The sequence below is a fragment of the Blautia massiliensis (ex Durand et al. 2017) genome, from assembly GCF_051861785.1.
Lineage (GTDB): Bacteria > Bacillota > Clostridia > Lachnospirales > Lachnospiraceae > Blautia_A > Blautia_A luti_A.
In genome coordinates, this window is record NZ_CP146725.1 from 1,307,501 (window position 1) to 1,365,171 (window position 57,671).

54 protein-coding genes, 1 tRNA gene and 1 other RNA gene (2 of these 56 running past the window's edge) are annotated in these 57,671 nt (G+C 45.4%); 11 read left to right on the top strand and 45 right to left on the bottom strand.

Annotated features, from left to right (window positions below; all coding sequences use genetic code 11):
• Both V9W66_RS06275 and V9W66_RS06280 read right to left on the bottom strand, forming a co-directional pair.
• Positions 1-966 carry the 5' portion of a DUF5711 family protein gene (locus V9W66_RS06275; protein ID WP_227574176.1) on the bottom strand. The gene continues 267 nt to the left of window position 1, outside the view, so only the first 966 of its 1,233 coding nucleotides appear in the window; its start codon is at positions 964-966; the stop codon falls past the left edge of the window.
• 66 nt (positions 967-1,032) lie between these two features.
• Positions 1,033-2,295 (bottom strand): LysM peptidoglycan-binding domain-containing protein, encoded by a 1,263-nt coding sequence (locus tag V9W66_RS06280; protein ID WP_144093126.1) that lies wholly within the window; start codon positions 2,293-2,295, stop codon positions 1,033-1,035.
• 157 nt (positions 2,296-2,452) lie between these two features.
• Here V9W66_RS06280 and yyaC point away from each other — a divergent pair, with 157 nt between their 5' ends.
• The gene (gene yyaC, locus V9W66_RS06285) at positions 2,453-3,040 is read left to right on the top strand and encodes a spore protease YyaC (RefSeq protein ID WP_022426512.1); all 588 of its coding nucleotides are present in this window, start codon (positions 2,453-2,455) and stop codon (positions 3,038-3,040) included.
• Here yyaC and V9W66_RS06290 read toward each other — a convergent pair.
• The 8 genes from V9W66_RS06290 to V9W66_RS06325 all read right to left on the bottom strand — a co-directional run bounded on the left by V9W66_RS06290 (position 3,013) and on the right by V9W66_RS06325 (position 10,738).
• Positions 3,013-3,951, bottom strand: coding sequence for a transketolase family protein (locus V9W66_RS06290; protein WP_144093128.1), 939 nt, complete (start codon positions 3,949-3,951; stop codon positions 3,013-3,015). The two genes, yyaC and V9W66_RS06290, sit on opposite strands and share 28 nt — an antisense overlap.
• Complete coding sequence (locus V9W66_RS06295) at positions 3,939-4,778, bottom strand: transketolase (protein ID WP_144093130.1); 840 nt, start codon at positions 4,776-4,778, stop codon at positions 3,939-3,941. Before V9W66_RS06295 ends, V9W66_RS06290 begins: the two co-directional genes overlap by 13 nt.
• 66 nt (positions 4,779-4,844) lie before the next feature.
• Positions 4,845-5,498, bottom strand: a complete 654-nt coding sequence (gene fsa / locus V9W66_RS06300) for a fructose-6-phosphate aldolase (protein ID WP_015525668.1) — start codon at positions 5,496-5,498, stop codon at positions 4,845-4,847.
• A 274-nt stretch (positions 5,499-5,772) separates the two neighbouring features.
• The gene (locus V9W66_RS06305) at positions 5,773-6,891 is read right to left on the bottom strand and encodes a LacI family DNA-binding transcriptional regulator (protein ID WP_144093131.1); all 1,119 of its coding nucleotides are present in this window, start codon (positions 6,889-6,891) and stop codon (positions 5,773-5,775) included.
• Between the two features lie 87 nt (positions 6,892-6,978).
• The gene (gene recR, locus V9W66_RS06310) at positions 6,979-7,575 is read right to left on the bottom strand and encodes a recombination mediator RecR (protein WP_015525667.1); all 597 of its coding nucleotides are present in this window, start codon (positions 7,573-7,575) and stop codon (positions 6,979-6,981) included.
• Positions 7,575-7,931 (bottom strand): YbaB/EbfC family nucleoid-associated protein, encoded by a 357-nt coding sequence (locus tag V9W66_RS06315; protein WP_015525666.1) that lies wholly within the window; start codon positions 7,929-7,931, stop codon positions 7,575-7,577. Before V9W66_RS06315 ends, recR begins: the two co-directional genes overlap by 1 nt.
• 31 nt (positions 7,932-7,962) lie before the next feature.
• A complete protein-coding gene (gene dnaX / locus V9W66_RS06320) occupies positions 7,963-9,585 on the bottom strand; it encodes a DNA polymerase III subunit gamma/tau (protein ID WP_092072216.1) in 1,623 nt (540 codons plus the stop codon).
• A gap of 70 nt (positions 9,586-9,655) precedes the next feature.
• The gene (locus V9W66_RS06325) at positions 9,656-10,738 is read right to left on the bottom strand and encodes a 6-phosphofructokinase (protein WP_144093133.1); all 1,083 of its coding nucleotides are present in this window, start codon (positions 10,736-10,738) and stop codon (positions 9,656-9,658) included.
• Positions 10,739-11,077: 339 nt separating this feature from the next.
• Here V9W66_RS06325 and V9W66_RS06330 point away from each other — a divergent pair, with 339 nt between their 5' ends.
• Positions 11,078-11,452: a hypothetical protein gene (locus tag V9W66_RS06330; RefSeq protein WP_144093135.1), complete on the top strand. Its 375-nt coding sequence runs from the start codon at positions 11,078-11,080 to the stop codon at positions 11,450-11,452.
• A gap of 63 nt (positions 11,453-11,515) precedes the next feature.
• An RNA gene (gene ffs, locus V9W66_RS06335) (signal recognition particle sRNA large type) lies at positions 11,516-11,777 on the top strand.
• A gap of 94 nt (positions 11,778-11,871) precedes the next feature.
• Here the strand turns inward: ffs and V9W66_RS06340 are convergent.
• The 15 genes from V9W66_RS06340 to V9W66_RS06410 all read right to left on the bottom strand — a co-directional run bounded on the left by V9W66_RS06340 (position 11,872) and on the right by V9W66_RS06410 (position 25,312).
• Positions 11,872-12,309: a GatB/YqeY domain-containing protein gene (locus V9W66_RS06340; protein WP_022426683.1), complete on the bottom strand. Its 438-nt coding sequence runs from the start codon at positions 12,307-12,309 to the stop codon at positions 11,872-11,874.
• Between the two features lie 122 nt (positions 12,310-12,431).
• A complete protein-coding gene (gene tadA, locus V9W66_RS06345; protein WP_279231243.1) occupies positions 12,432-12,992 on the bottom strand; it encodes a tRNA adenosine(34) deaminase TadA in 561 nt (186 codons plus the stop codon).
• A gap of 196 nt (positions 12,993-13,188) precedes the next feature.
• Positions 13,189-13,995, bottom strand: coding sequence for an urease accessory protein UreD (locus tag V9W66_RS06350; protein WP_243121607.1), 807 nt, complete (start codon positions 13,993-13,995; stop codon positions 13,189-13,191).
• 17 nt (positions 13,996-14,012) lie between these two features.
• The gene (gene ureG / locus V9W66_RS06355) at positions 14,013-14,621 is read right to left on the bottom strand and encodes an urease accessory protein UreG (RefSeq protein ID WP_144093139.1); all 609 of its coding nucleotides are present in this window, start codon (positions 14,619-14,621) and stop codon (positions 14,013-14,015) included.
• A gap of 20 nt (positions 14,622-14,641) precedes the next feature.
• The gene (locus V9W66_RS06360; protein WP_330575244.1) at positions 14,642-15,355 is read right to left on the bottom strand and encodes an urease accessory protein UreF; all 714 of its coding nucleotides are present in this window, start codon (positions 15,353-15,355) and stop codon (positions 14,642-14,644) included.
• Between the two features lie 9 nt (positions 15,356-15,364).
• Positions 15,365-15,844 (bottom strand): urease accessory protein UreE, encoded by a 480-nt coding sequence (locus tag V9W66_RS06365; protein ID WP_144093141.1) that lies wholly within the window; start codon positions 15,842-15,844, stop codon positions 15,365-15,367.
• Positions 15,845-15,862: 18 nt separating this feature from the next.
• Positions 15,863-16,369, bottom strand: coding sequence for an AmiS/UreI family transporter (locus V9W66_RS06370; RefSeq protein WP_144093143.1), 507 nt, complete (start codon positions 16,367-16,369; stop codon positions 15,863-15,865).
• A gap of 110 nt (positions 16,370-16,479) precedes the next feature.
• Entirely contained in the window at positions 16,480-18,201 is a 1,722-nt protein-coding gene (ureC, locus tag V9W66_RS06375; protein WP_144093145.1) for an urease subunit alpha, read from the bottom strand.
• 12 nt (positions 18,202-18,213) lie between these two features.
• A complete protein-coding gene (gene ureB / locus V9W66_RS06380; protein ID WP_144093147.1) occupies positions 18,214-18,573 on the bottom strand; it encodes an urease subunit beta in 360 nt (119 codons plus the stop codon).
• A 12-nt stretch (positions 18,574-18,585) separates the two neighbouring features.
• Positions 18,586-18,888, bottom strand: a complete 303-nt coding sequence (ureA, locus tag V9W66_RS06385; protein WP_021977982.1) for an urease subunit gamma — start codon at positions 18,886-18,888, stop codon at positions 18,586-18,588.
• 144 nt (positions 18,889-19,032) lie between these two features.
• A complete protein-coding gene (locus V9W66_RS06390) occupies positions 19,033-20,436 on the bottom strand; it encodes a glycoside hydrolase family 1 protein (RefSeq protein ID WP_144093149.1) in 1,404 nt (467 codons plus the stop codon).
• Between the two features lie 88 nt (positions 20,437-20,524).
• On the bottom strand, positions 20,525-21,439 hold the full coding sequence (locus V9W66_RS06395) for an ROK family protein (protein WP_144093151.1): 915 nt from the start codon (positions 21,437-21,439) through the stop codon (positions 20,525-20,527).
• A gap of 19 nt (positions 21,440-21,458) precedes the next feature.
• Positions 21,459-22,385: a nucleoside hydrolase gene (locus tag V9W66_RS06400; RefSeq protein ID WP_144093153.1), complete on the bottom strand. Its 927-nt coding sequence runs from the start codon at positions 22,383-22,385 to the stop codon at positions 21,459-21,461.
• A gap of 93 nt (positions 22,386-22,478) precedes the next feature.
• Positions 22,479-23,912 carry an MFS transporter gene (locus tag V9W66_RS06405; protein WP_144100274.1) on the bottom strand — a complete coding sequence of 478 codons (1,434 nt, stop codon included), beginning with the start codon at positions 23,910-23,912 and terminating at the stop codon, positions 22,479-22,481.
• Between the two features lie 203 nt (positions 23,913-24,115).
• On the bottom strand, positions 24,116-25,312 hold the full coding sequence (locus V9W66_RS06410) for a helix-turn-helix transcriptional regulator (RefSeq protein WP_144093531.1): 1,197 nt from the start codon (positions 25,310-25,312) through the stop codon (positions 24,116-24,118).
• A 206-nt stretch (positions 25,313-25,518) separates the two neighbouring features.
• Between V9W66_RS06410 and V9W66_RS06415 the strand changes: the two genes are divergently transcribed.
• Positions 25,519-26,214: an anaerobic ribonucleoside-triphosphate reductase activating protein gene (locus V9W66_RS06415; protein WP_021650953.1), complete on the top strand. Its 696-nt coding sequence runs from the start codon at positions 25,519-25,521 to the stop codon at positions 26,212-26,214.
• A 51-nt stretch (positions 26,215-26,265) separates the two neighbouring features.
• On the opposite strand, the gene V9W66_RS06420 is transcribed toward V9W66_RS06415, so the two are convergent.
• The 4 genes from V9W66_RS06420 to V9W66_RS06435 form a co-directional block, all read right to left on the bottom strand.
• Positions 26,266-27,378: a DUF6128 domain-containing protein gene (locus V9W66_RS06420; protein WP_144093533.1), complete on the bottom strand. Its 1,113-nt coding sequence runs from the start codon at positions 27,376-27,378 to the stop codon at positions 26,266-26,268.
• Positions 27,379-28,133: 755 nt separating this feature from the next.
• Positions 28,134-28,207 (bottom strand) — tRNA-Pro (locus V9W66_RS06425).
• Between the two features lie 183 nt (positions 28,208-28,390).
• Complete coding sequence (locus V9W66_RS06430) at positions 28,391-28,831, bottom strand: DUF1284 domain-containing protein (RefSeq protein WP_015525657.1); 441 nt, start codon at positions 28,829-28,831, stop codon at positions 28,391-28,393.
• Positions 28,821-29,372, bottom strand: coding sequence for a biotin transporter BioY (locus V9W66_RS06435; protein ID WP_144093537.1), 552 nt, complete (start codon positions 29,370-29,372; stop codon positions 28,821-28,823). Before V9W66_RS06435 ends, V9W66_RS06430 begins: the two co-directional genes overlap by 11 nt.
• Before the next feature lie 278 nt (positions 29,373-29,650).
• On the opposite strand from V9W66_RS06435, the gene pduB reads away from it, so the two are divergent.
• On the top strand, positions 29,651-30,373 hold the full coding sequence (pduB, locus tag V9W66_RS06440; RefSeq protein WP_186290019.1) for a microcompartment protein PduB: 723 nt from the start codon (positions 29,651-29,653) through the stop codon (positions 30,371-30,373).
• 155 nt (positions 30,374-30,528) lie between these two features.
• Here pduB and V9W66_RS06445 read toward each other — a convergent pair whose 3' ends face one another.
• The 4 genes from V9W66_RS06445 to V9W66_RS06460 all read right to left on the bottom strand — a co-directional run bounded on the left by V9W66_RS06445 (position 30,529) and on the right by V9W66_RS06460 (position 34,932).
• Positions 30,529-31,917, bottom strand: a complete 1,389-nt coding sequence (locus V9W66_RS06445) for a PcsB-like coiled-coil domain-containing protein (protein WP_144093539.1) — start codon at positions 31,915-31,917, stop codon at positions 30,529-30,531.
• A gap of 265 nt (positions 31,918-32,182) precedes the next feature.
• Complete coding sequence (spoVG, locus tag V9W66_RS06450) at positions 32,183-32,479, bottom strand: septation regulator SpoVG (RefSeq protein WP_015525652.1); 297 nt, start codon at positions 32,477-32,479, stop codon at positions 32,183-32,185.
• A 57-nt stretch (positions 32,480-32,536) separates the two neighbouring features.
• Complete coding sequence (glgD, locus tag V9W66_RS06455) at positions 32,537-33,658, bottom strand: glucose-1-phosphate adenylyltransferase subunit GlgD (RefSeq protein ID WP_144093541.1); 1,122 nt, start codon at positions 33,656-33,658, stop codon at positions 32,537-32,539.
• On the bottom strand, positions 33,655-34,932 hold the full coding sequence (locus V9W66_RS06460; protein ID WP_144093543.1) for a glucose-1-phosphate adenylyltransferase: 1,278 nt from the start codon (positions 34,930-34,932) through the stop codon (positions 33,655-33,657). The genes glgD and V9W66_RS06460 overlap by 4 nt, the downstream gene beginning before the upstream one ends.
• A gap of 313 nt (positions 34,933-35,245) precedes the next feature.
• Here V9W66_RS06460 and murC point away from each other — a divergent pair, with 313 nt between their 5' ends.
• The 4 genes from murC (at position 35,246) to V9W66_RS06480 (ending at position 40,248) form a co-directional block, all read left to right on the top strand.
• Entirely contained in the window at positions 35,246-36,625 is a 1,380-nt protein-coding gene (gene murC, locus V9W66_RS06465) for a UDP-N-acetylmuramate--L-alanine ligase (protein ID WP_144093356.1), read from the top strand.
• 330 nt (positions 36,626-36,955) lie between these two features.
• The gene (locus V9W66_RS06470; protein WP_144093358.1) at positions 36,956-38,053 is read left to right on the top strand and encodes a DnaD domain protein; all 1,098 of its coding nucleotides are present in this window, start codon (positions 36,956-36,958) and stop codon (positions 38,051-38,053) included.
• Between the two features lie 22 nt (positions 38,054-38,075).
• Entirely contained in the window at positions 38,076-39,062 is a 987-nt protein-coding gene (locus tag V9W66_RS06475; protein WP_015525647.1) for an ATP-binding protein, read from the top strand.
• Between the two features lies 1 nt (position 39,063).
• Positions 39,064-40,248 (top strand): ribose-phosphate pyrophosphokinase, encoded by a 1,185-nt coding sequence (locus tag V9W66_RS06480; protein ID WP_144093360.1) that lies wholly within the window; start codon positions 39,064-39,066, stop codon positions 40,246-40,248.
• Positions 40,249-40,411: 163 nt separating this feature from the next.
• Here the strand turns inward: V9W66_RS06480 and V9W66_RS06485 are convergent, their stop codons facing one another.
• The 9 genes from V9W66_RS06485 to V9W66_RS06525 form a co-directional block, all read right to left on the bottom strand.
• On the bottom strand, positions 40,412-41,959 hold the full coding sequence (locus V9W66_RS06485; RefSeq protein ID WP_144093362.1) for an ATP-binding protein: 1,548 nt from the start codon (positions 41,957-41,959) through the stop codon (positions 40,412-40,414).
• 27 nt (positions 41,960-41,986) lie between these two features.
• The gene (locus V9W66_RS06490; RefSeq protein ID WP_015525644.1) at positions 41,987-43,048 is read right to left on the bottom strand and encodes a metallophosphoesterase family protein; all 1,062 of its coding nucleotides are present in this window, start codon (positions 43,046-43,048) and stop codon (positions 41,987-41,989) included.
• Positions 43,049-43,159: 111 nt separating this feature from the next.
• Positions 43,160-44,551 (bottom strand): asparagine--tRNA ligase, encoded by a 1,392-nt coding sequence (gene asnS / locus V9W66_RS06495; RefSeq protein WP_144093364.1) that lies wholly within the window; start codon positions 44,549-44,551, stop codon positions 43,160-43,162.
• 203 nt (positions 44,552-44,754) lie between these two features.
• On the bottom strand, positions 44,755-46,233 hold the full coding sequence (locus V9W66_RS06500; RefSeq protein ID WP_144093366.1) for an InlB B-repeat-containing protein: 1,479 nt from the start codon (positions 46,231-46,233) through the stop codon (positions 44,755-44,757).
• 55 nt (positions 46,234-46,288) lie between these two features.
• Complete coding sequence (gene galT, locus V9W66_RS06505; RefSeq protein ID WP_144093368.1) at positions 46,289-47,779, bottom strand: UDP-glucose--hexose-1-phosphate uridylyltransferase; 1,491 nt, start codon at positions 47,777-47,779, stop codon at positions 46,289-46,291.
• 139 nt (positions 47,780-47,918) lie between these two features.
• On the bottom strand, positions 47,919-50,372 hold the full coding sequence (locus V9W66_RS06510; RefSeq protein ID WP_144093370.1) for a hypothetical protein: 2,454 nt from the start codon (positions 50,370-50,372) through the stop codon (positions 47,919-47,921).
• 1 nt (position 50,373) lies between these two features.
• Positions 50,374-51,543, bottom strand: a complete 1,170-nt coding sequence (locus V9W66_RS06515; RefSeq protein WP_015525637.1) for a class I SAM-dependent methyltransferase — start codon at positions 51,541-51,543, stop codon at positions 50,374-50,376.
• A 113-nt stretch (positions 51,544-51,656) separates the two neighbouring features.
• The gene (locus V9W66_RS06520; RefSeq protein WP_021652849.1) at positions 51,657-52,037 is read right to left on the bottom strand and encodes a hypothetical protein; all 381 of its coding nucleotides are present in this window, start codon (positions 52,035-52,037) and stop codon (positions 51,657-51,659) included.
• A 78-nt stretch (positions 52,038-52,115) separates the two neighbouring features.
• Positions 52,116-52,817 (bottom strand): 5'-methylthioadenosine/adenosylhomocysteine nucleosidase, encoded by a 702-nt coding sequence (locus tag V9W66_RS06525; protein ID WP_015525635.1) that lies wholly within the window; start codon positions 52,815-52,817, stop codon positions 52,116-52,118.
• A gap of 174 nt (positions 52,818-52,991) precedes the next feature.
• Here V9W66_RS06525 and V9W66_RS06530 point away from each other — a divergent pair, with 174 nt between their 5' ends.
• Positions 52,992-53,240 (top strand): TIGR03905 family TSCPD domain-containing protein, encoded by a 249-nt coding sequence (locus V9W66_RS06530; RefSeq protein ID WP_015525634.1) that lies wholly within the window; start codon positions 52,992-52,994, stop codon positions 53,238-53,240.
• A gap of 117 nt (positions 53,241-53,357) precedes the next feature.
• Here V9W66_RS06530 and V9W66_RS06535 read toward each other — a convergent pair whose 3' ends face one another.
• From V9W66_RS06535 to V9W66_RS06545, 3 genes are all read right to left on the bottom strand, one after another.
• Complete coding sequence (locus tag V9W66_RS06535) at positions 53,358-54,974, bottom strand: MBL fold metallo-hydrolase RNA specificity domain-containing protein (RefSeq protein ID WP_144093372.1); 1,617 nt, start codon at positions 54,972-54,974, stop codon at positions 53,358-53,360.
• A 355-nt stretch (positions 54,975-55,329) separates the two neighbouring features.
• Entirely contained in the window at positions 55,330-55,809 is a 480-nt protein-coding gene (locus V9W66_RS06540; RefSeq protein WP_243121618.1) for a DUF6147 family protein, read from the bottom strand.
• Between the two features lie 66 nt (positions 55,810-55,875).
• A complete protein-coding gene (locus V9W66_RS06545) occupies positions 55,876-56,715 on the bottom strand; it encodes a DUF4367 domain-containing protein (RefSeq protein ID WP_144093374.1) in 840 nt (279 codons plus the stop codon).
• A gap of 92 nt (positions 56,716-56,807) precedes the next feature.
• Between V9W66_RS06545 and V9W66_RS06550 the strand changes: the two genes are divergently transcribed.
• On the top strand, positions 56,808-57,671 hold the 5' portion of the coding sequence (locus tag V9W66_RS06550; protein WP_044962288.1) for an undecaprenyldiphospho-muramoylpentapeptide beta-N-acetylglucosaminyltransferase. 204 nt of this gene lie beyond the right edge of the window; 864 of the gene's 1,068 nt are visible here — the first part of the coding sequence; its start codon is at positions 56,808-56,810; its stop codon lies beyond the right edge, outside the window.

Consider the following 57,671-nt stretch of genomic DNA (forward strand, 5'->3'; position numbering starts at 1 on the left):
ATTATTGTTTTTAAATACTAGGCCAATCCTGTCATCACTGAAAAATGTACTTACGATCTCCTGTTTTACATTGACTGTTTTGCTTTCTTTGGGAATCTGGCTTCCCTGGTAAGTAGAAAATCCATCATCTCGCAAAGCAATATACTTACTGTCACTGATACATTCCACCTGCGGGATCACTACATTCTCATAGGTATAACCACTTACGATCCGATCATCCTCATTCTGCCCTACATCCCCATAATTATAAAATGCCACATAGCTGGTAGTCTTGCTTCCATCAACATACTGGAATGTTACCATCATCACTCCGTTATCAGACACTGCTACATCCATGGGATATCCCGGATCATCGATCTTAGTCAGATTTTCCGCGACCAGACTGCCATCCGGATTATAAAAATTGATCCAGGTATTATCATCATTGTCCAGGATCACTGCAACCATTCCATTCGATGCGATCCGCACTTTTACAATAGCATAAGATGTTGTTACAGTTCCGGTCACACCTTTTTTGTCGCAGATATAAAGCGATGTTCCCTCGCTGTCTGCAACAACCGCCCTGCTTCCATTCACATCTGCAATAGGATTCTGCATTGTATAGGTTTCATTCCAGATCGTATTCATGCTGTTGTCCACAACAGATACTCCATCCGGACTGTATCTCAGGATATCTCCATCCATGTCCACATACTGTGTGGACACAACATCTTCCTGTTCGCTTGTATTTAATACTTTATAGCTGTGATAGCTTCTTTTTTCTGCATAGAGAAAAACCAGGCAGACTGCAGCAGCGATCACTGCCGCTGTGATCACCTTTTTTCCCTTTCTTGAAATCCTTCGGCGATGAGAAGTTCTCCCGTAGTGAGCGCCTTCCTGTGCAGCCTGTTCCTGTGCAAGCCTGGCTTTTTGCCTCATCAACTTTTTACGCTTTTGTTTTTTCTGTATTTTTTTTATGATATTCACAACCGTATCCCTTACCTTAAGTATTTTATTTTGTAATTGGTTTTCCAGTTATTATAGCACACTCCATCAGGGTAGTACAATTACCTGCCCGGGATAAATGATCTCATTGGCAGAAATTCCGTTTAATGCACAGATCTGTTCCATCGCCGCTACAGTGCCATAACGGTTCAGACTGATCTGATACAAGGTGTCTCCCGGGCGGATCACATAAGTTTCTCCAGGATTTTCTGCAGTCACTGAAGTCTCTTCTGTTTTTTTCTCTTCTGTTTTTTTATCCTTTTTTTGCGTTGCTTCTGAAACAGACTGTTTTTTTGAACTTCGAGGTTCCGGTGTTATTGAGATTTTTTCTCTTTTCTGCGTGGTTTCCGTCGGGACCGGAGTTCCCCGCACAGCTTCCTGCGTCTGTACCGGTTTTTGTGTTTGCACCGGTTTCTGCGTCTGCACCGCCTTTGGCGAAACCGATACCCTCCGCACCGGTTCTGTTACTGCAGGTGTTATCTGCACCACCGAAGCAGAAGCGGCGCGATAATCTTCCGGAACCTCTGTTTTTTTCTGCTGATTCCGATAAAAGCCCACTCCAGCCACAAGAACTGCCAGTGCCAGACACACCGTAGCCGCATAAGAAAAAACAGAAGTTTTCTCTTCTCCCCGTTCCTCCGGATTTTTACTGTCTATGATCTTTCTGAAATTTCTGACAGCCCTGTCCTCCACTTCCTCGGATGCTTCTCCGCCCTCTTTCTGGCTGCGTTCGATCATATACGTCTGCATCTGAGAATTTTTCTCATAATAAATATAATACCCGCTCAGTTTTGCCATCATGCCGCCATCATAACGGAAAAAGGCATCCTCCCGTTCTCCAGGATCCATCAGCATCAGGATCTTTTCCCCTCCGAAATGTCTGAGATGTACTTTCACAAAAAGCTCCGGGATCTCCATTGCTATCTGAGGCTGTGCAAAAAACCATCCCACGATCTCCTGCTCCGGAAAATACTGATCCTTATCCTCCTGCAGTTTCTGCCAGAGTTTTTCCGAAAAGTCAATATGTTCTGCCGCAGCCTCCATGCCGTCTGCTGAAATGGCACCTTTTATAAAAATACAGGTCATATCTGCAGTCCATTGAATTTCACCTGTAAGTACCGCCACACTTCCCTGGCCTTCCGGCTTTTCATCTTCTGCCAGGCTGCAGAGAAATGTGTATACATAATCTTCTATATAAATCCTGTAATCTCCGTTCGCCAGCCCGATCTGCCTTACATTTCTAGGCATGGAAAACGATTCCTGTGCGGCTTCCTGTTCTGTTGTGTCCTCCTTATAAATGACTTCTATCATCTCATATCACTCCTTCTGTCCAAGCATAGCACAGTAAAAATGCGGATTTTAGCAGAATGTAAGAGTCTGTCCACAGAATTTAGCGACAGATTCCGCACCATGCATATTTTTCCTTTTTTCAGGATATGATAGAGTGAAAAAAGAATCGAGGTTTCTCATGGCTTTTTACATTGATGCCGGAAAAAACGGTTCATCCGGCGAGATTGCTTATCTTCTGAAAAAATGCATTCTTCACTGTCCTAAAAAATGGACTGAGATCGTGTTTTTATGCATTGGCAGTGATCGTGTTACCGGAGATTGTTTAGGCCCATATATCGGACATCTTCTTCATCCTCATGAAACCGGACATATTTTTGTCTACGGCACTCTTTCCTGCCCGGTCCATGCCCTGAACCTGGAAAAAACTTCATCACTTATCACAAGGCTTCATCCACACGCCCTTGTAATCGCCATAGACGCTTCTCTTGGACAAAAAAAACACCTGGGCTATGTGACCATTGGAAATGGTGCACTTTACCCAGGTGCTGGTGTTCAGAAAGATCTTCCACCTGTAGGGGACATCCATATCACCGGCATTGTAAATACTGCCGGAATCATGGAGCAGCTTACCCTGCAGACTACCCGGCTCTCCACCGTGGTAGCACTTGCAGATGTGATCGCCTGCGGGATCCTTAAGATACTTCCTGCAGAAACAGACTTATCCCCTGTTGATCTTGATTATGCGAACTCCCTGATCTGCTTATAGATACCCTCTGCATCGAGACCGTATTTATGAAGAAGCTCTAATGCCGGACCGGACTCACCGAATACATCATGGATTCCGATACGTTTAACCGGTACCGGTGCCTTCTCAGCCAGGCACTCGCATACAGCTCCGCCAAGACCGCCGATGATGGAATGCTCCTCAACAGTTACAACCTTGCCGGTTTCTTTGGCAGCTGCAACAACAAGATCCTCATCCAGAGGCTTGATGGTATGGATATTGATCACTTTTGCATCGATTCCGTCTGCTACAAGCTTCTCAGCTGCTTCAAGAGCCGGTGCAACGCAAAGTCCGTTTGCGATGATGGTAAGATCTCTTCCCTCGCGGAGAACGATGCCCTTACCAAGCTCAAATTTATAATCCGGTCTGTCATTGATAACCGGAACAGCAAGACGTCCGAATCTCATGTATACCGGTCCCTGATGCTCGTAAGCAGCAGCAACCATAGCTTTTGCTTCGATATCATCAGAAGGACTTGCAACGACCATGCCCGGAATCACTCTCATCAGGGCAAAATCCTCCAGGCACTGATGTGTAGCGCCATCTTCACCTACAGAAATACCGCCGTGAGTTGCTCCGATCTTTACATTCAGCTTCGGATATCCGATGGAGTTACGAACCTGCTCATAAGCACGTCCTGCTGCAAACATTGCAAAAGTACTTGCAAAGGGAACCTTACCTGTGGAAGCGATTCCTGCTGCAATGCCCATCATGTTGCACTCTGCGATACCACAGTCAATGTGACGCTCCGGGAATTCTTTTTTAAACATACCTGTCTGTGTAGCTGCAGCAAGGTCAGCGTCAAGAACGATAAGATCCTCGTGTTTTTTTCCTAATTCTATGAGGGCACTGCCGTAGCTTGCTCTCGTTGCGATTTTCTTTACTTCTGACATAATGCTTCACCTACCTTCTCCAGATCTTCCATTGCCTGTGCATACTGCTCATCATTCGGAGCTTTTCCGTGCCAGCCTACTGCGTTCTCCATGTAGGAAACGCCTTTACCTTTTACTGTTTTCATAATGATAGCTGTCGGCATACCCTTTATAGCTCTTGCCTCATCAAAAGCAGCCTTCAGCTGATCCATATCGTTGCCGTCCGCAACATTGATCACATGGAAATTGAAAGCTTCAAATTTCTTGTCGATCGGATACGGGGAGCATACATCTGCAATGTCACCATCGATCTGAAGTCCATTGTTATCTACGATCACAACCAGGTTGTCCAGTTTACGGAAGCCTGCGAACATAGCTGCCTCCCACACCTGGCCTTCCTCGATCTCACCATCACCCAGCAGTGTATATACTCGATAGTCATCATTACTGAGTTTGGCAGAAAGAGCCATACCTGCTGCCGCAGAGATTCCCTGGCCAAGCGAACCACTGGACATATCAACGCCCGGAATATGCTTCATATCCGGATGTCCCTGAAGATAGGAGCCCAGATGACGAAGTGTTTTCAGATCCTCTTTTGGAAAATATCCTCTCTCTGCAAGTACAGAATAGAGTCCCGGTGCTGTATGTCCTTTGGAAAGGACAAAACGGTCACGGTCTGCCTTCTTAGGATCCTTCGGATCGATGTTCATCTCTTCAAAATATAAATAGGTGAACACGTCTGCTGCAGAAAGGGATCCGCCCGGATGGCCGGCCTTTGCTGCATGGACTGCTGTTACGATATCCTTGCGGACTTCGTTGGCAACTTTCTGAAGTTCTAACTTATCCATGTTATTAATGTCTCCTTTTTAGTGCCCTGCTGTTCACAGGGAATTTGTATATAAAAGAGGTTTCGATCACTCACCGAATACTGCCTTGTAATCAGCCTGGAATTTAGCGATACCTGCATCTGTCAGCGGATGATGTGTCATCTGCTCAATTACCTTGAACGGTACCGTAGCGATATCTGCGCCTGCAAGTGCACATGCAGTTACATGCATTGGATGACGAACGCTTGCTGCGATGATCTCTGTCGGGATATCTGCAACTGCAAACATCTCAGCGATCTGCTGGATCAGCTCAACGCCATCTGTGGAGATGTCATCCAGTCTTCCAAGGAACGGAGATACATATGTAGCACCTGCTCTTGCTGCAAGAAGTGCCTGGTTAGCAGAAAAGATCAGAGTAACGTTTGTCTTGATCCCCTCAGAAGAAAGAACCTTAACTGCCTTCAGTCCCTCTGTTGTCATAGGAATCTTAACAACCATGTTCGGATGGATGGCTGCGATCTCACGTCCCTCACGGATCATTCCCTCAGCATCTGTTGTGGTAGCTTTAACCTCACCGCTGATCGGTCCGTCAACGATCGTTGTGATCTCTTTGATCACCTCGTTGAAGTCTCTTCCTTCTTTGGCGATCAGAGACGGGTTTGTTGTAACTCCACAGATAACTCCCATGTCATTTGCTTCTCTGATATCCTCTACTTTAGCTGTGTCGATAAAAAATTTCATTGTTTTTTCCTCCTGTTTACGTTCGTTCTTTTTCTTGATGATTCCATTATAACAAACTCATTGCGGGGGTCAAGGCACCTGTTTTTTATTAATAAATATTTTATTAATAAAATAACATTTTATTAATAGTGCCTGTCAATTTTTTCACCCAAAACAGCTTCTTTCCATTTTCCTCAATTCGAATATCGCCGTAATTATCGTAGCTAACAAGGTTTCTATTCAAATGTGTCATGGAAACTCTCTCTATATATTATTATTAATAATTTTTGCGCCATTATTTATTTTTCTGTTCATCAGACTGGTTTCTGTCCAGTCTTGCATACCCCGTCGTGCGGCGCTTGATCAGCTTCGGGGTATATTCGATATTATACAGGCTGGCAGGTCTTTCATCCAGGTAAAATTTATCATTCATGTCGATCTTACGGATGATGATGTCACAGGCATCTCTTCCCTTCAGCGCAACAAAATGATCAATGGTTGTCAGGGAGATCCTGCGGATGCCGGAATAAAAAATATTGTCGCACCCTATGACAGAAACATCCTTCGGAACGTGTATCCTCATTTCATGCAGCGCATCAATGGCGCCTATGGCCATCATGTCATTCTGTCCTGCGATAGCCGTAAATTTCTGTCCTTCCTGGAGAAGCTCCATGGTCAGCTCGTAGCCCATGGCATACTCGGAATCCATCCGCGGGATCTTTCTGTCATTGGACTCATCTGCCGCCTTGATGAGCACATGATCCTTTTTTCCCTCTTTTTCAAACTCGCGGACAAAGCCCTCCACACGCTTGGAGCGCTGCCACTGCCGTCTGGTAAGTGGCGGCGTGATAAATGCCACATCCGTGTGCCCCAGATCAAGAAGATGTCTGGCCATCAGCCTTCCTACCACTGTGTTGTCCTGATTGATAGCATCTACCGTGGTTGTTTTTTCCTTGTTGCTGATGATGACCAGCGGTGTTTCTTTTGCGATCTTTTCTACCTGATGCTGGAAATCCGGATGAGGATTGCAGGTATAGATGATCCCTGCCGGCCGCATGGTCTGCATCATACGGAGATATTTTTCTTCCGGCCCCGCATCGCGCTGAGTGTTGCAGATAAATACCCCATATCCCTGCTCATTGGCCACAGCCTCGATCCCCTGAAGCAGCAGTACATAATAGGGACTGGTGAGTGTGGGGCAGAAAACAACGATCAGCTTTTCTTTTCTGTCAGCTTTGTGTTTCCGACGTCCGGGAAGCTCATAGCCAAGCTCTCTGGCCGCCTGCTCCACCCGCTCCACAGTTTCTCTCGAAAAAGAAACATTATATTTCCGGTTCAGCACCATGGATACCGTTGCCTGGGAAACTCCTGCGCGTGCTGCCACATCCGATGAGGTTGCTTTCTTTTTTGCCACCAGTCTCACCTCCTTTATAATCTGGGGAAATTTCCTGGCTGCTTATCACTTTTTGCAATCCCTCAGGGAATTTTTCACCTGATCCGGTTATAGTTCCACTCTTCCTTCCAGTGCCCGGAGAAGTGTCACCTCATCAATATACTCCAGATCACCGCCCACCGGAACTCCGCTGGCGATACGGCTTACCTTGATCCCGGTCGGTTTGATCAGCTTACTGATGTACATAGCTGTCGTTTCGCCTTCAAGACTGGAATTGGTTGCCACAATAACTTCCTTTACATCCCCCTGAAGGCGCTTCATCAGTTCCTTCAGTTTGATATCATCCGGCCCGATCCCAAGCATCGGGGAGATCGCACCATGAAGTACATGATATACACCGTCAAATTTACCTGTTTTCTCATATGCTGCCAGATCCCTGGTATTCTCAACCACCATGATCGTGCTGTGATCCCTTTTGGGATTGGCGCAGATCGGACAAAGCTCCTGGTCTGTCAGCGTGTAACAGCACTTACAGTACTGAACATTCTGCCTTGCATCGGTAATGGAGGCGGTCAGCTGCTCCACCTGGTCCTTCGGCATATTCATGATATGAAATGCAAGACGCTGGGCAGATTTGGCTCCGATCCCCGGAAGATGGGAAAGCTGCTCAATAAGTTTATTGATATGGCTGCTGTAATATTCCATCAGAAAGGAAGACCTCCGCCAAGACCGCCAAGGCCGCCTGTGAGTTTGGACATCACTGCTGCTGACTCGGACTCAACCTGACGGAGCGCCTCATTTGTTGCTGCCGCGATCATGTCCTCAAGCATCTCGATATCATCCGGATCTACCGCTTCCTCGGAAAGTGTGACCTTTGTTATTTCACGTTTACCGGAAACTGTAACGGAAACAGCTCCGCCGCCTACTGTTGCTGTAAACTCTTTTTCCTCAAGAGCTTTCTGGTTTTCTTCCATCTGACGCTGCATTTTCTGCGCCTGTTTCATAAGATTATTCATGTTTCCCGGCATACCCATGCCAGGAAATCCACCTCTTTTTGCCATAATACTTTCCTCCTGTTTTTTGTTTACGGATTTATGACTCCTCATCCGGGTCTTCTTCCACTACGATATCCATGTGGATATTCTCCCGAAGTGCATCGTCTACTGTGATCTGCGCGAGATTGGTGTGCTGATGTTTGTTGGCTACCAGCATATGTATCTCCACGCTTTTGCCTGTCCGGGCAGCAATAATGTCCTGAAGCTCTTTCTTCGCCTCCGGATTGTCTACATAATTCATCCCCAGAAAATCCTGGAATTCCACATAAAGGATGGGATCTCCTGTTTCTCCGTTATACTTGGGGACTGCACGCTGCAGGGACTGCTTGAAAAGTCCGGTAGTCTGACCCACGATGGCACGCCAGCCTGCCACGATCTTCTGAAGATCCTCAGGAGCTGCCTTCTGTGGTTTCTGCTGCTGTACCGTTGCTGTACCGGTCACTGCCGCCCCCGGTTCCCCGGCTCCACCGGCCTCGCTCTCCCGAACGATCACCTGCTGCACAGGCCGTTCCTCCATCTGCTTTTCCAGGACACGAAGCCTGTCAAGAACAGAGTCCAGATTTGTCTCCATAGCCGGTCTGCACAGCTTGATCAGTGCGATTTCCACCAATACACGCTTCTGGCTTGCAAAACGGATCTGATTGGACAGATCGGAAAAAATACGAATGTAACGCATCAGCGTCTCCACATCTGTCATCCCGCTCTCTTCCTTCAGAAGCTTCAGATTCTCAGAAGAAACATCAATGGCTTCCTCCGGATTTTCGGAAGTCTTCACAAGCAGAAGATTTCGCATATACCAGGTAAAATCTGATACAAACTGTCCCAGCTCCCGGCCGCCTGTGATCAGGTCCTCCAGCACATGGATGGAACCTGTCACATCGCCGGAAAGAACCTTTCGGAGAAGTCTGCTGAATACCTCTGTATCCACAGCTCCCAGAACATCCAGGACTTTATCATAAGTAAGCACCTGTCCCAGATAAAAGGAAATACACTGATCCAGAAGACTCAGGGCATCTCGCATGGACCCGTCGCCTTTTTTTGCCACATAGCGTACAGCCTTCTCCTCTGCTTCCACCCCTTCTGCTGTCAGAAGCTCGGAAAGTCTGGCAGCAATGGTATCAATGGATATCCGGTGAAAGTCATAGCGCTGACATCTGGACAGTATTGTGATCGGTATCTTGTGGGCCTCTGTAGTCGCCAGGATAAAAATAACATAAGAAGGCGGCTCCTCCAATGTTTTCAGAAGAGCATTAAATGCACCTGTTGAGAGCATATGCACCTCATCGATGATATAAACCTTGTATTTGCCCTCTGTTGGACGATAAGCCACTTCCTCACGGATCTCACGGATGTTATCAACACCGTTGTTGGAGGCTGCATCGATTTCGATCACATTCATGGCAGTTCCCGCCTGAATGGCCTTGCACATGGCACATTCATTGCAGGGGCTGCCATTTACAGGATGTTCACAGTTTACTGCCTTCGCCAGGATCTTTGCAACCGTAGTTTTTCCGGTACCACGCGTTCCGCAGAACAGGTATGCGTGTCCGATACGGTTCGCCTTGATCTGGTTGGTCAGTGTTGTCACAATATGATCCTGTCCTTTTACATCGTCAAAATTGTCGGGACGAAATTTACGGTAAAGAGCAGTATAACTCATAAAACTCTCCTTCTCTTCGCCACAGTCGCCGCGGAAAGACTCCCGCGGCGGCCAGATGACTCATAATTCATTAATCGCCAAAACTGATTCCGATCTGTTTGGCTGCTTTTACAAGCTGATCCTTTGGAGATACCATCTTCAGCTTGCCTGCGCATTCAGCAAGGGGAACCCTCTTGATCTTGCCGTTGATGACACCGATCATAACACCGTATTCCTCATCCATGATCGCCTGCGCTGCACCGGCACCGATCCTTGTGGAAAGAACGCGGTCATATGCACATGGCTCTCCGCCTCGCTGCATATGTCCCGGAACTGTGATACGTACCTCACTTCCGGTCACCTGCTGGATCTGGTCTGCGATCTCATAGGATACAGACGGATATTTCTTCGCTCTTTCCGCAAGCTTTTCTTTGTATTTTTTCTTCGGAAGCTCTGCATCTTCTTTTGAGATAGCTCCCTCAGCTACTGCAAGAATGGTAAAACGCTTGCCTGCCTTGTTACGCTTCTGGATGGCTTCTGCAACCTTATTGATATCGTATGGGATCTCCGGAATCAGGATCACATCTGCTCCGCCTGCAACACCGGCATTCAGTGTAAGGCTTCCGACCTTATGTCCCATGATCTCAACAATAAATACACGTCCATGAGATGCAGCTGTTGTATGGATGCAGTCAATGGCATTTGTTGCGATCTCCAGAGCGCTCTGGAAGCCAAAGGTCATATCTGTACCCCAGATATCATTATCAATGGTTTTCGGAAGATGGATGATATTCAGGCCTTCCTCGCGGAGAAGATTGGCGGTTTTCTGCGTTCCGTTTCCGCCGAGGATCACAAGACAGTCAAGACAGAGCTTATAGTAAGTCTGTTTCATGGCCTCAACCTTATCCAGTCCCTTCTCATCCGGAACCCGCATCAGTTTGAATGGCTGTCTGGATGTTCCGAGAATAGTTCCGCCCTGAGTCAGAATTCCGGAAAAATCCCTGGCTGTAAGCATACGGTATTTCCCGTAGATCAGTCCCTTATATCCGTCATCAAATCCATAAACCTCAAGGTTCTCAACGCTGTTGCTCAGACCCTTTACAACGCCTCTCATGGTTGCGTTCAGTGCCTGACAGTCACCACCGCTTGTCAGCAGACCGATTCTTTTAATCATAGCGTCCTCCATTCTGTGCCCTCTTATGTGCACATTTTATTTGTTGCTGTCTGCATATAAGACAGATATTCCACCTGACGTATTTCTGCAGAACAACTACTGTATCCTCTCTTTTCACAGAGTTTTACACAATATAATATTATAAAGCATTTTCAGGCAGTGTACAATAGCCAAAAAAGCATGAAAACAGCGAGTGTATTGATTGACTTTACCTGTATCTCATCGTAAGATAAAATTATCAGTAACTTTCGTATGTTTACAGAAAATTTTCGCCAGGAAAGGAGCGTCCTATGAAAAAAAGTCCTCAAAAAACTATCCTGCGCTTTATTAGCCGCAGCCATGGTATGCGCCATGACTCCTCTCGCCGCCAGTGCAGCGATCAATTATTCCAAAACCCGGATCGTTTATATGCCCACATCCGGAAAGGACCTGGGATACGATGAGATCTCGATCAGCAATATTCCTGCTAAACAGAACATTCTCAAATCCAATGTTAAAATAGTCAGCGGAGGATCTGTGATCGCACTGGACTCCTTCGGTTCCAGCAGCTTCAAAAGTACCACGGAGGCCTTCCGCAAGGGTGCAAAAGGCAATCTTGCCGGAAGCTTCTTCTTCCACGCTCCGTATCGGAAACCTTTCCGCGAAGCAGTCCGCCTATATCAGCTTCACCCTTCGCAACACCAAAAACGGGGCGGTACAGTACTGTACACTTAATATAAACTGATTTATTTCGGTCTGTACCTTGACAAATCTGGTTTCAGAGTCTATAATTAAATTCCGCGCAGCCGGGGAGATAGCGGTGCCCTGTACCTGCAATCCGCTACAGCAGGGGTGATGCCAATCTGAGGCTTGTATCTTGCAGAGCAGCCCTTTATAAGTGGCGTTGACGTCTGGGTCTTACGCAACAGGAATCTGTGAACCGTGTCAGGGCAGGAATGCAGCAGCACTAAGCAGAAGCTCTTGTGTGCCGTGAGGGTGCCTGGGCTGAGTTAACTGTAAAGGTAACGTCTGTGAGACCATTCCGAGGTGCGGCGCGCGTAAAAAAGGTTATAATATATGATCTCTATATAAACAGCATTCCCGCCGGGTCCGTCATTTATGACCGATCCGGCGGGATTTTTTGTACTATTATTTTATTTACAATATCCGGCAACTACCTGATTGATCAGCTTGCCGTCTGCCTTTCCCTTCAGATCTCCCATAACTGCCTTCATGATCTGGCCTTTATTTCCTGTTGCCAGAACATCTGCAAATTTCTCCTCGATATAAGCCTTGATCTCTGCTTCATCCATCTGCTTCGGAGCATATTTCGCAATGATATCATATCTTGCCTGATACTCCTCTTTCAGATCTGTACGTTCCGCAGGGCAGGTGTCGATCTGCTCTTTTGCTGTTTTCAGCTCTTTCAGGATAACTTTGTCTACAAGCTCTCCTTTGATGTCATCACGGCATCCCTCATCAATGGCAGCTTTTTTTACTGCTGCGATCAGTGCGGAAACTGCTTCCTTTGTTACCTTATCTTTGGCCTTCATTGCTGCTACCATGTCTTTTCTTAAAGCTTCAAGTTCCATTTTTTGTTCCTCCATTTTCTGTCGTTCCTGTATCGACGACTTTCGTTTGGCCTGAATGGATTTTCTGTCTGTAATAGTGAAATCCATTTATGATTTTATTTTGATATTTTCACAGGATTCTGTCAAGAGTAAATCTCCCGGGACTTTTTGTTCTGTTCCGCTCTCTCTGACTGTGTCTGCCCGGCAAGGCGCTCTGCTTCCTGCTTCTTCAGGATTTTTGCCTGCTTCTTTTTCTCCCGCAGTTCCCTGAAAAATGTGGAAAGCATTTCGGAGCATTCCTCTTCCAATACCCCTTCTGTGATCTTTACCTGATGATTAAAGCCTTCGATCTGAAGAAGATTCATCACAGATCCGGCACAGCCTGCTTTCGGGTTCATACAGCCGAGCACCACCTCATCGATCCTGGACTGTACCAGTGCACCGGAACACATCTGACAAGGCTCCAGCGTTACATACATGGTGCATCCCTCCAGACGCCAGTCTCCCAGCTTTTTACTTGCCTTTCGGATAGCATTAAGCTCTGCATGAGATAAGGTATTTTTATCTGTATTGCGACGATTGTAGCCTCTGGCTATGATCTTTCCCTCATGCACGATCACGCAGCCAATCGGCACTTCCTCCAATGCACGGGCCTTTTTTGCCTGGCGGATTGCCTCTTTCATAAAACGTTCCTGATCTGTCACGTTTTTACTCCTCCTGTAACTTCACATTCCGGAAAAAGCTCCGGGATTCTATCTGTTCAAACTAAGACTGCTATCAACCTTCTGTCCGTTCGATTATAGCTTTTCCGGTATTTCATGTCAATCTGCTGCAAAACAGATATTTGCAACACAAAAAACGCCACAGAAATTTTTCCACACTAATTTCTGCAGCGTTTTCCTATTCATTACCACTATTTGCTTCTTCAAAGATCGCTTTTATTTCCTCGGCTGTTTCCTGCAGCTTCTGTGCCCGATGTCCCAGAATACGGACAGCAAGATCCCCCTGCACCAGCTGAGTCACACCACCCTCGCATTCTTTTTCATTTTCCAGGACTTCCCATATCTGCTCCTGCATATTTATGGCCGGACCACTCAGAAAAATATTTGCCATGTGAGTATAGCCCTCATACATTCCCAGTCCTTCCATGTCCGTTTTATGGGGCTCATAGCGGGTGTTATCACGGTAGATCAGCTGACCGTCCCGTCTGATATTTACTCTGGAAGCAAATTTCCGGTACCGGAACCTTTCATCGGATGCCTTTCTGCCGCAGGAAATGATCTCCAGCAGAAACAGCCCGGAGCTTTTATCCGCCAGATCAAATTCCATAGTGCTTTCAAAGGCTGACTGTGCATAGGGGATCACCGGCTGTGGATAATAATAAAAAACAGCATTCTTTTCCACCTGTGCCTTCACATGGCGAACAGCCTCCCCTTCCTTCATTTTATGGACTTTATCAAAAGACTGTGACAGGAACTCCAGATTGGTTCCCTCTGTCACAAAAAAATCAAATTCCTGCCTGTCTCCCTCCATGATCCCTGCGGATGCGCACAAAGGCATCACGGAGATTCCTCCGTCTTTCCTGGGAAAAGGATTCATGATCTTATAAGGCGCTGTAAAAGACACATCCTCCAGAATCGTTTTTCCTTCTCTTAAACCGGTCCGCAGAAACAGTCTGGACAATTTTCCAAATTTATTTTCTGTCAAAGGTTGTTCCGCCTTTCCTACATATCTTCCAGAAGCACATTTTTTTTGATCCATTCCACAACGGTATCCACATGTTCATCTCCGCGGATGTTTGTAAAAACAAAAGGCCTTTCCCCACGCATTTTTCTGGAATCCCGGTCCATTACCTCCAGGCTTGCACCTACATACGGCGCAAGATCGATCTTATTGATCACCAGAAGATCGGATCTTGTGATACCGGGACCGCCTTTTCTCGGAATCTTGTCTCCCTCAGCCACATCAATAACAAAAACAGTTGCATCTACAAGCTCCGGACTGAAGGTTGCGGAAAGATTATCTCCGCCGCTCTCAATAAAAAGGATCTGGATATCCGGAAATCGTTCCATCATCTCATCCACAGCCTCCAGATTCATGGATGCATCCTCACGGATCGCTGTATGCGGGCATCCGCCTGTCTCTACACCGATGATGCGCTCTACCGGGAGTACACTGTTCTTTGCAAGGAATTGTGCGTCCTCCTTGGTATAAATATCATTTGTGATAACACCGATACTATAATCACCTGCCATCTTTCTTGATAAAGCTTCGATCAATGCTGTTTTTCCGGAGCCGACCGGTCCGGCAACACCGATTTTTACATATGACATAAAAATCGCTCCTCTCTGATTTACGACATATAAAGTCTGGAATAAAGCTTCTCATGCTGGATTCCCCGGATATCAAATCCCGGAGCCGACAGACAGAGGTCATCCTCTGTACAGTCCAAAATACAGGACAGTATTTCTTCAAATTCCTCATAGCATCCACACAGAAGCTCCTGTCCTGTACTCTGGCTCAGCGGAATGGTTTTTACACAGTTTGTCACCATTGCAGAGGTCTGGGCATAGAGATAATGATACAGAGTTTCCTCTTCCTCAATTCCCAGCGCTGCACAAAAAACTCCATATGCACAGCAATGGCTTACAGGCTTCCCCTTCCGGGCTTCCAGATATTCTTCAAAGATCTTCCTTTTTTCCATAGGGATATTTTCCTGGGGCAGCTTACAGATCGTCTTTGTAAAACGAGAGCCCATTTTTCTGGATGCTTCCCTCTGCTCCATGGGGATTCTGGATGCCCCAAGGATCTCCTCCAGAGTATCCAGTGCCGCCACATTTTCCTTCTGTGCATACTCGTAAGCCAGACGTACTCCGAGAAGATCGGTACAGGCCAGGTTCAATTTCAGTTTTCTGCTGATATATTCTGCCGCTGTTTTTTCATCGTGCACGATTCCCTTCTGGATATATGTCTCCAGTCCCTGGGAATGGGAATAGCCTCCTATTGGAAAAAGAGCATCGTTTACCTGCAGCAGAAAAAAGCGGCGGATTTCTTTCATTTTGTCCATATGGCTTCCTCAGTGATGATGATTATGTATAGCAGCTGAGATCCTGCGGTCAAAATCCAGCTTCACAGTTTTTTTCTCTGCCTTTACACCATGAAGCTTTTCCAGCATGACCATCATCGGCTCATTGTAGATCGTAATAAATGTGTTTTCCTGATCTCCCCAGAAAAGCGGTGCATGGCGGTTTCCGATCTCATAGCAGACCTTCGCCACATATTTTTCATGTCCCGGCTCCAGAGATACCTCTATCACCTCGCAGGGTGGTGTATTCACTGCGATCACCCGATTTTCATCTGCGTAGATCACATCATCCTGAAAAAGTCCTCTTGTGAGTACAGAATCATCCAGACGGATCCCTACTTCCCGACCGCTGTCCGTGGTTTTTCTGTGGATCCTTTTAAATGCCTCATGCCACTCAATATCCACATATTCCACCGTTTTTCCGGTCAGATCAAAATCCTTTAATTTTCCCAGAATTTTTTCACAAAGCATAAATTTTCTCCTCTATTCCTACCATACTCCAAGGAGCAGCATCACTCCCGGCACCCAGGCCGTGATCACGCCTTCGATCACCTGGAGCACCGGAACAAATTTTCCGAGCTTTTTGCCCATGATATCTTCCACAAAGGCGGTTCCCCAGAGAATTGCCCAGAGATACCAGATTCCCGCCCAGCGGATATCCGGTGCGATCCCCAGTGCTTTACTTCCCAGAAATCCTTCGATCGTTCCAAATATTACCGCATTAACAGCTACAAATGTGGAAAACCACGCAAATGGGATCGGACTCAGCTTCAGGATCTTGGAAAAAGCTACAAACAGGTAGGTAAAGCAGAACAGAAGACCTGTTCCTGCCGCATAATAATTCCCCTGTACCAGATTCACAAAATTGATAAACAGCGAAAGTCCACCTGTAAAGATATTCATAACTGCAGTGGATTTTCCGTCTACATTATATAAGGTGCACATTCCATTATTGATCAGAACGATTCCCACAAACAAAAGACATACTCCTAACATCTGTTTCTCCTCCTTATGGTAAAGTCAGTCAGTCCGGAGGCAGTCCCGAAGTCTTCCTGCGAACACCAGGGGACTGCTGCCCGGACAAAGAATGATAATTGCTGTGTCGTTTAGAACAGATTGTAGAGCTGTGTAAGCGGAAGCTTTTCCGCAGGCTTGGAAGTTATAGTCTCCCCGTCTACTGTTACCTCATAGGTTTCCGGATCTACCGTGATCTTCGGTGTACGGCTGTTAAATACCATATCCTTCTTGGCGATAGTTCTGCAGCCTTTTACAGGAACTACTGTTTTTTCCAGTCCATAGGCTTCTTTGATCCCTGCCTCATATGCAGCCTGGGAAACAAAGGTAAGGCAGGCTTCGTTCTTTGCTTTTCCATGTGCTGCAAACATCGGCTGATACATTACCGGCTGTGTAGTCGGGATCGATGCGTTGGCATCGCCCATCTTGGAAGCGATGATCATACCGCCCTTGATGATGATATCCGGCTTTGCTCCGAAAAATGCAGGATTCCACAGAACAAGATCTGCGAATTTTCCCTTCTCAACAGAGCCTACATAGCTGGAAATTCCGTGTGTAATGGCAGGATTGATGGTATATTTGGCAATATAACGTTTTACACGGAAATTATCATTTCCTTTTCCCTCGTCCTCCGGAAGGGCTCCTCGCTCATCCTTCATTTTGCTGGCTGTCTGCCAGGTACGTGTGATAACCTCACCTACACGGCCCATAGCCTGGGAGTCAGAGCTCATCATACTGAAAATTCCCATGTCATGGAGGACATCCTCTGCAGCAATGGTCTCAGGACGGATACGGGAATCTGCAAATGCCACATCCTCCGGGATCTTTTTGTCCAGATGATGGCATACCATCAGCATATCCAGATGCTCATCCAGGGTATTTACGGTATATGGCATGGTCGGGTTTGTGGAGGATGGCAGAACATTTCCCGCTGCTGCGGCACGGATGATATCCGGTGCATGTCCGCCGCCGGCTCCTTCTGTATGATAGGTATGGATCGTTCTTCCGCCGATCGCAGCAAGAGTATCCTCCACGCATCCACCCTCATTTAAAGTATCTGTATGGATCGCAACCTGTACATCATACTCATCTGCAACATTCAGGCAATGATCGATAACTGCCGGTGTGGCACCCCAGTCCTCATGGATCTTCAGTCCCATGGCACCTGCTTTTACCTGTTCGATCAGCGGAGCCTCATCTGAGCAGTTTCCCTTTCCGAGAAATCCGAGATTCATAGGATATTCCTCTGCTGCTTTCAGCATCATACGGAGATTCCACGGTCCCGGTGTACAGGTAGTTGCATTGGTTCCGTCTGCAGGGCCTGTTCCTCCTCCGATCATGGTGGTAACACCGCTGTACAGCGCACAGTCAATCTGCTGCGGACTGATGAAATGGATATGGGTATCAATACCACCTGCTGTGACGATCATTCCTTCTCCCGCCAGTGCCTCTGTAGACGCACCGACCGTCATTCCAGGTGTCACTCCGTCCATAATATCCGGGTTTCCTGCTTTTCCGATCCCTGCGATCTTTCCATCCTTGATTCCGATATCAGCCTTGATGATCCCTGTGGTATCCACGATCAGGGCATTGGTGATCACCAGATCCAGATCGCCGTCACGGCTGCAGGTTTTTACAGATTGTCCCATTCCGTCACGGATGGTTTTGCCGCCGCCGAATTTCACTTCATCACCGTATGTTGTGTAATCTTTCTCAACCTCCACTACAAGGCTGGTGTCTGCAAGTCTTACCTTGTCACCAGTTGTAGGGCCGTACATCATTGCATATTTTTCGCCGGAAATTTTTACGCTCATTTATGTCCCTCCTTATAAGAATCCCTTTAATGCTGCCTTTTCCATGGAGGCCTTCTTGGTGTCCTCTGCTGCTCTTGCTCTTGTCAGGTCATTCAGACCAAATACGCGTTTTCTGCCGCCCATCTCAGTCAGCTGCACTTCCTTTTCTTCTCCCGGCTCAAAGCGGACAGAAGTACCGGACGGAATATCCAGATGATAACCGTATGCAGCCTCACGGTCAAAAGAGAGACATCTATTTACTTCAAAAAAATGGAAATGAGAGCCTACCTGTACAGGACGGTCGCCTTTGTTGGCAACCAGGATCTTTGTAGTTTTTTTCCCTTCATTAAGTACGATCTCTCTGTCTGCGGGAATAATTTCGCCAATCTTCATGTCAATTCCTCCTTACTGAATCGGATTGTGTACAGTCACAAGCTTTGTTCCGTCAGGAAATGTTGCCTCCACCTGCACCTCACCAAGCATGTCTGCCACACCTTCCATCACATCGTCCTTTGTGAGAATAGTGGTTCCAAGCTGCATCAGCTCTACGACAGTTTTGCCATCCCGTGCCAGTTCCAGAAGTTCGGAGCTGATGTAAGCCAGCGCTTCTACATAATTCAGTTTCAGTCCGCGTTCTTTCCTCTCCTTCGCCAGATTTCCGGCCATATGGAGCATGAGTTTTTCCTGTTCCTTCGGGGTAAGTCTCATTGTTTCTTCCTCCTTTTTCGCCTGTTATTCTTTACTAATTTAGTCCAGTAAAAAAACACAGACAACGGAAGCTCTCGCGAACTCCATTGTCTGCGTCAATGAATGCATTATATCTGCTTTTTTCCGGAAAGTCAAGCAGCCAGATTATTTGTGAAGTGACTCACCATTGGTAGCGATCACATCTTTATACCAGTAGAAGGATTTTTTCTTATAACGATTCAGTGTACCTGTTCCATCGTCGTTGCGGTCCACGTAGATGTAGCCGTAGCGTTTTTTCAGCTCTGCCGTAGATGCACTGACAAGGTCAATGCAGCCCCAGGAGGTGTAGCCCATAACATCTACGCCGTCCTCAACAGCCTCTTCGACCTGAAGGAGATGTTTCTGCAGGTAATCAATACGGTAGTCATCCTCAACGGTCATAACGCCATCCTTCTCTACCAGCTTGTCTACTGCGCCCAGTCCGTTCTCAACGATGAATAACGGTTTCTGATAACGATCCCAGTAGTAGTTCAGCACATAGCGAAGACCCTGCGGATCGATCTGCCATCCCCAGTCAGATGCTTCCAGATATGGGTTCGGAACACCGCCCATAAGATTACCCTTTCCTTTTACATGAGCCGGATCTGCTGTCTCACAGATACTCATGTAATAGCTGAAGGAAACGAAATCTACTGTATTCTTAAGGATTTCCGAATCACCTGGCTCAAATTTGATCTCAATGTTATTTTCACGGAAATAACGTTTCATATATCCCGGATAATATCCGCGGACATGTACATCACCGAAGAAATCGTTCTTGTGAACACTCTCCATAGTCTTGATCACATCGTCCGGGCATGGGGTCAGCGGATAAGTCGGCATGCTTAAGATCATGCAGCCGATCTTTGCATCCGGCATCATCTCATGTCCGATCTTTGTTGCAAGTGCACTTGCGACCAGTTCATGATGAACCGCCTGATACAGATCCTGCTGGGAAAGCTTGTCTTTTTCTGTGTAAATACCACCGCTTAAGAATGGTTCATGGAGAACAGAGTTGATCTCATTGAAGGTCAGCCAGTATTTAACCTTCTTGCCGTATCTTGCAAAAATAGTTCTCACATATCTCTCATAAAAACCGATCATCTTTCTGTTTACCCAGCCATCGTAGGTTTTTGCAAGATGAAGCGGTGTTTCATAGTGGGAGATCGTTACCAGTGGCTCGATCCCGTATTTATGGCACTCGTCAAAAAGATCATCATAGAACTGAAGACCTTTTTCGTTTGGTGTCTCCTCATCTCCGTTAGGGAAAATACGACTCCATGCAATGGATGTACGGAATACCTTGAAGCCCATCTCCGCAAATAATTTCACATCTTCTTTATAACGATGATAAAAGTCGATTCCGACAAGTTTCATGTTATCCGGTGTAGGCTCTTCCGTTCTGGGGCCTACGATTCCGTGTGGTGTTACATCCTGTGTGCATAAACCCTTTCCATCTTCGTTGTATGCACCCTCACACTGATTGGCAGCAACTGCGCCGCCCCATAAAAATTTTTTTGGAAATGACATTCTGGAATCCTCCTTATGTGATATATTCAAGCGGACATTCGGAATCCGCTTCGCTACTTTCTCATGAACAAATAAGCGGAATAACCGCTTATTTGTTCATAAAATGATATAAAGCACCGATTAAATTTGCGTCATTGTAGAATTGGCAGTTTGTGATCTTCGGCTCCGGAACATATGGTGTTATCTTTCGCAGCGGAATATTCTTCATTACTTCATCCAGGCTTTTCTGAAGATATTCATGCAGAATCGGCTGCTGGCTGATGCCTCCGCCGATGGCGATGATGTCCAGATCCAGATAAATATTCAGGTTATAGATCTGTACTGCAAGACGATCTGTAAACTCTCTCAGACCTGCCAGAACTTTCTCATCACCTTCATTTGCCAGACCGAATATCTTCAATCCATCGTAAATCTGCCAATCCGCTCCTGTATGCTTTGCAACAGTCTTTGCAAGTCCTTCCGCACCACTAGTCATTCCCCAGTAGTTGTCCATCTCTGCCGGCTCCTTCGCCTCTGTGCATACATAGCTGTATTCGCCTGCGGTGAAATGATTTCCGCGGAAAAGCTTTCCGTTGAGGATGATCCCGCCTGCAACACCGGTTCCGATAACAACAACAGCTCCATTGGTACAGCCCTTAAGACTTCCTCTCCAGAACTCGGCAAGTGCCGCACATTTTCCATCATTTTCCACAGAAACCGGAATTCCGTAACGCCGGGAAAGTTCTGTGCCAACAGTACTTCCTGCAAGATATGCAAGATATCCTGCTGTTACACAATATCCATTCCTGTTGTCCAGCATACCAGGCATGCTGATGGCAATACCCTCAATGCGGTTTCTGTATTTCTCCACAACACCGTCCAGAACTGCATAATAGTCTTCTTTTGTCTTTGTATGATAGTCCGGTGTGGAAACCTTATCTTTTTCAAGAATTTCTGCATTTTCGTTCATTAATGCATATTTCGTAAATGTTCCGCCTGTATCAAAAACCAGATAATTTTTCATTTTCATTTTACCTCAAACTTTATTTCTCGTCGCCAAAATTCAGCGCAAGCTTTGCAAAGAAATCTTCCAGTGTCAGTCTTGCATCCAGATATTTGTAAACACGGATCTCACGGTTGTCCTGACCATGGATGTATGTCATATCCTCTGCGATCCTCGGTGCAGGTACCATATCGTAGCTTACCTTTTCCAGTTCTTCCATCAGAACGGCGATAGTTCCCTGATCACCAAGTCCCCAGATCTCGCCCTGTGGCCAGTCCATCTCGTACTTGGCTGCTACATGGTTGAAATCCACCAGCTGCTCAAAAAGATATTTTCCGATCTTTCCACATGGGCGTACCTTCAGCTGAAGCTCTGCAAGAGAAACAGCCATCACTTTATAAAGACTCATCGGCACCTGCCATACCGGCACTTTGGAGGAAAATACTACGTTTGCAGCGTTGATATCCATCATCAGATTGAACTCAAATCCACCCTTTGGATAATCTGCTCCGCCGATCCAGATCACTGTCATACGCTCTGCGATCTCCGGTTTCATCAGAAGTGCGGAGGCAACGTCTGTAATGGCACCCTGGCACGCAATGTATAGCGGTCTTTTGCCTTCCTTCATCGCTTCCTCGATGATGAATCTTGCACCCTCGGAATCGATAGGTGTATTCTCATCTTCAAGGGCGCGTGGTGCACCCAGCTTTACCGGATACTGATTCTTAAGCCCCATAAGCTCCATGACTTTGATGATCTCATCGTAGCTTGCCTGTGCAGTACCAAGTTCGCCGTATTGCTGCGGATTTTTCCAGAAATGCCCCGCAACAAGGCCTTTTACGTCGAATCTTGGTGTCATGAGATGATGTGCTACTGCATACTGGTCATCTGCCTCGTTTTTGCAGTCTGTATGTACGATCACCCTTACTTTTTTGTTTTCCGGTACTGTATAGGCGTAATTCCACATAATATTTTCCTCCTTATATAAAATAGATGTTCTGGTAATCGAAAGGAGCACCTTTCGATGCTCCTTATTTTTTCTTTTTTGTTCGATTTTAATTTATGCGTTTTCTTTATTCCGTTGGTTCAGCTCTGCACGGATCTGCGGATATTTTTTATCCAGATCATATGGAATCAGCACAACGATAGAAAGTATTGTAGCTACAAGTGCAAGACCACCGAATGCAAAATTGATCGCTGTATGTGTCTGTGGGAACTCCTTTGCAATGCTGATACCATCTGCTACTGCCTTATCAAGCTTTGCTGCATCGTAATTACCCCATACAAGAAGAGCAGATACGATCGCAGATGCTGCTGCTGAGGAAACCTTGTTTACAAATCCCTGGATCGCATTCTGTGTTCCACCAAGATTTCTTCCTACCTGCCACTCTGTATAGTCAAAGATATCAGGCATCATGGAGAAGAACATACTGGAACGGAAACCAAAGCCAAGTCCGATCAGTCCAAGGGATGCTGTTGCGATCGTTCCATTGGATGTGAAAAACAGAATCGCAAAACCAACACAGTCTACGATCGCTCCAAACTGGATCAGCTTGATCTTTGCAATTCCCTTACCATTGAGATAAGCTGCAAGGATCATAGTCGGGATTGCAAGTAAGGTAAGTAAAGTAAGTGCCAGTGACATTCCGCTTACATCACCAACAATGTAAGTATAATAGTACTGCATTGCACCATACATGGAAAGATATCCAAGGAAGAGGAAAAATACCTCGCCAAGGAACATGATGTAATATTTATTTTTTACAAGACTTCCGATATCCTTGATCAGAGAGCTCTTTCCTGCTGACTTTGTCGGAGGATTGATCTCCACGATGGAGAATACACAGATCGCCATGATCACAACGACGATGATTCCAAGCACAATGTTTGTGTTACGATATCCGGTAGCCAATGCTGCACCAGTTGCATCCTTGGAGCCGGAGAAGAAGTATACCATCGGAAGCACGAACAGGGAAGATGTCAGTGATCCAAGGTTTGAAAATACAGTACGTGTTGTAGAAATCTTGGTACGCTCTGTTGCTGATGCTGACAGAGAAGATACGATCGGTGCCATCGGAATATTTACCAGAGTGTAGCCAAATGAGAAGATAACGTAAGTTACGTATGCCCATGCAAGCTTTGCACCTGCGCTCCATCCTGTCGGAACGGAAAACAGAAGAACCATACCAACTGCAAGGACCGGTGCACCGTAAAGCATCCATGGACGGTAACGTCCCATTTTTGTATCGGTACGGTCGATCATTGCACCTACCATATAGTCTGTGAATGCATCGATGAATTTTGTTACAACGAACATAAATCCAACAGCGCCGGCTGCAAGTCCCGCGCAGTTTGTGTAATAAAAGAGAAGATATGTATTAGCAAGAAGGTACGCAAGATTACAAGCATAATCACTGATACCGAAACCGATACGCTGTCTCCATTTGAACTTTGTTGTTTCATAATATGCCGGTTCGTGTTTTAACTTTTGCATTTCTTTCCTCCACCTTTTTTATGTTGATTTAACGATCCACTCAGGAACATGTAAATTTTTTCTGCGCGCCCTGTTTCTGGCGGATCGATCAGGTATGTCTCAACGACAAGCATATTATAATCAAAGATATTTGATTTTCGTTATCATTTCTTTGATGTTTTTATCATTTTTCCAACATATTTCTAATATTTTTATAAACTCATTCAAGAATAAAATTCCTTACGCTTATATTTTTCCCGGTACTGCCTGGGAGTCATCTTCATATATTCTTTAAATACACTTCCAAAATGACTCTGGGAATTGAAGCATACATAATCACTGATCTCTGACAGGGTCGCATCGGAATATTTCAGGAGATTGGCAGCTCTTTCTACACGGAATTTCTGGATATAATCCACGATCTTCTCTCCCGTATCCTGCCGGAAGCTTCTGGAAAGATGACCCGGGCTGATCCCGATAGCCTCTGCGATATCTTCAAGATATATCTTATGGTGATAATTCCGGGAAATATAATCCTTGCACTGCTCTGTATAGCTGGAAAAACTTCTTGTTTTTCTGGTATCAGCTACCAGCTTTGTAAATTTATAAAAGCATCTTTGGTTCAGTTCGATCATTTCTTCCATAGTCCGGCATTGGTCGATCTGGTTGATAAAATAATCACTGAGACGATATGCATCTGCCGGCGAAACTCCTCCTGCTATAGCTTCTCTTGTTGCCAGTGTAGTTGTTACAATAGCCTGATTCCTCTGATGATTAAAATGTTTTCTGGAAAGGATCCCACTCTTTTCCAAAAGTGCCGTGGCTCGTTCATTAACCTCTTCCACATTTCCTTCACGTATACTATCCAGTACATATCGTTCCTCCATATATGTATGATGGTAGGCCGCCGCATCCGATTTGTCCAGTTCAATGCGAACTGTTTCACCCTCCTCCCAAGCTTCTTTTTCCTCGATGAGATTATTTTTTTCCATAAGGTCATCCGGCTGAATATCCTTTCCCTCCAAAAGCTCATACAGGAAACTTACGAAATTTAACATCCTGTTCAGTGTCATTTTGTCCGGATGACGTTCTTCCTTCATTGACATGTGATATTTCTTATAAAACTGATGGATTTCCACATAGCTGAGCTCTTCTGCACCTACCGGACCTGACAGATAGAAATCCTGGCCGCTCTGAACACAGAAGAAATAAATTTTATCAAACGCCTTATAAATAGTCGGTACATTCTGTTCTTTTGTCTGGCAGATCAGGGACCGGCGCAATTCCTCTGATACAGTCAGCGGATTCTGTTTTTCGGGAAAAATCCCAAGACTCCGGATATTTTCTCCTGCTTCATCTGCATAAAAAATGGGAATTCCCCACAGGCTTTCCAGTTTTCTCAACAATGTATGTTCTACCATGTCAACATCCTTTCATCTGTAATATCGGGCTGTTATTGGAATAAATTATATGTTTTTTTTCTTCCATGAGCAAGTCCCCATCTCTGCTTACTGCTTTTCGCAACTCCGCAGGAAACTTACTTGATTCGGTTAAAAAGGCTTGCAGCTTTTTTCGGGGGAGAGTATGCTTGTAGTATCATAAATAAGAGAAACAAGGGGATTTTCCTATGAAAATATGTGGATTTAACAAAACAACCCTGCTGGATTATCCGGGAAGGGTAGCCTGTACCATATTCTTAGGCGGCTGCAACTTCCGCTGCCCATTCTGCCAGAATGGAGCTCTTGTCGTGGAGCCTGACACCCAGCCTGAATATTCCCAGGAGGAAATCCTGGCTTTTCTAAAAAAAAGAAAGGGGATTCTCGATGGCGTCTGTATTTCCGGCGGTGAACCCACACTTGCACCGGAGCTGCCGGAATTTCTCAGCAGGATCAGGGAGCTGGGCTATGATGTGAAGCTCGATACCAACGGTTCCCGCCCCTCCGTGGTAAAAAATCTCGCAGCAGCTGACCTGATCAACAAGGTTGCCATGGATATCAAGGCCTGTCCTTCCAACTATCATGTGCTTACCGGTGTACATGCTGATCTGGATGGGATCCGGGAAACTGCCGGATGGCTGCTGGACGGACACCTTGATTATGAATTTCGTACAACAGTTGTGAGGGAACTTCATTCCGAAAAAGATTTTCAGGAGATCAGCCGGTGGTTAAGCGGTGCAAAAGCTTATTATCTCCAGGCTTACCGGGATTCCGACGGAGTTCTGATACCGGGATTCTCTGCCTGCTCCGAGGAAGAAATGAAAAACTACCGGGATATCCTGTCTCAGACGATCCCGGTAGTAGAAATTCGTGGTATGGAGCTGTGATCTGCGGATTTGCAAAACTGTTTGCTTATATGGATGCCGAAATTTTTCTGATCAGATGTTAATAAAACAGTACCAGTATCCTCCCTTTCCGCCTGGGATATGAATATCCGGACATTCCTTAAAGTAGGGAAAGCCAAACATATTGGCCATAAACCGTTCCTGCTGGCTGTATCCACCGGGTACTCCCAGTATGTACTGTCCCCGGGAATTTCTGCACAGCAGAAGATGGCCGAAATTCTGATATCCGTACATGACAAAACGGTTGCTGCAGAAGCAGCCGTTTTTTCTGCATAAGGCACTGCAGTCCGATGGTCTGATCTTGTGGCAGTCTGTGAAATAGCCGTCGTTAAAGGGATCATCACAGGGTATTCCCGGAAGTGGACGAGATGGCTCCGGTCGCGATGGTTTCGGCGGATGCGGATACGGCTGGCCTGGCCGTGGTAGTTCCGGCGGATGCGGTGACGGCTGGCCTGGCCGTGGTAGTTCCGGCGGATGCGGTGATGGCTGGCCTGGCCGTGGTAGTTCCGGCGGATGCGGACCGGGAGCCTGATATGAATTTCCGGTTTCCGATGTCTTTAATACATCCTCCTGAATCTCCTCCACCGTCATGATCCTGTCTGACTCCTTCTGATTTTCCTGCACTTCTGGCAAGGCTCCATCTTTTTGATTTTCTTCTTCCTTTTCTTCCCGCTCTCTGCCTTTTTTCTCCGCCACCTTCTGATATTCCGTTCCTGTTTTCTCCGTTTCCTTCCGAGGTTCCGTTTCTTTTTTCTTCCACTCGCGGAAATTCTCCGGCCGGATCGGCTGATCATCCCATTCCGTTCCCCAGAATCCACCGGCATCGGAGATCAGAAGCAGTCCTCCAAGCTCCTGAAGACTTTTTCCCATGCCTCCAATATCCCCTGTATCCGTCTCCAGTGCGCACTCGATCCGTTCCCGCCCGGTAACACAGCTTCCGATCAAAATACCATCCATCAGCCCTTCCTGCCGCACAAACCCATACACTCTGCACCGACTTCCAGGCTCCAGTCCAACGCAGCGCAGATGAACCTCCACACGGCATTTCCTATCTCTGGCCTCCACCCTCACATAACCGCTGCTGCCATCTTTTTTTCCTTTCCGATACTCGTACACATACGCAACAAAACGCTGATATCCAGCCAACGCACGTCCCTCCGGTATTTCGGTTTCGTTAATATATATGAAGATCGAGAGAAATCATTCCATCAACTGAAAAAAGCTCCAGGATGTACAAACACCAAAAAGGACCCCTCAACCAAGGGATTCTCAAGCTGTTAGGCAAAAGAATACGGCTATACCCGAATCAGTACACCGAAACAGAATATTAACAGACAGGTGAAGAATTAAGACGTACAGAAAATTTGCGCATTTGTCAAAAAAGCATTACTGTATTAGAACATTCTGCGCTTGTCAGGATTTTCCGTATATGCTACACTGTACGGGAACAATCGTGTTACAGGGTGGCTGACCTCTAGTCCCAAAAGGATGGAGGTGGTGCTGATGAACAACAATTATTTTGACTTCAAAGATCTTATGGCTTTTGGCATGTTCATTCTAGCATTGCTTACGTTCGTATTAATGTTTTGTAAGTAATTCTTTACATAGAAAAACCACCCCAAAACTTTGACCGAGTACAGGGTGGAATTTTCTAATCTTCTCTTATAAGGTCAACCCCTTGTGGGCGGTTGTTCTTTATATCTGTATTATAGCACTGCTATTTAAAGCATTCAAGAATATTTTCATCTGTAAATATAAAAAACCCCTGGTGGTCCATGCTCGGGACATTCACCAAAGACTTTCTCATTTCTTTTATCATTGAGGTAACACAAACTTACATTCCTTCATTTTCCACAAGCAAAAAAAGAATCCCTCAACCAAGGGATTCTTAAAGCTGTTAGTCGAAGCGACAGGATTTGAACCTGCGACCTCTGCGTCCCGAACGCAGCGCTCTACCAAACTGAGCCACGCTTCGTTATTCTGTTTCAGTTGTTTGTGTGTTGCTCAACTGCAAGAGCTATTATATTAGAGTTTCTGTACTTTGTCAATAGAAAAAATTAAAATTTTTCAAAAAAATCGAATTTTTTCTTTTTTCCTGCTTCGGGCATACTTTTTTTTGCAGACCCGAAGCAGTTTTTGGAAAAGTTCTTATAAATATCTATGCCCAGCGGCTCTTCTGTTCTTCGCAGATACTGTTCCACTGGCAGTTTCCACAGATTTCCTTACGTTTATCCATCGCAAGGATTTTTTCCTGGACTTTTTTTGTAAATTCGCTGAAGTGCAATGTCTGTCCGGCCTTCAGTCCACATTTTTCCAGCACGGCATTGTCATACTCTGCCACTTTATCTCCGGCTTCACAATGTCCGCCCAGATTATTCGGACAGGCAGAGCAGATCTCATCCGTATCCACATGAAGCCTTATTTTCTTTCCCTCCAGAAAAATCTTCAGCATCTCGGCCATATGTGCAGTAAAACCGTTACTGTAACCTTCCCCCTTAAAATACGCCAGGCACATACCATGATGAGGGCGCAGAGGAATGACTATTTCCTCTGTGCCCTCATCAGAAGCATATGCCGCAGCACTGCTTTTATCTTGCATATTTACGTACCTTTCCTGATAAAACATAAGCCAGTGCGATCTTGATAAGATCCGGAATGATAAACGGAAATACACACCAGCCAAGAACTGCCATAAGGCCTACCGGACCTGTGCTTCTTGTGTAGGCAAACATAAACCATACTGTTCCAAAGGCATAGCATACGATCAGCCCAACGACCATGGAAATGATCTGAACGACCGGCTTTCTGCCAAAAACGTGCTCAAATGCCCACATAACAAGTGCGGAAAAGATAAATCCAATGATATATCCGCCTGCATTTCCGAGAAGAGCTCCAATGCCTCCGGAAAATCCTGCAAAAACCGGAACTCCTACTGCTCCAAGAAGAACGTAAACCAGAACTGCCAGAGTTCCTCTTTTTCCTCCAAGCACACCAACTGCCATAAATACTCCGAATGTCTGCAGAGTAAACGGTATCTGTGCCGGAATGGAAATCCATGAGCAAACTGCCATCACTACTGCAAAAACTGCAATGTAAACAAGATCATACGTCTTGCTTCTGCCTGCTGCCACTGTTGTCATAATAATCTGTATCCTCTCTTTCCTTTTCTGCTTTTCCTGTCGGAAGATCATTCCTGTCCTGTATAAATGATATCCGCTCTTTCGCTGTTAACAATTTAACACAGCAGGATTTTAATGTCAACTTAATTTTATTTTTTAAGTTTACATTTTACAATGCCGTTTACTACTATGTAAACCTGCCATTTACAAATGATATTGTCAATTTTCACTTTCAAATTCCCCTCTCTGATGCTATACTGAAACCAATGAGTTTTCAGCAAAAAGGGGGATTTTTCCACATGGATATACACGATATTCATAACATCAGCACCAACTGCACACGGACTGAATTTGTAGGGACCGCAGTCCTTGACACAATCGGACTCGTGATCTCCGGAGTTGATGATTCACTGTTTAAAAAGATGAACGTAGGTACCCAATACCACTGTCTGGGGCTTTTCAGTTCCCGAACAGGCGCTGCCGGCCAGATCACAGCTATTGACGATGCAGTAAAAGCCACAAATACAGAAGTCCTTTCCATTGAACTTCCAAGAGATACCAAGGGCTGGGGCGGTCACGGAAACTATATCGTCCTTGGCGGAAATGATGTATCCGACGTGCGTCACGCCATTTCTCTGGCTCTGGAACTGACTAACAAATATGCAGGTGAGGTCTACATCAGCGAATCCGGCCATCTGGAGTTTGCTTTTTCCGCAAGTGCAGGTCCTGCTATCCATAAAGCCTTCGGCACACCTCTGGGTGAAGCATTTGGTTTCATGGCAGGTTCTCCGGCTGCTATCGGTCTTGTGATGGCAGATAATGCCGTGAAATCCGCAGCAGTATCCATTACACAATATATGACTCCGAATATCGGTACCAGTCATTCCAATGAAGTGATCATCGCCATCTCCGGTGATGCCAGTGCTGTAAAAGCTGCTGTACTGGAAGGCCGTCAGACAGGCCTTGAGCTTCTCATCGGTATGGGAACCTATCCGGAGATCCCGGGTACGCCTTATCTGTAAAATCTCCGGATTGCAGGAAATTTGTGAATTTCCACACACTACACTTCACGAAACACATATCTGCGTCATGCATACAAAAGCAGCGCTGCAAGGATCAGCATACGATCCTGCAGCGCTGTATTTCTCTTAAATATTCTCCTCTGGATTTTCCCGGATCAGCCCACCTGATATACATCTGCAGACTGAAGTCCGAAGCTTAATGCCTCAGAATGGCTTCCACAATAGATATCCACATGTCCGTAAGGAGTTCCCAGATCCTCTACCGTATAAACAGTGCCGTTGATCAGAAGCTTGGTTCCAAACGGAACACCTGCCATAGCAACGGTACGTCCTGCTGTCGGAACTGTTCCGCTGGCTGTAAGATTGCCGGCTGTACCGCAGCACTGTGCACAGTTGCAGTATGCGGTCAGTGTAAAGTTTCCAAGATATGTTCCCTGACTGGAAGAACCGGAATCGGACGTATCCGCAGAGGCATCTTCCGTCTCCTCGGAAGCTGTCTCATCATTGGAAACCTCCTCAGAAACCTCCTCCTGGGAGCTGTCCTCGGAAACATCTTCGGAACTTCCGGACTGTACATCATCCGCTTCCTCTTCCTCCTCTACAACAGTGTCTGTACTTGTAGAGCTGCTGGAAGACTCGGTTGTATCCTCCTCCGGATCATAGCCGTAATCATCGTCAGAATCAGCCTCTTCACTGTCCTCGTTATCCTGATCGGCTTCTTCCTGGGCTGCCGCTTCTGCTGCCTGTCTCTCAGCCTCTGCTGCCGCTTCAGCCTTAGCTTTCTCTTCTGCAGCCTTCTCCGCCTCTGCCTGCTGTACCAGAGCGGTAATACTGCTGTCTGCATTACTGATATCTGCCATCAGCTGCTGAGCCTCTTCCTGGCTGGCGCTGATCTGGTTTACATAAGAGTTAATATCCTCGCTTGTGCTGGAAGCCATGGACTGCACTTCCTGCTGTTTGGCTGCACGCTCCGTCATCAGATTATCGATCTCTGCGGACTCCGTCTCAACCTTTTTCTCATTCTCCTGGATATTCTTCTGAAGACTCACATATTTATCCAGCATATCTCTGTCGTATGTAGAAATCTGGATCGCATTCTCCGCGCGATTGAGAAATTCTGCAAGGCTTTCGGAAGAAAGCAGTGTCTCCAGTGCGGAAGTTCCGGCATTTTCATACATATATGCGATTCGAAGCTTCATGGATTCATACTGATCTGCAGAAGCTTTCTTTGCTTTTTTCAGTTCTTTTTTTACTTTATTTAATTCATCTTCCTTCTCAGCAGCCTGGATACTAAGCTCAGAAATGCTGTTGGTAAGATCCTCATACTGTGCGTTTAAATCAGCCAGATAGCTCTCCAGCTCCTGCTTCTTGCTCTCCAGTGTGCCGATGCTGCTCTGTACCTGCGCAAGACCCTCCTCAGCGGCCTGTTTCTCCGCCTGTGCCTCTGCGATCGCAGCGTCTGTACCTGATGCATATACGGTGCTTCCCATGGAAAGGGTCAGCATACCTGTAAGCAGTAATGTGAAAACTTTTCTATTCTTCATATAAACACCTTTCGTCCTTTCATGGATTCTAGTATAACACATTTTTCATAAAAAGCAATAATTTTATTTTATTTTTGTAACAAATACGTAATAATTTAAATTTTTATGAACTGAAAAGCGTTTTTTTGTTTTCCGGAGCACAAAAAAACTGCCCTCTCACAGATTTATCTGTAAAACGGCAGTTTTTATTCTATGCTGTTTCAATCCAAAGATCATCAGCTACGAGAATACTTCTCTGATGTAATCCCCCCTGAAGCTGCTTCTTTTACTCCGCAGCCTCCATAAGAACCTCATTCTCAGCTTCCTCAGCCATTACTTCCTGATACTTGTCCAGGATGATCGTCTGGATCTGCTCTCTTGTTGCTGAATTGATCGGATGTGCGATGTCACGATATTCACCGTCGCTTGCCTTACGGCTTGGCATTGCGATGAACAGCCCCTTCTCGCCTTCGATCACCTTGATGTCATGTACCACAAACTCATCATCTATTGTGACAGACACAACGGCCTTCATTTTCCCTTCTTTTGCTACCTTCCTCACACGTACATCTGTAATATTCATTGCTACTTGCCCCTTTCATTTCGCTAACCGCATCTGCGGAAAACTGATCTTCCGCATTTATAATACGTAGCGTTCGTTTTTCTCTACGACGATCTTCACTTCTCCTTCTTCGCCGCAGTAATATGAATTTGCCCGGATGGTATCCCGGCTCTCAACAATGCAATTCTCAATATGCGTATTATCTCCAAGATATACGTCATTAAGGATCACAGAGTTTTTGATCACACAGTTATTTCCTACAAATACATCACGGAACAGAACAGAATTCTCCACGGTTCCGTTGATGATACATCCGCTGGACACCAGACTGTTCTTCACAGTTGCACCCGGATTGTACTTAGCAGGAGGTACATCTGCGATCTTGGTTTTGATCGCCGGCTCCTGTTTGAAGAAATAGTTCCGGATCTCCGGTTTCAGGAAATCCATATTTGTCTGATAATAAGCCTCTGCAGTAGAGATATTATTCCAGTAGTTATCGATCTTATATCCGTAAATCCTCTTCAGATTTTTGTAACGGATAAGAATATCATTTACAAAATCATGCCTTCCTTCCCGGGCAGCACGCTCGATCAGTTCGATCAGCTGCCTTCTTCGGATGACATAGATACCAGTAGATACCGTATTATAGGAAGAAACGATCGGTTTCTCCTCAAATTCCTCGATCCGACAGTCCTCATTCATGCGAAGAACACCAAATCTCTCAACCTGGCTCTGATCCTTGCAGGTAGTACATACAACGGTAACATCTGCCCGCTTTGCAATATGATACTCCAGGACTTTATTGTAATCCAGCTTGTAGATTCCATCGCCGGAAGCGATCACCGCATAGGGTTCATGACTGTTCTTTAAAAAGCTCAGGTTCTGATAGATCGCATCTGCAGTACCCTGATACCATAAGCTGTTATCTCTGGTAATGGTTGGAGTAAAGACATAAAGTCCTCCCTGTTTTCTTCCGAAATCCCACCATTTGGATGAACTTAAATGCTCATTAAGGGAACGGGCATTATACTGTGTCAGCACAGCAACCTTCTGGATATGTGAATTTGCCATGTTGCTGAGGGCAAAGTCGATCGCGCGGTAACTTCCTGCAATAGGCATTGCCGCGATTGCTCTTTTGTTTGATAATTCTCTCATGCGGTTATTATTACCGCCTGCCAAAATAATACCTATCGCTCTCATTCTTTCCCACCGTCCTTTGCTGCAATTACCTGGCCGGCTGCCAGTTCTCCGTCAGGGTAGTCTTCTTTTGTTGTAACACCGGCGATAGCGGTATTCTTACCGATTTTGACACTGTCCGGAATCACGCTGTTTTCGCCGATAGCCACAAGTCCAAAGGAATATACAGCCGGTTTCAGAACATTCGGTAACTCCTCGCCGCATCCGATCACAACATTATTTCCGATGACAACATCTTCTGCCACGATGGCTTTATCCATAACAACGTTCTCACCAACTGCTGTATTCTTCATGATAATAGAATCACGGATCACACTGCCCCTGCCGATGATAACATTCGGACCGATCACTGAATTATGTACTTCACCATAGATTTCTGTTCCCTCACCGATGATACACTTGTCCACAACTGCATCTGCAGAAATATACTGTGGCGGGATCACATCTCCCTTGGTGTAGATCCTCCAGAATTCCTCATAAAGATTAAACTCCGGAATGATATCGATCAGCTCCATATTTGCTTCCCAGTAAGAACCAAGAGTTCCTACATCTTTCCAGTAGCCGTTGTACTCATAAGCAAAAAGGCGCTGCCCCTTCTCTTTACAGTACGGAAGGATATGTTTACCGAAGTCACAGCCATTCTGATTCTTCAGGGCGATCAGTGCTTCCTTCAGAACCGGCCATGAGAAAATATAGATACCCATGGATGCAAGATTGCTGCTTGGATGCTCCGGCTTCTCCTCAAACTCAGTAATACGGCTGCTCTCATCAGTAACCATAATACCAAAACGGCTGGCTTCCTCAATGGGAACCGGCATACACGCGATCGTAATATCTGCCTTGTTCGCCTTGTGGAAATCCAGCATCACTTCGTAATCCATCTTATAGATATGGTCACCGGAAAGGATAAGCACATAATCCGGGTTATACTGCTCCATATAAGCCAGATTCTGATAGATCGCATTGGCAGTTCCTGTGTACCATTCACTGCTTGTGCTCTTCTCATACGGAGGAAGGACTGTGACACCGCCTTCATTGCGGTCAAGATCCCACGGAATACCGATACCGATATGTGTATTCAGGCGGAGAGGCTGGTACTGTGTCAGCACACCCACTGTGTCAATTCCCGAGTTAATACAATTGCTCAGTGGAAAATCGATGATACGATATTTACCACCAAAAGCGACTGCCGGCTTTGCAACCTTTTCTGTCAAAACTCCTAACCTGCTGCCTTGCCCACCGGCCAAGAGCATGGCAATCATCTCTTTCTTAATCATGCGATCACCTCTTGTATGTTATGATTATTCCATTATAGCATACTTTACTGTATTAGTGAACATTTTTTACAATTATTTTAGCTGTATTTTGCTTTTTTTATCGCTATTGTATATTATAAATTTGTAAGACTCATCATTTTTTTCATTTCTCTGGTAATTTTCAACATTTTTCGATGTTATTTTCTGGTTACTTTTATATTCCGGAAAAAACCGCTTTTTTAGCCAAAAGAACCACTTTTCAATTGTTTCTGTTGGCGTTATAATAAAACAAACAAAAGAGCTACGAAAATAACATATATATAAGGAGATTATTATGTATCAGATAGACTTTCATAAACCGCTCCATATTCATTTCATCGGGATCGGAGGCATCAGCATGAGCGGCCTTGCCGAGATCCTTCTGGAAGAAAATTTCCGGATTTCCGGTTCCGATGCCAAATCCAGCCCGCTGACCCGCACACTGGAAGAACGTGGCGCTGTGATCTATTACGGACAGCGCGCTTCCAACATCAAGGATGATGTAGATGTGGTTGTCTATACAGCAGCGATCCACCCGGACAACCCGGAATTTGCCTGTGCGAAAGAAAAAGGGCTTCCAATGCTCACCCGCGCAGAGCTTCTGGGACAGATCATGCGGAACTACGATACACCGATTGCAATTTCCGGAACCCACGGAAAAACCACTACTACTTCCATGGTTTCCCATATCCTTCTTGAGGGTGACTGTGATCCTACCATCAGTGTTGGCGGAATCCTTCCTGCTATCCACGGAAACATCCGCGTTGGAAATTCTGAGACCTTTATCACAGAAGCATGCGAATACACCAACAGCTTTTTAAGCATCTTCCCTAAGATCAGTGTGATCCTGAACATGGATGCCGATCATCTGGATTTCTTCAAGGACATCGATGACATCCGCCATTCCTTCCGGAAATTTGCAGAGCTTCTCCCTGCTGACGGTACTCTGATCATCAACGCCGACACACCGGAGTATGAAACAATCACCCGGGAGCTTCCATGCAATGTTCTTACCTATGGTCTGAAGCACGATGCCGATTACACCGCAGCAGACATTACCTGGGATAAATACGGACATCCTTCCTTCTCCGTTCTCTTCCGGGGCAAAAAGATCGGCAGCTATTATCTGCGTGTACCGGGTATCCACAACGTATCCAATGCACTGGCCGCCATTGCCGTAGGACGCCTTCTGGACCTTCCGGATGATGTGATCGTCAAAGGTCTCGGAAGCTTTACCGGTACAGACCGTCGTTTCCAGTATAAAGGTGAGATCGGCGGTATCACCATCATTGATGATTACGCGCATCATCCAACCGAGATCGAGGCAACCCTTCATGCTGCAAAGAATTATCCGCATCAGAAGGTATGGTGTGTATTCCAGCCTCATACCTACACACGTACCAAAGCTCTTCTTCCGGAATTTGCAAAAGCGCTGACTCTGGCCGATCATGTTGTACTGGCTGATATTTATGCCGCACGTGAAACAGACAATCTTGGTATTTCTTCCCAGGATCTCCAGAAACAGATCCAGGAACTTGGAACCCCCTGCGAATATTTCCCGACTTTTGATGAGATCGAGAGCTTCCTCTTAAAAAGTTGTGCACATGGTGATTTGTTGATAACTATGGGCGCCGGAGACGTTGTAAATATTGGAGAACACCTTCTCGGAAAATAATTATCCACATTATCCACATGCTTATGCACATTTCAGACGTGCCTGGCATGTGGATTTTTTTGTGTATAACCTACTTGACATAATTCAACATCCAAATTCAACAAATACCGCATTTTTCTTACAAAATTAAGGTTTTTGTTAGTTGCTGATAATGTTATCCTCAAAGTTTTCCACACTATCCACATTTTCCACATGGAAATTGGTGCACAACTTCTGGGAAAATAGACTATTCTCAAGTAAAAGCGGTTGTGCTATAATCCTTTTTAGCATGGCGGACTTTGGGATATCACCTGAAATATCTGCTGTATTTTAGAAAGGGAGCTGCTGATCATGAGCCTGATTTCACTTCAGAATTCCTCTGAACTGGAGGTAACGATTCTTTCCAATCGCTTTATTGACAATTTCATGCCTCGTGCCAACGGGGAGTTCGTAAAGGTATATATCTACCTTCTCCGGATGGTATCTGCCGCTCCTTCTTCTTTCAGCCTGGAGCATATGGCAGACAGCCTTTTCTGCACGGAAAGAGATATTTCCCGTGCGCTGAAATACTGGGAAGGTGAGAAACTGATCGCATTAACCTATACTGCAGATCAGAAGCTTTCCGGGATCACTTTGCTGGAACCCTTTGCGGATACCGGTCATAGAGAGAGCAGCGCTTCCGTGGATACTTTCACCGGTTCCGGCAATTCTGCTTCCGTTTCCGGGAACACGGATCCGGGAGTCCCAAGCTCCGCTGATTACATTCTCAGTCTCACTCCTGACCGGATCAGAGAACTTAAGCAAAACGAAGAGATCAGTCAGCTTCTCTATATCACAGAGCAGTATCTGACCAAAACACTGACGCCTACAGAAATGCAGAAGATCCTTTTTTTCTATGATGAACTCCATATGTCTGCGGATCTCATCGAATATCTGGTGGAATACTGTGTTTCCAGAGGCCGCAAGAGTATACGTTATATTGAAACTGTTGCACTCGCCTGGGCAAAAGACGGCATCACCACCGTCGAGATGGCCCGGGATGCCAGCTCCCGTTTTTCCAAGGATTATTACACGATCCTGAAGGCTATGGGGATCAGCGGCCGCAATCCTGTTGATAACGAGATCACTTACATTGATACCTGGCGCAAGACCTACGGTTTTGATCTGGAGCTGATCCAGGAAGCCTGCAGCCGTACTGTCCTTTCCACCGGACAGCCCAGTTTCCAATATGCAGATAAGATCCTCTCCGGCTGGAAAAAGAAAAACGTACATACGCTGGAGGATATCCGGCTTCTGGATGCCGCACACAAAAAACGCCAGCTTGAGAAATCCGTTTCCAGGAAGAAGCAGCCCCAGACTCAGCCTCAGAATAGCAACCGCTTCAATAATTTCCACCAGCGTGATTATGATTTTGCGGAATATGAGAAACGTCTTTTAAATAATCAGTAACAGAACCTGGAAGGAGCGCTTTATGCCTTTACAGAATTTTCAATATGATACTATAATGAGAGAATACAGCCGCCGGCAGGCACAGAACCACCGTATTCTGGAGGAGCACACAGCCGAAGCCTACGGAAAGATCCCCCGTCTGAAAGAGATCGATGACGAGGTGGCAACTTTAAGTGCTGACAAAGTCCGTCGCCTTTTAAACGGCGAAGAAAAGGGAACTTCGGATCTGAAGGCAGCCATCCAGGAGCTTTCCGATGAACGGATCACCCTTCTTGTTGCAAACGGCTTTCCCGGAGACTATCTTGAGATGCCTTACACCTGCCCTGACTGTCAGGATACCGGCTATATCGGCAGCCGAAAATGCACCTGTTTTAAAAAAGCTGAGATCGAACTGCTTTATGCACAGTCCAATCTGAATGAAATTCTCGAAAAAGAGAATTTTGACAGCTTTTCATTTGACTATTATTCTGCTACAATAAAAAACGAAGCCACGGGACTGTCTGCCCTGGAAACAGCCCGACGGGCCTATGACACTGCACAGCGCTTTGTGCAGAACTTCGACCATAAATTTGAAAACCTGTTTTTATATGGTGATACCGGTGTGGGAAAAACCTTTCTTTCACACTGCATCGCCCGAGAGCTTCTCAGATCCACCCACTGTGTCCTGTACTTTTCCGCCTACGATCTTTTTGATATGATGGCTGCGAATTCTTTTTCCCGAAAAGATACCGGCACAGACGAGGAACTGATCTATGACTGTGATCTTCTGATCATTGATGACCTGGGAACGGAGCTTACCAACAGTTTCGTATCTTCACAGCTTTTTCTCTGTCTCAATGAGCGGATCATGCGCAGGAAATCCACGATCATTTCCACGAATCTGACGCTCAAAAATTTCTCGGATACCTATTCCGAGAGAACATTTTCCCGAATTGCCAGCAACTATCAGATGATATCGTTGATCGGGAAGGACATCCGTATACAGAAAATATTTTTAGGAGGAAATTAAAATGGCACAGGTAAATACAAAAGATTTTTCCACACTCCCGGTAGGAAGACTTGGACTGATTCCCCTTCAGAGCTGCAGCTCATTAGGCGCGAAGGTGAATGACTGGCTGGTCAAATGGCGTGCCGAAAGACAGTATCCTGGAATGGACTCCTTTGCATTCGAGGGATACAAGCGCGATTCTTACATTATTGACGCCAAGACTCCACGTTTCGGCTCCGGTGAGGGTAAATGCACCATCAACGAATCTGTCCGCGGTGATGATATCTACGTAATGGTAGATGTGACAAATTACAGCTTATCCTATCCGATCGGACCTTACATGAATCTTATGTCCCCGGATGATCATTTCCAGGATATGAAGCGTGTTATCGCCGCTGTAGGCGGAAAAGCCCGCAGAGTCAACGTGATCATGCCATATCTCTATGAGAGTCGCCAGGACAAACGTGTCGGAAGAGAGTCTCTTGACTGTGCCACTGCACTTCATGAGCTGATCGATATGGGTGTTGAGAATATCATCACCTTTGATGCACACGATTCCCGTGTACAGAATGCGACTCCTCTTCATGGTTTTGAGACTGTACAGCCATCCTACCAGTTCATCAAGGCTCTTCTTAATAATGAAAAGGGACTTCATATCGACAAGGATCATTTCATGACGATCAGCCCGGACGAAGGAAGCATGAACCGTGCGATCTATCTCGCCAATGTCCTCGGTGTTGATATGGGTATGTACTATAAACGTCTGGATTACTCAAGATATGTAAACGGCCGTCATCCGATCGCAGCATATGAATTCCTCGGACCAAAGATCGAGGGCAAGGATATGATCCTGATCGATGATATGATCTCCTCCGGTGATACGATCATTAAGATCGCGTCTCTCCTGAAAGAGAAAGGAGCAGGCAGAGTTTACATCTGCTCTACCTTCGGATTCTTTACCGATGGTCTTGATAAATTTGACGATGCTTACAGGAAGGGCTACTTCGACAAGCTCCTTACTACTAACCTGGTTTATCAGTCACCGGAGCTTCTTGAGAAGCCATACTACATCAGCTGCGATATGAGCAAATATATTGCTCTGATCATTGATACGCTGAACCATGATACCTCTGTCAGCCACCTTCTGAATCCGGTAGACAGAATCAAACGCTGCGTAACAAATTACATGAGCCAGCATGAGAAATAAATAAATCATAACGCACGCAAAGCGGCTGCACCTTCTGAGAACGATATAACAGTTTCTCAGAAAGCGCAGCCGCTTTATATTTCTGTAACAGACGGATATCCATGATCCGCATCTGCTGTCTGCTTTGCTTTTGATCTTTATGCTGAAATCTTCCTGCAAAAGCTCACATAGGAAGCTTCTGATAGGGGATCCTCTCTTTATCCAGGATCTCCATTTCTCTTTTATGGCAGGTACTTATGATCACCTGTCTGTTTTCTTTATGCAGCCACCTGAGAGCCGCTGCAAGACGTTCTTCATCATACATGCCAAATACATCATCCAGGATCACAGGGAACGGTTCCTCTTTGCAGAAAAGCTCTCCTGCTGCCATACGAAGGGCAAAATAAATCTGCTCCAGTGTCCCGCGGCTCAGTCTCTCAATGGATACGATACGCTCCCCTGTGTTCACAGACATATGCAGTGCCTCATCCATCAGAACCTCCTGGTATCTGCCACCGGTGATCTCACTTAATATCTCAGATGTACGTTTTTTCAGACGGACCCCTACCTGATCCGTAATGTTTCCGGAAAGTGCCTCAATCGTCTCCATAGCCATATTCAGCGCCTGGATCTCCGTTTCCTCCGGAGTGATCACTTCTGTATTTTCTTCACATTCCGTCAACTCTGCCTGCAGGTTCTCCAGCGCTGTATGCTTCTCTTCGTAGTCACTGTCCAGACTGTTCCGGTTCCAGGTCAGCTCCTCATGTCTGGAAAGCCAGCGCTCTCTCTGACGTTCTCTCTTATTCAGCTCCCTGCTGAGCCGTATGCGGAAAAACAATGCCGCTACAGAAATCGCCGCAGTTGCCACGCCTGCCAGAACGCTGAAAATGACCTGTCCGGAAAAAGCCGCCAGGCAGCCGGTACCGGCAATCCCACCAAGCAGCACAACTGTCAGAACTGCATCTGTCTGCTCCCGTCTTCTTTTTACACGATCGATCCGAAGCTCAAGAAGATCCTCTGTACTCCGTTCTCTGGTCCCTATGTTCATCCCGTCCTGCTGCTGCATGATCCGATCACGCTTCTCATCCAGTTCACGGATCTCTCTGCGGATATATTCCATGTTTGCGGAAATCTTTTCTTTTTCCTTTTCCAGCTCCTTTTTTCGTCGGGCCGCTTCTGTCAGATATCCTTTTCTGGACATTTTCAGCATCTGCATGGCTCGTCCCATGTCAATGGAACTGTCACCGGTTCCCTGATAGCTGGCCATGTAATTCTGCAGTTCACGTACGAGATCTTTTCCTGTAACGCTTTTCAGCTGTGCCACAGACACCGTATTATCATAAACTGCCTCACTTACATTTCCCAGAATAGTCCCAAGAGCTCCCTGTTCCGCATCCACAAGACTGCCATCCTCTTCACAGAGAAGCTCTCCCAGCTTCTTTTCTTTATAAAAATTCCTGGTAAGACGATATTTCTTCCCCTTGCTTGTGAACCACATGATCCCACCATATTCTGCCGGATTTTCCCATGGTTCATATTTTGTATATGTATCGTTCAGAGCAGCCTTTCCCCGCAGTCTGCGAACGCCGTAAAACATGGAGCGGATAAATGTATGTGTGGTAGTTTTTCCACTCTCATTTTCACCGTAAAGTACGTTGATCCCAGGCGAAAGCTCCATGTCCTTGTCCCGGATCTTCCCGAAATTTTTTATTTTTAAACGTCTGATAACCATCTTATGCTATCCTCCTGTGCTGCCCCTTTATCGCCGGCTGCCTGTCTCAAGCAATGCCTGAAGCCCATAATACAGCGCCTTTTTTTCCACGGTATCCATACCCTTTTTGGCCAGAAAATAGCCGATATAATCACCGATCAGAGTACCGCTGTAGCGTTTGTAGAGCTCACCAAGATCATACGCCGGCCAGGATTCATCCACAACATCGGTAACATTTCCGAGACTTTTCAGTTTCTCAGGGATCAGAAGAAGATCCGGCGAACGCATTCCCTGAAGAACGATCCTGTAGATATTCCTTCCTCCTCTGCGGAAAATCTGGGATTTTACCGCTTCTTCCAGAGATATCTGTGTAGTTTCCTCGTGAAGTGTCATTACCAGCTGCTGATAGGAACGACAGGCAAAGGGAACGAACTCTGTACGGATCCTTCCGTTGATCAGTCGGCCCTCCATATATCCATGTTCCCCTGTATCATTCCTGTCAATGGGCTCCAGAGCCCCGGAAAAGGCCGCCTGGTCACGGATCAGGATCTGCGGCTTGTGGATATGCCCTAACGCCACATAATCGAAGCCTGACGCCGCCAGAGCTGCTGCACTGAGAGGAATGTGCTTCTCGTCGCCGCCATGGGCCAGCAGAATATGGATTCCTTCTTTCTGGACAGGGACAGCCTGATCATAAAGTCCGTCTTTTATTTCCCGGTCATAGTAACTCAGTCCATATACATAGACATCAAGCCTGGGATCTTTAACACAGGTCAGTTCCCTGCTCCTGAAAAATATAACATTGGAATTCCACTCAAACGTATTATAAAAAGAATCTCTGCTTATAAAATCATGGTTTCCTGCCATCAGATACACTCTGGTATCCGGGATGGTGGAAAACAGATAATTTACTTCTTTAAGCTCTCTCATAAGAGGCTGGCGGTGGAACAGATCTCCGGATATAAATAGCAAATCCACCGGATCTTCGCGGATGCCCGCAATAACCCGGCGGAAAGTGCTCCAGATTTCTTCCTCCCGCTCTTTGCTCCACGGGCAGCCCCTGTCGGGAACTGCGCCCAGATGCACGTCTGCAAGATGAATAAATCTCATAATGTTCTCCCTTGTGTGTCAGTCACACATATCAATACCTGTTGCCAATTTCTCCCTGCTGTTCTCTGATCTCAGGAGCACAGAACGTCCTGCTGTGCAAAAGTGTTCTGATCAAAGATCGCAGTTCTTTACAGTTCTCGGGAATGGGATCACGTCACGGATGTTGCCCATACCTGTAAGGTACATGACACATCTCTCAAATCCAAGACCAAAGCCGGAATGACGTGTGGAACCATATTTACGAAGATCCAGATAGAAATCGTAATCCTCCGGTTTCAGACCCAGCTCATCCATACGTGTTCTCAGCTTGTCGTAGTCATCCTCTCTCTGGCTTCCTCCGATGATCTCTCCGATTCCCGGCACCAGACAGTCCATAGCCGCAACTGTCTTTCCATCCTCGTTGAGTTTCATGTAGAATGCCTTGATCTCCTTCGGATAATCTGTAACAAATACCGGTCTCTTGTAGACCTGCTCTGTCAGATAGCGCTCATGCTCTGTCTGAAGATCACATCCCCAGAATACCTTGTAATCAAATTTGTCATTGTTCTTCTCAAGGATCTCAACAGCCTCTGTATAGGTCACATGCGCAAATTCAGAATTAAGCACATGGTTCAGTCTATCAAGAAGCCCCTTGTCAATGAAGGAATTGAAGAAGTTCATTTCCTCCGGTGCATTCTCAAAGACATAACGGATCACGTATTTCAGCATAGCCTCTGCAAGCTCCATAGCGTCCTGAAGGTCTGCAAACGCACACTCAGGCTCGATCATCCAGAACTCAGCTGCATGACGGGTAGTGTTGGAATTCTCAGCACGGAAGGTCGGTCCGAATGTGTAGATATTGCGGAATGCCTGTGCATAAGTCTCTCCGTTCAGCTGTCCGCTTACGGTAAGGTTTGTCTCCTTTCCGAAGAAATCCTGTGAATAATCAACACTTCCATCCTCTGTCAGCGGAATATTCTTTGGATCCAGTGTTGTTACCTGGAACATCTCTCCTGCACCTTCACAGTCACTTCCTGTGATCAGCGGTGTATGCACATAGACAAAGCCTCTCTCCTGGAAAAATTTATGGATCGCATATGCACAGAGAGAACGTACACGAAATACAGCCTGAAAAGTATTTGTTCTCGGTCTTAAATGTGTCATGGTCCTTAAGTATTCAAGACTGTGTCTCTTCTTCTGAAGTGGATAATCCGGTGCGGAAGCTCCCTCTACAGATATCTCTGTTGCCTGGATCTCAAATGGCTGCTTCGCCTGAGGGGTAGCTACCAGCGTTCCCCTGACAATGATGGCTGCTCCAACGTTCAGCTTGGAAACCTCTGCGAAATTCTCCATGTTATCGTGATATACGATCTGAAGAGTTTCAAAAAAGCTTCCATCATGAAGTACGATGAATCCAAACGCCTTGGAATCACGAACACTTCGTACCCATCCACCTACGGTGATCTCTTTGTCGAGATACTGTTCACGGTTTCTGTAAATCTCTTTCACTGTTGTCAGTTTCATAATCTATACCTCATTCCTCATATTCAGGATCACACGTTCCTGCGGACCTCCAAACGTCCGTATCAAATTAAGTATAGACTATTCTCATGGTTCGTGCAAGGAGTAATTGCCCTGTCGGACAGAAAAATAGCGGGCCGCCGGACAGAAAAATCCCGCCTGGCGGAATGTTTCCGGCAGACGGGATTTTTCTGTCTGTTATACCATTAATAATAAGATGCGTTGATACTTCCTGTGTTGAGATAAGTGATGCAGTAATAGTAGATCCTCTTGAATGTCTTTGTTGTGTAGTGAAGTCCGTCATCGCCGTCATCCACACCATCATAGCGGGCATTGGTCCCGTAGCCTTTTTTCATAAGTACGCTGTACATATCAATATATTTGTAATACAGAGAAAGACCGGAACGGATCTTGCTGTTGAATTCTCTTACCTGTGCCTCTGTACGGGCGCCTCTTCCTGCTTTTGTGATCATGGTACTGTTGATCGGGTTTACAGACATGTAAAAGAGCTTACAGTTCTTACTTTTCAATGTGGATGCGATACTGGTCATATAGCTGACATAATTGCCTGCATTTCCCAGGTCATTGACACCCAGATTAAAGATAACGGCGATCGGTTTGGAACCTTCTGTTTTGTCGATCTCTTCTATAAGCTGTGCATATCCTGTATCCCGGAACCAGCTCAAGCCCTTTCCTGGGTTTGCAACAAAAGAAACCCCATTTGTTACAGAACTGCTCATCTGTTTGTTCAGTGTCGCCTGTATTCCTGCAGTACGGGAATCTCCCACAAAAATAACCTTACTGTACATCATACCGATCGCCGGATGAGCCATCTCATCGGAGCTGATATCCTTCTCCAGTGCACGGTTAAATACCGTCGCATACAGATTGGTGTTTTTGCTGATCCGCAGAAGTTCACCGGCTTCATAATCCGGATCTGTGGAAGAACCGGTCCGTCTGGTCTTAGACCAGCCCATAAACGTATAACCTGTCGCATTGGATACAGATGGGAGCTTAAGGTAACCGCCCTTTCCAAGTGTTACTGTCTTCCATACGGTTCCGTTTGCCTTGCGGAGATTTACTTTTACTGACTGCATCTGTACGGAATAGTATCTGATATTACCGGAGATTTTAATCTTCGTTCCTGCTTTTTTTACAGTAGATGTCTTGCCGTTCTTTGCTGTTGACCAGCCAAGATTTACATATCCCGATCTGAATGGAACTGCAGGCAATGTGTAATATGTACCCTCTTCTACTTTTTTCTGCAGCTTCTTATATGCGGAATTGGTGCTTCCATTTCCAAGATAGAAGTTTACGGTATAATACTTACTCTTTCTGCGAACCGCATACAGAGTCATATCTTTTCTGACCTTTACGCTGGCACCTGCTTTATATACCACCTTACTGCTCCCCTTCCGTGTGGTCCATCCGAGATTCTGATATCCCACAGCCTTGGGTACTGCCGGAAGCCGGATCGTAGTATTTAATGTCACATTCTGTGTCAGTGCGGTATACGTCTTACTTTTGCTGGTACCTGAATTATTATTGAACTTAACGGTATAAACAAGCTTCGCCGCCGACACCTTATGCGATGCAGCCGGCACAAAGATCAGTGCAGCTGCCACAAGTGCCAGCAAAAGCCATTTTACCTGAAAGGTCTTTCCGGTTTTTTCCCTGTTTTTCATATAAACAAACTCCTCCTGAAATACATATCCATCCCCGGATGCCTCCGTACCTTTTTTACAGAGTATTGATAAATCTCATAAATGCATCCCTGCCCTCTGGTGTGCATTTATAAACACCGGCATCCTCCAGTACATGAACAAATACATTTCCCACTTCCCTGCGAAGGACTTCCTGGATATTATCTTTATCAAGTTTCTCATATTTTGGCAGAAATTCTGCAACCCATGCAGCATGTTTCTCGATTTTCTCATTGGAAGCGATGTCCCTGCCGCTTAAAATGTATTCTTCAAGAAGCTCCAGCTCTTCTTTCAGACGTGCCGGAAGAACAGCGAGTCCCATAACTTCGATAAGACCGATATTCTCTTTCTTGATATGATGATAGCATGCATGCGGATGATAAACCCCCAGCGGATGCTCCTCTGTTGTGATATTGTTACGTAATGTCAGATCCAGTTCAAAGGTATCTCTCACTTTACGTGCGATCGGTGTGATGGTGTTATGCGGCTCTCCGTCTGTTTCTGCAAAGATAAATGCAGCCTCATCCGTATATCCTCTCCAGCCTGCCAGTACATGTGTTGCCAGATCAATCAGTCTCGTCTCGTCTTTGCTGCGGATACGCAGTACGGAAAGAGGCCATTTTACAATGCCGGCTTCCACATCTTCGTATCCCGGGATCGTCACATGCTTTTCAATCTCTGCCTTCGCCATGGCAAAGGTATAATGCCCGCCCTGGAAATGATCGTGGCTGAGGATAGAACCTCCTACGATTGGAAGATCCGCATTGGAACCAAGGAAATAATGTGGGAACAGCTTTACAAAATCAAACAGCTTGATAAATGTATTTCTCTCGATCTTCATCGGAGTATGCTGACTGTTAAATACGATACAATGTTCATTGTAGTAAACATATGGAGAGTACTGGAAGCCCCAGGGACTGTCATTGACGGTGATCGGGATGATCCTGTGGTTCTCCCTTGCCGGATGATTGACTCTTCCTGCATAGCCTTCATTTTCCGGACAAAGCAGACATTTTGGATAGCTGCTGGATTTTACCAGCTTGGCAGCTGCGATAGCCTTTGGGTCTTTTTCCGGCTTGGACAGGTTGATCGTGATATCGATCTTACCATATTCGCTGTCTACTGTCCATTTCTGATCTTTTTTTACGCGATAACGTCTGATATAGTTACTGTCCTGACTCAGCTTATAAAAATAATCTGTGGCTTTTTCCGGATTTTCTTTATAAGCATCCCAGAATTCTCTCTGCACCTGGGCAGGACGCGGCATCAGACAGTTCATCAGTTTTGTATCAAAGAGATCTCTGTACACAATACTGTCCTCGATGATGCCCCTCTTTACAGCCTCATCAAGAAGTTCGTTCAAAGTCTCCTCCAAATTGATTTTAGCATACTCTGTCTCCGGTTCTGTATATTCGCTTTCCCCAAAGGCATCCAGAAGAAGATTGGTTGCATAAATTCTTTCACATTCCGGAGTAATACCACTCTCCACCCCATACTGTACCAGTTTTTTAATACTTTCACTTAACATTGCTTTTTCCCCTTTCCTGTCGCGCTTTTCCCGGAAAACAGGAACTTTTTTCCTGTTTTCCGATTTATGCCAAACGGGAACTCCCGTCTTGCCATCCTGCTGTAACCCCATGGCCTTCATCCGGCCTGCTCTGTAAGCATCACTCTATGACGTTTTCTATATAGGTGAGAAATACATTTCCGGCACTCTCAAACAGCGCTGTACTGTCATTCATTCCATACGGGCTGATCTGCCCTGTTGCCGGATCATAAAGATAGGTATTATATTCATCATAGCCTACGATCACCACACTGGAATTTTCTCCTGTCTTGGCGATCACCGGTCTCTGGGCACTGACCTCATAAAGAACATTGTCAAGAGTGCAGCCGGTCAGATCGATCACCGTTCCCATATCACCAAGGCTATCCTGAAGTTCTTTTTTCTTCCAGTTGGCTGTACGTATACTTTCCGGTACATCCTCTATATTCATCTGGAGCTTTGTTTTTTTGTTTCCACGTTCCCAGACATACTGCTGCGCACGGTTAAGTACCACTCCAGTCTGCGCATCCGCGCGTTTCACAGCTGCAGCCGGATCGGTATAGATACGGTCAAGAGAACCATATGCATAAACATAATAAAGTTCTCCCTGTGGAACGGTAGTATCCAATGTTACCGATGAGTCTTCAGTACTCTCGATCTTGGAACAAACAAGCAGCGGACTGTCTGTCTCCGGTTTCTGAGTCATGGTCAGACGGATCAGCGTTCCTGCACGGTTTGTAGTGATCAATGCCACATCTATCTGGCTTCCGGATGCTTTTTTGTTATTCATGATATTGTCCTTTTTCTGGACTGTATAAGCATTCCCCGATTTTGCAGAAAGTTCAAACTCCACCATGGTACTGCCAACCGTTACGTTGGTGATATAAAGGCCATCCTGACGATACTCTTTTTTCACCTTTCCTTTAAAGCTTTCAATGCGTAATGTACTGATTCCCTCTGTTTCATGTCCGTTGGCATCCGTAAGAATGTCTTCATCGGAAAGGATCCCATATACCAGATCTTCATTCATAAATCCCAGAGCTCTCAGATTTTTTCCGCTTTCCGGCGAAATATCTCTTGTTTTCAGAGAATCAAATTCAATTTCCCGGATCTTCCCTGCATCATCTCCGGATTCGATCAGCCATGCTGCATGTGCCTTGGTATCTGACACAACAAAATGGTTCTGTTTGATTCCTTCTTCCAGAACCTGTGAGGTTCCTGTCTCAATATCTACCTGATACAGCTTCTGTGCAAACAGTAGAAACAGCTGATTGTTTTTGTTTACATAAGTGAGTGTTCCAAGATCTTCCTTCAGGAACTCGTAGGATTCTGTACTTGGTATGAATACTTTTTCTTCCACCACATTACGGTCGCTGTTGTAGTGATAAACACAGACACCGCTGTATCCCTCGTGAACACCACGGTTCATGTAACCGTACAATACAAAGTCCACATCCCCGTTATCTGCCACTCGGATGATCTTGATATCATGTTCGTTGCGCACATATCTGGAATCGTTATCTTCCTCTTTGCGGAAGCTGAAGATCCTTGTGATCTTTCCGCTGGACGGTGCATAAGACCAGAGATCCCCATCCTGCTCAAAAGCAACGATCTTTCCACTGCTATCTGAAGCATAGATGACATTCTTGTCACGGACACCCAGAAGCAGGCCTGCATCGGAAACTACCTTCTGAGACGGATCAAATACCTTCGTTGCAGAACGTTTAAAATCCAGCAGCATGATCCTTGTTTCTGTATAACGCATACGGTAAAATTCCGTAACATCATAAATTTCGGTTTTACCCTCATCATCCTGTGCGGAAACCTGATAATCCAGCGTGATACTTGCAGTCGTTTCATTGATATCATCGATCAGCGGAACTCCTTCCATGTAGAGCTTCGGAGAAAGGGATCCCCAGCTGATATTGAAAAGTCCGGAACTGATGGAAATATTATTGTAATTCGTTCCGCCGGAAATATCCTCCGCTTCCAGATATCCGGTCAGCGTATCTGCCTGTTCCTTGTCCAGACACTTTGTGGAAAAATCCCTGACAAACTGAAGATACGCTTCTGTATTCAACTGGGTTCTGGAAACCACTCTTGTATAGTAGTAAACTTCTCCCTCACTGGTATCCAGCGTGATCTGCATGGAATACTCCTGGTTCATGCGAAGGTCACTGCCGATCTCAATCTCTGTACTTAAACAGCCGTTGTCCTCTTTCGTGAGATTCTTGATCTTACGGTTCTCCATAACCTTGCTTCCGTCTGAAGTCCGTACCTCATAAGCAAGCCCTGTTACTGTATCATCATATGGGTTGATCTCAAAAGACACTTTTTTGGTCGTATCCAGCGGAGTAATACTTCCTCTCATGAAATCGGTCTGCATCTGCTGTCTGTATCCATACATCTTATTTGCCTGGGTACTTCCGATCTTTACCATAACCTCCGGAAGTGTGGCATCGTTCATATCTGAGCGGTTATCTGTAGACTGACTGTTCATTAGAAATGAGGTTCCGGCTACTACTGCCACAAAGATCACCAGCAGTATCACTTCCTTACGTAGGATCTTCATCATGTCATTCTCCCTTCTGTGAGGCTGACTCTTCCGGATAAAGAAGCCTGTCCAGGGTAGGAGCCACATGAAGAGCCTTCATGGTATCCGAAAAACTGTCCCTGCTCTTTTTCTTTCCGGTTTTTACTGCGCGGATCAGAATATTCTTTGGTGTATGTTCCATATCGATAAATTCAAGAAGCTGGGTTTCATATCCTTTGCTTTCCAGAAGCTCGGCACGAAGACCATCTGTGATCAGAGCTGCCATTCTTTCCTTCAGGATCCCATAACGCATAACAGGCTGGAGCATTTCGTTTCGGATCTGACGATTCAGTTCATGCTGACAGCATGGAACAGACAGAATCACCTGAGCCCCCCATTCCACTGCCTTGGCCAGAGCGAAATCTGTTGCTGTATCGCAGGCATGAAGTGTCACCACCATGTCCACAGAAGAAACGCCTTCGTACCCTGCAATATCTCCCTGGTAAAAATGCAGCTTGTCATAACCATAAGATCTGGCCAATTCACTGCAATGCCGTATCACATCTTCCTTAAGATCCAGCCCTATGATGTTTACATCAAAACCCTCCAGTTCTCTGAGATAATAATACATAGCAAAAGTAAGATAGGATTTTCCGCAGCCAAAATCCAGGATTGTGATCTCTCTGTCTTTAGGGAGCTTCGGAAGGATATCCCTTATAAACTCCAGAAAGCGATTGATCTGTCTGAACTTGTCATATCTGGAAGCAACGATCTTCCCATCCTTTGTCATAACTCCCAGATCCACCAGAAACGGAGCTGCCGTTCCCTCTCTGAGAATGTACTGTTTCACCCGGTTATGAGGAGCGATCTTTATCTTCTCATTCTGCGCAGGCCCGTGTTGTTTTGTTTTGATGGTTGCTTTCCCTTTCTTGCTGATAAGGATACTTCCATCCTGACTGCGTCCGGTTGCCTGAAGCTGACGAAATTCCTCCATGGCATGCTCCAGATAAGCGATCATCTCTTCCCTGGTAAAATTCTTATGATAAACCTTCGTCCCTTCTGTCATGGACGCCTGGTAAAAAATCTGACCCTTCAGCTCCACAGGACGAAGCTTCACCTTGGAAGGTCCCTCGCCAGTCCTGCGGCCACTGACAACAGCCTGTATCAGCTGTTCATTAATCTGTTCTTCTAAAAATTCCCTTATTGTTTTCATCATACTTCCATTATATTCACTTTTTGTTTTATTGTATATGGACAGATGTTGTGCGAACCAGTTTTGGTCGCTTCTGCCAGTATCACTGTATCGTTCATGGGTAAACCGCCATTTTAATACTCAGTGCGGAAACATTTTCTGCACCTTCTCCTCCTGCATCTTCGTCTGGAAATCTCCTGATACACCAGCACTTCGATCAGATCATCCAGGAACCCTCCTGGAATCTCCTGTACACTGGTATCTCCTTCCATCTGTCCTTTTACCTGGTGACAGATGTGATAGAGCATGAAACGATCCGGATATTCATCATACAGCCGGCTTCCCTCATAATCCAAAAGCTGACACTGTGCTTCCGCTTTTTCCTGGATCCTTCGGGCTGTATCCGGATAGTATGATCTCATCAGATCAAATTCCTTTTCCTGTTCTCTCTCTTCATTATAAAAACCAGGACTTCCCTGTGTAGCATAAAACGGATAAAAATCTGGATAGATCATAACTCTTCTGCTGTCCTCTCTCTGCTATCTCTTACAGTATATGCAGAAGAAAAATGACGGTTCCCTCCAAAGTTCCGATCAGGCCATCCGTTTCAGCATTCCCTGGGTCAGACGTACGCTGTGCTCAATTGCAAGCTTTTCAAAAGCCGGATAATCCATGTTTGCACTATTATCTGCTTTATCTGAGATAGCACGGATGATCAGGAATGGAATCCCGTTAAGAGCTGCTGCCTGTCCGATCGCTGCGCCCTCCATCTCAACAGCATAGGCGCTGAATTCCTTTACAATATTATCTTTTACACCCTGATCACATACAAACTGATCTCCGGAAGCAATTCTTCCTTCAAAAACCCTGATCTCCGGATTTACTTCCTCGCATACATCATGTGCGATCTTACGAAGGCACTCATCTGCCTGGAAGGAAAACTCTTTCATCTGCGGGATCTGCCCCTTCGGATATCCGAATCCGGTTGCATCCATATCATGATGAAGAACGTCTGTGGAAAGTACGATATCTCCAATATTGATATCATTGTTAAGGCTTCCTGCGATACCGGTATTGATCACCGCTTCCACCTGAAAGAGATCTGCCAGGATCTGGGTGCACATGCCGGCATTTACCTTACCGATCCCGGACTGTACCACAACTACCTTCTTTCCTTCCAGAACACCCTCATAAAAATCCATTCCGGCTCTGGTAGTAATGGATACATTCTCCATAACCTCTTTCAGTCTTGCTACTTCCTGTTCCATTGCTCCTATGATTCCAACACATTTCATGATCTGTAAATCCTCTCTTTCAATATGATATCCCGCTGAATTTCACAGTTTTTTCCGTTCAGCAGTATCTTTTTCTTTTTCTACATTGTTCATTATAACAAATTTTATTTTTTATGGAAACTTTTTTTGAGAGATGCTATAATCGATAAATAAACAGAACAGGAGGTAACCAGAATGGTTTATAAGACAAAAGGCGTCTGTGCTCAGGGAATTGAGTTCGAGATAGACGATAATAAAAAAGTTCACAATATCAAGTTTACAGGCGGATGTTCCGGAAACACACAGGGTGTTGCACAGCTTGCAGAGGGAATGGATGCAGATGAAGTGATCTCCCGTCTGGAAGGCATCCGCTGCGGATTCAAACCAACTTCATGTCCGGATCAGCTTGCAAAAGCCATCCGCCAGGCATTGAACGAAGGCTGATCTCACATAATCTTATTTTGTATATCGTATTTATCATCACCCTGCGAAAAATTTCCGCAGGGTGATTTTAGGATGATCTGACAAAATAATTGTTTCAATGTTGTCTTTGTTATCCGGTTAAATATCTGTTCTGTCCCACTTGTCACACAGTGACTGGATATCTCTTGCAAAACGATCCAGATCTTTATTGGGGCAGCCTTCATTCTTCCGGATCACGGACATCAGGCGACGTCCCATAGCCAGCAGCTTCTCATATGCACGGGCAGCCTTGGTTGTTTTCGGCGAAGCAGTTGCCTTTACGATCCGAACACCAACAGCCTCATGGATACACCGGTTCTCCAGAAGATCATATTCCGTTCCACTAAAGGGTGCTGTTGCATCATACCCAAGCTCTTCTTTAAGCCTCTGGGCAAAAATCTCCGTCACCGTATCATCACCATGGGTAACAAATACGTGTTTTGGTCTCGTCTCAAAGGCTTTCGCCCATTCTATAAGTCCGTTTACATCAGCATGACCGCTGATTCCCGGCATTTTGCATATTTCAGCAGCTACCTGCACAGTCTCACCAAACAACTTTATCTCCACAGCACCTTCCAATAATGCCCGTCCCGGAGTTCCGATAGCCTGGTATCCAACAAAAAGAATGGTATTTCTGGGATTCCACAGATTGTGTTTCAGATGATGTTTGATACGACCAGCATCACACATACCGCTGGCGGAAATGATCACCTTGCAGTCCTCATCAAAATTGATAGCTCTGGAATCATCGGTAGTAACGGAGGTCTTCAATCCCTGGAAGGATAACGGATTGATACCTTTATTCAAAAGATCCATTGCTTCCTCATCATAGCAGGTATATGCATTCTCACTGAAGATCGTAGTTGCCTCATTGGCAAGGGGACTGTCTACATATACCGTAAAACCATCATGGCCGTGAACCAGTCCCTGTTCTTTGATCTGTCGGATAAAATACAGCATTTCCTGAGTACGGCCTACTGCAAAGGACGGGATCACCAGACTGCCGCCTCTGTCAAAGGTCCTCTGGATGATCTCTGCCAGCATTGCCGGATAATCCGGACGTTCTCCATGACTGCGGTCTCCGTAGGTAGATTCCATCACAACATAATCTGCCTCTCGGATATATACCGGATCCCTGATCAGCGGCTGATCGATATTTCCGATATCGCCGGAAAAAACGATCTTTTCTGTTTTGTCCTCTTCCGTCATCCAGACTTCAATACTGCTGGAGCCAAGAAGATGTCCTGCATCCACAAATCTTACTTCGATTCCCTCTGCCGGTTTGATGATCTTATCATATGGGCATCTGACGAAGTTCCGGAGCACACCCATGGCATCTTCCATAGTGTATGCAGGAATAAATTCCGGTTTTCCTTCTCTCCGCCCCTTTCGGTTTCTCCACTCAGCCTCGAACATCTGGATATGTGCGCTGTCACGAAGCATGATATCGCAGAGATTACAAGTTGCCTCTGTCGCATAGATCGGCCCCTGATAACCTTTTGCATACAAGGCCGGAAGATTTCCGGAATGATCCATGTGTGCATGTGTCAGAAGCACAAAATCCAGATCACCCGGAGCCACCGGAAGCTCCTTATTTTCATAATAATCCGGTCCCTGCTCCATTCCATAATCCACCAGAAACTTCCGTCCTGCCGCTTCCAGATAATAACAGCTTCCAGTCACCTCATGCGTAGCACCGATAAATGTTATCTTCATGCACAAGCCCCCTTTTCCGTCCCACGCTCTGAAATTTCCATATCAAAAAAAGCCTGAAGGATCTCTCTGTGATATCCGATCGTCCAGAAACGCGGTGATATACGATTCCAAGAAGAAATAATCGACTTTTTGTTTATTAACGGTTTGTTATTGTATTTATTATACACGAAATATAAGTTTTTTGACAGTCTTTTTGTGAAATATGTTTCTTTTTTTAAGGGGATTTTTTTAGATTTTTTGATATTATTCAGAATTTTTAGGCATTCCCCAGCGAAGGTAATGTAAAGTTTACTGGATTTTTTATTTTTTTTGGGGGTGTGGCAGCGCTGGGGGTGTGATTTATTTTGTTGATTTGTTATTTTACGAGAATACCGCTGGTTAAGGTTGTGGTTGATTCTTTACTGCCATCTTTAGCTGCGTGATAGCCTCGTACACGGTAGTAATAACCGCTTGGCACGATTACTGTAATATCTTTAACTAAATTAGTTGCATTTTTTTTTGTAAAACTCCAACTTTTATATGTTGAATAAGTACCATTAACTTTTCGTTCTAAATACATGTTTAAATAAACTATATCGCAAGAGTGATGACACTGCGTAAGACCAGAAATAATCACTTTATTGCTAGCTAATTTCTTAATACTTGAATTTCCCAAATTTAAATTATTTCCACGTAATACGCTATAGGTTGTATCTTCTGCATAATCTGCATCCGTATCGGTTTCTACTGAAAAATCATCTGATAAGTTTTCTGCCATTACAGGAATTCCCAGCAACATACAACAACAGAATACTAAAAATACCGCCATTATTGTTTTCTTTATTTTCTCTTTCATGTATCACCTTTTCACCGCTAAACTTCCATTACAATAATATTACGATATATATTCTCCATAATCGCTTTAGAAAACTATATTTTTTATAAATTTTATAAATTCCTCTTTTTGCATTTTACCTGTAATCTGATAAAATATCGATTCATCTTTCCAACATGCTACATAATTTTCATTTGTATCTGCATCATCTTTTACTTTTTCAATATTTACTGTAATATTTTCATTCTCAAGATTTACCTTATCAATTACTTTCCCATCCAAAATATAAACACTGCTTTTAGCTTCTTGATCATATCTTCCTATATATACCATTATTATATTTTCCCCATAATAATATTCCATTACTGCATATCCCGCCGAAGTACTCACATAATAATCTTTAAATTCAAAACCATCTGGACGATACATAAATTGTGGAACTTTTACACTAATCTCTTTTTCAATATTATCTAACGCTGTCTGCTCATCCTTATGCGCTCTCTCATTTCCTTTATCATTTTCAATTGAAATCCTCGTATCATCCCCAACCCAATACCTCACAGAATCAATAAAATAACTCCTGTTTGCCTGGCTGGTCATGCTTGCGGCGAAGATACCGGCTGAGCATACAAGTACTGCTGCCGCTACATGAGCTGCTTTATGACTTTTCTTTTCGGGCAGATAAACGATTTTTACATTCTCTTTATGATCATCAGTTTTAATACTGTCAGTTTCATCTTCTTTATAAACACCATCTGCTTTCAGTCTTTCTACAAGCCTCTGATAAGCAGCCTTTGCCTCCTCTTCTGTTTCTCCATCATCAGGAATCACTCCATCTGGAAACAGGATTTTTTCCATCTCTTCAGTTTCTTTTTCATATTCTTCTGCCAACCATTTTTTCAGTTCAACATCCCTGAAATTTTCCATTATTTTTCTCCTGTAATCCTATCTTTCCTTGACAATTCCTCCGTTAGAGTTCATATTTAATGATAGTATATGACTATTCAGGAGGAATCCAAATGAAACACATCGTACTTACCGGCGGTGGTACTGCCGGACATGTAACTCCAAATATTGCCCTGATTCCAAAGCTCAGGGAGCTTGGTTATAAGATTTCCTACATCGGTTCCTACGAAGGAATCGAAAAAAAACTGATCGAAGAACTTGGAATCCCATATTATGGAATCTCATCCGGAAAGCTGAGACGTTACTTCGATCTCAAAAACTTCTCTGACCCGTTTCGTGTACTGAAGGGATTCAGCCAGGCCAGAAAGATTCTGAAAGAGCTGAAACCGGACGTTGTTTTTTCTAAAGGCGGTTTCGTTACGGTTCCCGTTGTGATCGCGGCCAAACGTTTAAAAATCCCCGCATTGATCCACGAGTCCGACATGACTCCAGGTCTTGCCAATAAACTCTGTCTCTCTTCTGCATCCAGAATCTGCTGTAATTTTCCTGAGACAGTCGCCAATCTTCCTGCTGACAAAGCAGTTCTTACAGGAACTCCGATCCGCCAGGAACTTCTTTCCGGAAATGCGGAAAACGGTCGTAAATTCTGTGGTTTCACTGCTGACAAACCGGTACTTATGGTTATCGGTGGTAGTCTGGGAGCTGCTTCTGTCAATGATAATGTCCGCAAGATCCTCCCTGAACTTCTGAAGGAATTCCAGGTTGTTCATCTCTGCGGAAAAGGAAAAACCGATAAATCTCTCAACGGTACTGCCGGATACGTCCAGTATGAATATATCCAGGACGAGCTTCCGGATCTGTTTGCCATGGCTGATATCGTGATCTCCCGCGCAGGCGCTAACGCGATCTGTGAGATCCGCGAACTTCATAAGCCAAATCTTCTGATCCCGCTTTCTGCCAAAGCCAGTCGTGGTGAC

Excerpts from the sequence above, each read along its gene's own strand:
- pduB (WP_186290019.1), top strand. The coding sequence starts at position 29,651 with ATGGATATACACGATATTCATAACATCAGCACCAACTGCACACGGACT.
- murC (WP_144093356.1), top strand. The coding sequence starts at position 35,246 with ATGTATCAGATAGACTTTCATAAACCGCTCCATATTCATTTCATCGGG.
- yyaC (WP_022426512.1), top strand. The coding sequence starts at position 2,453 with ATGGCTTTTTACATTGATGCCGGAAAAAACGGTTCATCCGGCGAGATT.
- V9W66_RS06395 (WP_144093151.1), bottom strand. The coding sequence starts at position 21,439 with ATGAAAAATTATCTGGTTTTTGATACAGGCGGAACATTTACGAAATAT.
- ureB (WP_144093147.1), bottom strand. The coding sequence starts at position 18,573 with ATGAAGATTGGCGAAATTATTCCCGCAGACAGAGAGATCGTACTTAAT.
- V9W66_RS06435 (WP_144093537.1), bottom strand. The coding sequence starts at position 29,372 with ATGACAACAGTGGCAGCAGGCAGAAGCAAGACGTATGATCTTGTTTAC.
- V9W66_RS06490 (WP_015525644.1), bottom strand. The coding sequence starts at position 43,048 with ATGAGATTTATTCATCTTGCAGACGTGCATCTGGGCGCAGTTCCCGAC.
- V9W66_RS06290 (WP_144093128.1), bottom strand. The coding sequence starts at position 3,951 with ATGTCAGAAGTAAAGAAAATCGCAACGAGAGCAAGCTACGGCAGTGCC.
- V9W66_RS06540 (WP_243121618.1), bottom strand. The coding sequence starts at position 55,809 with ATGAAAGAGAAAATAAAGAAAACAATAATGGCGGTATTTTTAGTATTC.
- V9W66_RS06410 (WP_144093531.1), bottom strand. The coding sequence starts at position 25,312 with ATGGTAGAACATACATTGTTGAGAAAACTGGAAAGCCTGTGGGGAATT.
- V9W66_RS06340 (WP_022426683.1), bottom strand. The coding sequence starts at position 12,309 with ATGGAACTTGAAGCTTTAAGAAAAGACATGGTAGCAGCAATGAAGGCC.
- V9W66_RS06315 (WP_015525666.1), bottom strand. The coding sequence starts at position 7,931 with ATGGCAAAAAGAGGTGGATTTCCTGGCATGGGTATGCCGGGAAACATG.
- V9W66_RS06500 (WP_144093366.1), bottom strand. The coding sequence starts at position 46,233 with ATGAAAAACAGGGAAAAAACCGGAAAGACCTTTCAGGTAAAATGGCTT.
- V9W66_RS06295 (WP_144093130.1), bottom strand. The coding sequence starts at position 4,778 with ATGGATAAGTTAGAACTTCAGAAAGTTGCCAACGAAGTCCGCAAGGAT.
- ureG (WP_144093139.1), bottom strand. The coding sequence starts at position 14,621 with ATGTCATATGTAAAAATCGGTGTTGCCGGACCGGTCGGCTCCGGAAAA.
- V9W66_RS06360 (WP_330575244.1), bottom strand. The coding sequence starts at position 15,355 with ATGGACAAAATGAAAGAAATCCGCCGCTTTTTTCTGCTGCAGGTAAAC.
- V9W66_RS06365 (WP_144093141.1), bottom strand. The coding sequence starts at position 15,844 with ATGCTTTGTGAAAAAATTCTGGGAAAATTAAAGGATTTTGATCTGACC.
- V9W66_RS06530 (WP_015525634.1), top strand. The coding sequence starts at position 52,992 with ATGGTTTATAAGACAAAAGGCGTCTGTGCTCAGGGAATTGAGTTCGAG.
- V9W66_RS06330 (WP_144093135.1), top strand. The coding sequence starts at position 11,078 with ATGGTATGCGCCATGACTCCTCTCGCCGCCAGTGCAGCGATCAATTAT.
- V9W66_RS06485 (WP_144093362.1), bottom strand. The coding sequence starts at position 41,959 with ATGGTTATCAGACGTTTAAAAATAAAAAATTTCGGGAAGATCCGGGAC.
- V9W66_RS06520 (WP_021652849.1), bottom strand. The coding sequence starts at position 52,037 with ATGATCTATCCAGATTTTTATCCGTTTTATGCTACACAGGGAAGTCCT.
- V9W66_RS06525 (WP_015525635.1), bottom strand. The coding sequence starts at position 52,817 with ATGAAATGTGTTGGAATCATAGGAGCAATGGAACAGGAAGTAGCAAGA.
- recR (WP_015525667.1), bottom strand. The coding sequence starts at position 7,575 with ATGGAATATTACAGCAGCCATATCAATAAACTTATTGAGCAGCTTTCC.
- dnaX (WP_092072216.1), bottom strand. The coding sequence starts at position 9,585 with ATGAGTTATACTGCTCTTTACCGTAAATTTCGTCCCGACAATTTTGAC.
- V9W66_RS06480 (WP_144093360.1), top strand. The coding sequence starts at position 39,064 with ATGGCACAGGTAAATACAAAAGATTTTTCCACACTCCCGGTAGGAAGA.
- V9W66_RS06460 (WP_144093543.1), bottom strand. The coding sequence starts at position 34,932 with ATGATTAAGAAAGAGATGATTGCCATGCTCTTGGCCGGTGGGCAAGGC.
- V9W66_RS06400 (WP_144093153.1), bottom strand. The coding sequence starts at position 22,385 with ATGTGGAATTACGCCTATACAGTACCGGAAAACAAAAAAGTAAGGGTG.
- ureC (WP_144093145.1), bottom strand. The coding sequence starts at position 18,201 with ATGAGCGTAAAAATTTCCGGCGAAAAATATGCAATGATGTACGGCCCT.
- V9W66_RS06445 (WP_144093539.1), bottom strand. The coding sequence starts at position 31,917 with ATGAAGAATAGAAAAGTTTTCACATTACTGCTTACAGGTATGCTGACC.
- galT (WP_144093368.1), bottom strand. The coding sequence starts at position 47,779 with ATGTTAAGTGAAAGTATTAAAAAACTGGTACAGTATGGGGTGGAGAGT.
- spoVG (WP_015525652.1), bottom strand. The coding sequence starts at position 32,479 with ATGAATATTACAGATGTACGTGTGAGGAAGGTAGCAAAAGAAGGGAAA.
- V9W66_RS06280 (WP_144093126.1), bottom strand. The coding sequence starts at position 2,295 with ATGATAGAAGTCATTTATAAGGAGGACACAACAGAACAGGAAGCCGCA.
- fsa (WP_015525668.1), bottom strand. The coding sequence starts at position 5,498 with ATGAAATTTTTTATCGACACAGCTAAAGTAGAGGATATCAGAGAAGCA.
- V9W66_RS06510 (WP_144093370.1), bottom strand. The coding sequence starts at position 50,372 with ATGATGAAGATCCTACGTAAGGAAGTGATACTGCTGGTGATCTTTGTG.
- V9W66_RS06325 (WP_144093133.1), bottom strand. The coding sequence starts at position 10,738 with ATGATTAAAAGAATCGGTCTGCTGACAAGCGGTGGTGACTGTCAGGCA.
- glgD (WP_144093541.1), bottom strand. The coding sequence starts at position 33,658 with ATGAGAGCGATAGGTATTATTTTGGCAGGCGGTAATAATAACCGCATG.
- V9W66_RS06545 (WP_144093374.1), bottom strand. The coding sequence starts at position 56,715 with ATGGAAAATTTCAGGGATGTTGAACTGAAAAAATGGTTGGCAGAAGAA.
- V9W66_RS06370 (WP_144093143.1), bottom strand. The coding sequence starts at position 16,369 with ATGTTAGGAGTATGTCTTTTGTTTGTGGGAATCGTTCTGATCAATAAT.
- V9W66_RS06475 (WP_015525647.1), top strand. The coding sequence starts at position 38,076 with ATGCCTTTACAGAATTTTCAATATGATACTATAATGAGAGAATACAGC.
- V9W66_RS06535 (WP_144093372.1), bottom strand. The coding sequence starts at position 54,974 with ATGAAGATAACATTTATCGGTGCTACGCATGAGGTGACTGGAAGCTGT.
- V9W66_RS06415 (WP_021650953.1), top strand. The coding sequence starts at position 25,519 with ATGAAAATATGTGGATTTAACAAAACAACCCTGCTGGATTATCCGGGA.
- V9W66_RS06390 (WP_144093149.1), bottom strand. The coding sequence starts at position 20,436 with ATGTCATTTCCAAAAAAATTTTTATGGGGCGGCGCAGTTGCTGCCAAT.
- V9W66_RS06405 (WP_144100274.1), bottom strand. The coding sequence starts at position 23,912 with ATGCAAAAGTTAAAACACGAACCGGCATATTATGAAACAACAAAGTTC.
- asnS (WP_144093364.1), bottom strand. The coding sequence starts at position 44,551 with ATGAAACTGACAACAGTGAAAGAGATTTACAGAAACCGTGAACAGTAT.
- ureA (WP_021977982.1), bottom strand. The coding sequence starts at position 18,888 with ATGAGACTTACCCCGAAGGAACAGGAAAAACTCATGCTCCATATGGCC.
- V9W66_RS06430 (WP_015525657.1), bottom strand. The coding sequence starts at position 28,831 with ATGCAAGATAAAAGCAGTGCTGCGGCATATGCTTCTGATGAGGGCACA.
- V9W66_RS06470 (WP_144093358.1), top strand. The coding sequence starts at position 36,956 with ATGAGCCTGATTTCACTTCAGAATTCCTCTGAACTGGAGGTAACGATT.
- V9W66_RS06515 (WP_015525637.1), bottom strand. The coding sequence starts at position 51,543 with ATGAAAACAATAAGGGAATTTTTAGAAGAACAGATTAATGAACAGCTG.